The organism is Klebsiella sp. Ech2A (genome assembly GCF_030078455.1).
Lineage (GTDB): Bacteria > Pseudomonadota > Gammaproteobacteria > Enterobacterales > Enterobacteriaceae > Klebsiella > Klebsiella terrigena.
In genome coordinates, this window is the sequence record NZ_JAQGFU010000001.1 from 1 (window position 1) to 57,181 (window position 57,181).

At 59.6% G+C, this 57,181-nt stretch carries 51 protein-coding genes and 1 pseudogene; 22 read left to right on the plus strand and 30 right to left on the minus strand.

Going from position 1 to position 57,181, the window contains the following annotated elements; translation table 11 throughout:
- From yagF to iolD, 7 genes and pseudogenes are all read right to left on the minus strand, one after another.
- A pseudogene (gene yagF, locus PFH44_RS00005) lies at window positions 1-613 on the minus strand (xylonate dehydratase YagF); the annotation flags it as partial.
- A gap of 14 nt (window positions 614-627) precedes the next feature.
- On the minus strand, window positions 628-1,536 hold the full coding sequence (locus tag PFH44_RS00010) for a dihydrodipicolinate synthase family protein (RefSeq protein WP_283824023.1): 909 nt from the start codon (window positions 1,534-1,536) through the stop codon (window positions 628-630).
- 383 nt (window positions 1,537-1,919) lie between these two features.
- Window positions 1,920-3,413 (minus strand): sugar porter family MFS transporter, encoded by a 1,494-nt coding sequence (locus tag PFH44_RS00015; RefSeq protein ID WP_283824024.1) that lies wholly within the window; start codon window positions 3,411-3,413, stop codon window positions 1,920-1,922.
- 148 nt (window positions 3,414-3,561) lie between these two features.
- Window positions 3,562-4,461 carry a myo-inosose-2 dehydratase gene (gene iolE, locus PFH44_RS00020; protein WP_283824025.1) on the minus strand — a complete coding sequence of 300 codons (900 nt, stop codon included), beginning with the start codon at window positions 4,459-4,461 and terminating at the stop codon, window positions 3,562-3,564.
- 23 nt (window positions 4,462-4,484) lie between these two features.
- Window positions 4,485-5,369, minus strand: coding sequence for a sugar phosphate isomerase/epimerase family protein (locus PFH44_RS00025; RefSeq protein ID WP_283824026.1), 885 nt, complete (start codon window positions 5,367-5,369; stop codon window positions 4,485-4,487).
- A 42-nt stretch (window positions 5,370-5,411) separates the two neighbouring features.
- Window positions 5,412-6,425 (minus strand): bifunctional inositol 2-dehydrogenase/D-chiro-inositol 1-dehydrogenase, encoded by a 1,014-nt coding sequence (gene iolG, locus PFH44_RS00030; RefSeq protein WP_283824027.1) that lies wholly within the window; start codon window positions 6,423-6,425, stop codon window positions 5,412-5,414.
- A gap of 48 nt (window positions 6,426-6,473) precedes the next feature.
- Window positions 6,474-8,414 (minus strand): 3D-(3,5/4)-trihydroxycyclohexane-1,2-dione acylhydrolase (decyclizing), encoded by a 1,941-nt coding sequence (gene iolD, locus PFH44_RS00035; protein WP_133601039.1) that lies wholly within the window; start codon window positions 8,412-8,414, stop codon window positions 6,474-6,476.
- 526 nt (window positions 8,415-8,940) lie between these two features.
- Between iolD and PFH44_RS00040 the strand changes: the two genes are divergently transcribed.
- Window positions 8,941-10,854, plus strand: a complete 1,914-nt coding sequence (locus PFH44_RS00040; protein ID WP_283824028.1) for a bifunctional 5-dehydro-2-deoxygluconokinase/5-dehydro-2-deoxyphosphogluconate aldolase — start codon at window positions 8,941-8,943, stop codon at window positions 10,852-10,854.
- A 149-nt stretch (window positions 10,855-11,003) separates the two neighbouring features.
- Window positions 11,004-11,861, plus strand: coding sequence for a MurR/RpiR family transcriptional regulator (locus tag PFH44_RS00045; RefSeq protein ID WP_045853281.1), 858 nt, complete (start codon window positions 11,004-11,006; stop codon window positions 11,859-11,861).
- 267 nt (window positions 11,862-12,128) lie between these two features.
- Here PFH44_RS00045 and iolB read toward each other — a convergent pair whose 3' ends face one another.
- Both iolB and PFH44_RS00055 read right to left on the minus strand, forming a co-directional pair.
- Entirely contained in the window at window positions 12,129-12,938 is an 810-nt protein-coding gene (gene iolB, locus PFH44_RS00050; RefSeq protein WP_283824029.1) for a 5-deoxy-glucuronate isomerase, read from the minus strand.
- 18 nt (window positions 12,939-12,956) lie between these two features.
- Entirely contained in the window at window positions 12,957-14,462 is a 1,506-nt protein-coding gene (locus PFH44_RS00055) for a CoA-acylating methylmalonate-semialdehyde dehydrogenase (protein ID WP_045853283.1), read from the minus strand.
- A 351-nt stretch (window positions 14,463-14,813) separates the two neighbouring features.
- Here PFH44_RS00055 and PFH44_RS00060 point away from each other — a divergent pair, with 351 nt between their 5' ends.
- Window positions 14,814-15,635, plus strand: a complete 822-nt coding sequence (locus PFH44_RS00060; protein WP_045853284.1) for a TIM barrel protein — start codon at window positions 14,814-14,816, stop codon at window positions 15,633-15,635.
- Window positions 15,636-15,734: 99 nt separating this feature from the next.
- Entirely contained in the window at window positions 15,735-17,237 is a 1,503-nt protein-coding gene (locus PFH44_RS00065) for a helicase HerA-like C-terminal domain-containing protein (RefSeq protein WP_283824030.1), read from the plus strand.
- Between the two features lie 49 nt (window positions 17,238-17,286).
- Here PFH44_RS00065 and lptG read toward each other — a convergent pair whose 3' ends face one another.
- Window positions 17,287-18,369, minus strand: coding sequence for an LPS export ABC transporter permease LptG (gene lptG / locus PFH44_RS00070; RefSeq protein WP_283824031.1), 1,083 nt, complete (start codon window positions 18,367-18,369; stop codon window positions 17,287-17,289).
- On the minus strand, window positions 18,369-19,466 hold the full coding sequence (lptF, locus tag PFH44_RS00075; RefSeq protein WP_045853287.1) for an LPS export ABC transporter permease LptF: 1,098 nt from the start codon (window positions 19,464-19,466) through the stop codon (window positions 18,369-18,371). Before lptF ends, lptG begins: the two co-directional genes overlap by 1 nt.
- Before the next feature lie 267 nt (window positions 19,467-19,733).
- On the opposite strand from lptF, the gene pepA reads away from it, so the two are divergent.
- The 4 genes from pepA to PFH44_RS00095 all read left to right on the plus strand — a co-directional run bounded on the left by pepA (window position 19,734) and on the right by PFH44_RS00095 (window position 25,410).
- Entirely contained in the window at window positions 19,734-21,245 is a 1,512-nt protein-coding gene (pepA, locus tag PFH44_RS00080) for a leucyl aminopeptidase (RefSeq protein WP_041143793.1), read from the plus strand.
- A 192-nt stretch (window positions 21,246-21,437) separates the two neighbouring features.
- A complete protein-coding gene (gene holC, locus PFH44_RS00085) occupies window positions 21,438-21,881 on the plus strand; it encodes a DNA polymerase III subunit chi (RefSeq protein ID WP_041143792.1) in 444 nt (147 codons plus the stop codon).
- Complete coding sequence (locus PFH44_RS00090; RefSeq protein ID WP_283824032.1) at window positions 21,881-24,736, plus strand: valine--tRNA ligase; 2,856 nt, start codon at window positions 21,881-21,883, stop codon at window positions 24,734-24,736. Before holC ends, PFH44_RS00090 begins: the two co-directional genes overlap by 1 nt.
- 170 nt (window positions 24,737-24,906) lie before the next feature.
- A complete protein-coding gene (locus PFH44_RS00095; RefSeq protein ID WP_045853289.1) occupies window positions 24,907-25,410 on the plus strand; it encodes a GNAT family N-acetyltransferase in 504 nt (167 codons plus the stop codon).
- A gap of 89 nt (window positions 25,411-25,499) precedes the next feature.
- Here the strand turns inward: PFH44_RS00095 and miaE are convergent, their stop codons facing one another.
- Window positions 25,500-26,264: a tRNA isopentenyl-2-thiomethyl-A-37 hydroxylase MiaE gene (miaE, locus tag PFH44_RS00100; protein WP_283824033.1), complete on the minus strand. Its 765-nt coding sequence runs from the start codon at window positions 26,262-26,264 to the stop codon at window positions 25,500-25,502.
- 49 nt (window positions 26,265-26,313) lie between these two features.
- Window positions 26,314-26,739, minus strand: coding sequence for a ribonuclease E inhibitor RraB (gene rraB / locus PFH44_RS00105; RefSeq protein ID WP_045853291.1), 426 nt, complete (start codon window positions 26,737-26,739; stop codon window positions 26,314-26,316).
- Between the two features lie 98 nt (window positions 26,740-26,837).
- On the opposite strand from rraB, the gene argL reads away from it, so the two are divergent.
- The gene (gene argL, locus PFH44_RS28040; protein WP_374756750.1) at window positions 26,838-26,933 is read left to right on the plus strand and encodes a putative translational regulatory protein ArgL; all 96 of its coding nucleotides are present in this window, start codon (window positions 26,838-26,840) and stop codon (window positions 26,931-26,933) included.
- The gene (argF, locus tag PFH44_RS00110; protein WP_283824034.1) at window positions 26,903-27,907 is read left to right on the plus strand and encodes an ornithine carbamoyltransferase; all 1,005 of its coding nucleotides are present in this window, start codon (window positions 26,903-26,905) and stop codon (window positions 27,905-27,907) included. The genes argL and argF overlap by 31 nt, the downstream gene beginning before the upstream one ends.
- Window positions 27,908-27,991: 84 nt before the next feature.
- Here the strand turns inward: argF and PFH44_RS00115 are convergent, their stop codons facing one another.
- A complete protein-coding gene (locus PFH44_RS00115; protein WP_045853293.1) occupies window positions 27,992-28,444 on the minus strand; it encodes a NanQ anomerase/TabA/YiaL family protein in 453 nt (150 codons plus the stop codon).
- Between the two features lie 194 nt (window positions 28,445-28,638).
- Between PFH44_RS00115 and PFH44_RS00120 the strand changes: the two genes are divergently transcribed.
- The 6 genes from PFH44_RS00120 to PFH44_RS00145 all read left to right on the plus strand — a co-directional run bounded on the left by PFH44_RS00120 (window position 28,639) and on the right by PFH44_RS00145 (window position 31,700).
- Entirely contained in the window at window positions 28,639-28,743 is a 105-nt protein-coding gene (locus PFH44_RS00120; RefSeq protein WP_080773194.1) for a pyrBI operon leader peptide, read from the plus strand.
- Window positions 28,718-28,777 (plus strand): pyrBI operon leader peptide, encoded by a 60-nt coding sequence (locus PFH44_RS00125; RefSeq protein WP_112150686.1) that lies wholly within the window; start codon window positions 28,718-28,720, stop codon window positions 28,775-28,777. The genes PFH44_RS00120 and PFH44_RS00125 overlap by 26 nt, the downstream gene beginning before the upstream one ends.
- 2 nt (window positions 28,778-28,779) lie before the next feature.
- Entirely contained in the window at window positions 28,780-29,715 is a 936-nt protein-coding gene (gene pyrB, locus PFH44_RS00130; protein WP_045853294.1) for an aspartate carbamoyltransferase, read from the plus strand.
- A gap of 12 nt (window positions 29,716-29,727) precedes the next feature.
- Window positions 29,728-30,189 (plus strand): aspartate carbamoyltransferase regulatory subunit, encoded by a 462-nt coding sequence (gene pyrI / locus PFH44_RS00135; RefSeq protein ID WP_045853295.1) that lies wholly within the window; start codon window positions 29,728-29,730, stop codon window positions 30,187-30,189.
- Window positions 30,190-30,366: 177 nt separating this feature from the next.
- A complete protein-coding gene (ridA, locus tag PFH44_RS00140; RefSeq protein ID WP_041143783.1) occupies window positions 30,367-30,753 on the plus strand; it encodes a 2-iminobutanoate/2-iminopropanoate deaminase in 387 nt (128 codons plus the stop codon).
- Between the two features lie 635 nt (window positions 30,754-31,388).
- Complete coding sequence (locus PFH44_RS00145) at window positions 31,389-31,700, plus strand: hypothetical protein (protein WP_283824073.1); 312 nt, start codon at window positions 31,389-31,391, stop codon at window positions 31,698-31,700.
- Between the two features lie 339 nt (window positions 31,701-32,039).
- On the opposite strand, the gene PFH44_RS00150 is transcribed toward PFH44_RS00145, so the two are convergent.
- The 10 genes from PFH44_RS00150 to PFH44_RS00195 form a co-directional block, all read right to left on the minus strand.
- Window positions 32,040-32,999 carry a YbgA family protein gene (locus PFH44_RS00150; RefSeq protein WP_045853296.1) on the minus strand — a complete coding sequence of 320 codons (960 nt, stop codon included), beginning with the start codon at window positions 32,997-32,999 and terminating at the stop codon, window positions 32,040-32,042.
- A gap of 13 nt (window positions 33,000-33,012) precedes the next feature.
- Complete coding sequence (locus PFH44_RS00155) at window positions 33,013-33,543, minus strand: DUF3833 domain-containing protein (RefSeq protein WP_283824035.1); 531 nt, start codon at window positions 33,541-33,543, stop codon at window positions 33,013-33,015.
- On the minus strand, window positions 33,540-34,049 hold the full coding sequence (locus PFH44_RS00160) for a hypothetical protein (protein ID WP_406627051.1): 510 nt from the start codon (window positions 34,047-34,049) through the stop codon (window positions 33,540-33,542). The genes PFH44_RS00155 and PFH44_RS00160 overlap by 4 nt, the downstream gene beginning before the upstream one ends.
- A 14-nt stretch (window positions 34,050-34,063) precedes the next feature.
- On the minus strand, window positions 34,064-34,549 hold the full coding sequence (locus PFH44_RS00165) for a DUF2878 domain-containing protein (protein ID WP_045853299.1): 486 nt from the start codon (window positions 34,547-34,549) through the stop codon (window positions 34,064-34,066).
- Entirely contained in the window at window positions 34,546-35,766 is a 1,221-nt protein-coding gene (locus tag PFH44_RS00170; RefSeq protein ID WP_045853300.1) for an SAM-dependent methyltransferase, read from the minus strand. Before PFH44_RS00170 ends, PFH44_RS00165 begins: the two co-directional genes overlap by 4 nt.
- Window positions 35,766-36,485, minus strand: coding sequence for a DUF1365 domain-containing protein (locus PFH44_RS00175; RefSeq protein WP_283824036.1), 720 nt, complete (start codon window positions 36,483-36,485; stop codon window positions 35,766-35,768). Before PFH44_RS00175 ends, PFH44_RS00170 begins: the two co-directional genes overlap by 1 nt.
- Window positions 36,482-37,744, minus strand: coding sequence for an NAD(P)/FAD-dependent oxidoreductase (locus tag PFH44_RS00180; protein ID WP_045853302.1), 1,263 nt, complete (start codon window positions 37,742-37,744; stop codon window positions 36,482-36,484). Before PFH44_RS00180 ends, PFH44_RS00175 begins: the two co-directional genes overlap by 4 nt.
- Window positions 37,741-38,460, minus strand: a complete 720-nt coding sequence (locus PFH44_RS00185) for an SDR family NAD(P)-dependent oxidoreductase (RefSeq protein WP_283824037.1) — start codon at window positions 38,458-38,460, stop codon at window positions 37,741-37,743. Before PFH44_RS00185 ends, PFH44_RS00180 begins: the two co-directional genes overlap by 4 nt.
- Window positions 38,457-38,891 (minus strand): nuclear transport factor 2 family protein, encoded by a 435-nt coding sequence (locus tag PFH44_RS00190; protein WP_283824038.1) that lies wholly within the window; start codon window positions 38,889-38,891, stop codon window positions 38,457-38,459. The genes PFH44_RS00185 and PFH44_RS00190 overlap by 4 nt, the downstream gene beginning before the upstream one ends.
- Before the next feature lie 228 nt (window positions 38,892-39,119).
- Window positions 39,120-39,848: a MerR family transcriptional regulator gene (locus PFH44_RS00195; protein WP_045853305.1), complete on the minus strand. Its 729-nt coding sequence runs from the start codon at window positions 39,846-39,848 to the stop codon at window positions 39,120-39,122.
- Between the two features lie 118 nt (window positions 39,849-39,966).
- On the opposite strand from PFH44_RS00195, the gene blc reads away from it, so the two are divergent.
- Window positions 39,967-40,491 (plus strand): outer membrane lipoprotein Blc, encoded by a 525-nt coding sequence (blc, locus tag PFH44_RS00200; RefSeq protein WP_045853306.1) that lies wholly within the window; start codon window positions 39,967-39,969, stop codon window positions 40,489-40,491.
- Between the two features lie 144 nt (window positions 40,492-40,635).
- Here the strand turns inward: blc and PFH44_RS00205 are convergent, their stop codons facing one another.
- From PFH44_RS00205 to mgtL, 3 genes are all read right to left on the minus strand, one after another.
- The gene (locus PFH44_RS00205) at window positions 40,636-43,029 is read right to left on the minus strand and encodes a beta-N-acetylhexosaminidase (protein ID WP_283824039.1); all 2,394 of its coding nucleotides are present in this window, start codon (window positions 43,027-43,029) and stop codon (window positions 40,636-40,638) included.
- Between the two features lie 157 nt (window positions 43,030-43,186).
- A complete protein-coding gene (gene mgtA, locus PFH44_RS00210) occupies window positions 43,187-45,895 on the minus strand; it encodes a magnesium-translocating P-type ATPase (RefSeq protein ID WP_045853308.1) in 2,709 nt (902 codons plus the stop codon).
- Window positions 45,896-46,038: 143 nt separating this feature from the next.
- Complete coding sequence (mgtL, locus tag PFH44_RS28005) at window positions 46,039-46,092, minus strand: mgtA regulatory leader peptide MgtL (RefSeq protein WP_220432789.1); 54 nt, start codon at window positions 46,090-46,092, stop codon at window positions 46,039-46,041.
- A gap of 180 nt (window positions 46,093-46,272) precedes the next feature.
- Between mgtL and treR the strand changes: the two genes are divergently transcribed.
- From treR to treC, 3 genes are all read left to right on the plus strand, one after another.
- Window positions 46,273-47,220, plus strand: coding sequence for a trehalose operon repressor TreR (gene treR, locus PFH44_RS00215; RefSeq protein WP_283824040.1), 948 nt, complete (start codon window positions 46,273-46,275; stop codon window positions 47,218-47,220).
- Window positions 47,221-47,349: 129 nt separating this feature from the next.
- Window positions 47,350-48,768, plus strand: coding sequence for a PTS trehalose transporter subunit IIBC (gene treB, locus PFH44_RS00220; protein WP_045853310.1), 1,419 nt, complete (start codon window positions 47,350-47,352; stop codon window positions 48,766-48,768).
- A 55-nt stretch (window positions 48,769-48,823) separates the two neighbouring features.
- Entirely contained in the window at window positions 48,824-50,479 is a 1,656-nt protein-coding gene (treC, locus tag PFH44_RS00225; RefSeq protein ID WP_283824041.1) for an alpha,alpha-phosphotrehalase, read from the plus strand.
- A 62-nt stretch (window positions 50,480-50,541) separates the two neighbouring features.
- Here the strand turns inward: treC and celB are convergent, their stop codons facing one another.
- From celB to PFH44_RS00240, 3 genes are all read right to left on the minus strand, one after another.
- Window positions 50,542-51,894: a PTS cellobiose transporter subunit IIC gene (celB, locus tag PFH44_RS00230; protein WP_045853312.1), complete on the minus strand. Its 1,353-nt coding sequence runs from the start codon at window positions 51,892-51,894 to the stop codon at window positions 50,542-50,544.
- A 26-nt stretch (window positions 51,895-51,920) separates the two neighbouring features.
- Window positions 51,921-53,228 (minus strand): 6-phospho-beta-glucosidase, encoded by a 1,308-nt coding sequence (locus PFH44_RS00235; protein WP_283824042.1) that lies wholly within the window; start codon window positions 53,226-53,228, stop codon window positions 51,921-51,923.
- A gap of 79 nt (window positions 53,229-53,307) precedes the next feature.
- Window positions 53,308-53,616, minus strand: coding sequence for a PTS sugar transporter subunit IIB (locus PFH44_RS00240; protein WP_041143771.1), 309 nt, complete (start codon window positions 53,614-53,616; stop codon window positions 53,308-53,310).
- 262 nt (window positions 53,617-53,878) lie between these two features.
- On the opposite strand from PFH44_RS00240, the gene PFH44_RS00245 reads away from it, so the two are divergent.
- Window positions 53,879-54,622 carry a MurR/RpiR family transcriptional regulator gene (locus tag PFH44_RS00245; protein ID WP_045853313.1) on the plus strand — a complete coding sequence of 248 codons (744 nt, stop codon included), beginning with the start codon at window positions 53,879-53,881 and terminating at the stop codon, window positions 54,620-54,622.
- 367 nt (window positions 54,623-54,989) lie between these two features.
- The gene (nrdD, locus tag PFH44_RS00250) at window positions 54,990-57,128 is read left to right on the plus strand and encodes an anaerobic ribonucleoside-triphosphate reductase (RefSeq protein ID WP_045853314.1); all 2,139 of its coding nucleotides are present in this window, start codon (window positions 54,990-54,992) and stop codon (window positions 57,126-57,128) included.
- Window positions 57,129-57,181 lie beyond the last annotated feature (53 nt).

Genomic DNA, 57,181 nt, shown 5'->3' on the forward strand with positions numbered 1-57,181 from the left:
CCGATGGTCTGCACCTTTCCGGCATCTTCGCCAAAGGTTGGCGGCAGCGTCGCTCCGCCGGGCACGAGGATCGTCGGCAGATTATGCATCGCCGCCAGGCGATCATCGTCGCCGGCAGCCCCTTGTCGCAGGTGGCGACGCCGATCACCGCCCGCCGGGTTGGCAGGGAGCGGATCAGGCGGCGAAACACGATCGCCGCGTCGTTGCGGTACGGCAGGGAGTCGAACATCCCGTGGGTGCCCTGGGAGCGTCCGTCGCACGGATCGCTGACGAAGGCGGCGAAGGGAATGCCGCCGTTGCGGGTGATCTCCTTTGCCGCCGCCTGCATCTGCAGGCCAATCTCCCAGTGCCCGGTATGGTAGCCCAGCGCGATCGGCCGGCCGTCGCCGGCGCGAATGCCGCCCTGGGTGCCGACGATCAGCACCTCTTTCCCCGTCAGCTTGTTGGCGTCCCAGCCCATGCCGGCGTTTTGCGTCATGCCGAACAGGTTGCCGCTCGGCGACTCCATCAGCATCTGCGGCGTCAGCGGCAGCGCGCCCTGAGGGCCTGCGGCGTGGGTGGTGACCGCATAGAATGCATCGTCCTGCGGAGTGAAAATCTTGTCGATGGTCATCGTCTTTTCCCGTATCAGCAGAGCTTGAGCCGTTGCAGCAGCGCTTTGAGCTGCGCCTTGCCCGCCTCACTCAGCGGCGAGGCCGGCGGCAGCACGTGCGTTGACAGCGGCCGGCCGCACAGGACCGTCGCCTCTTTAATCACGTTCACGAACGGCGTATCGAGCAGGTAGATCTGCGGGATTTGCAGCAGCGTCTGATGATAGCGTGCCGCCTGCGCCAGGTCGCCGTCGCGGAAGGCCTGCAGCAGCTTCACCGACAGCTGCGGCGCAAAGTTAGCGCTGGCCGAGATCGCCCCGTCGCCGCCCAGCAGCAGCGTATTGAACAGGTGATCGTCGTAGCCGCAGAGCACCGAGAAGTTCGGATGCGCCGACTTTACGGTCAGGATCATGCTGCGCAGATGGGCCACGGAGTCGATGGTGTCCTTGATGCCGACGATATTGCTGCGCGAATCCGCCAGGGTTTTGACCAGCGCCGGCGTCAGGTCCTGGCCGCTGAGCGCCGGGAAATTATAGAGAATAACCGGCAGCGTCACGCAGTCCGCCACCTGCTGGTAGTAGCGGATCAGGTTCTGTTCCGACACTTTCCAGTAGTAGGGGTTAATTACCACAATGCCGTCAGCCCCCGCCGCCTGCGCGTGCTGGCTGAGCACGATAGTCTCCCGCGCGTTGGTGCCGCCGGTGCCAATCAGGACCGGCACCCGCCGATCGACGTGGCCGATGGCGAACGCCGCAACCGCCTTGCGCTCTTCGGCGCCGAGCTGCGAGAACTCCCCGCCGCTGCCGAGGAAGAACAGGCCGTCAACGCCCGCGGCGATCGTGTCGTCGATAAGTGCCGCGAAGCCCGGCTTATCAAGCTGGCCGTCGGCGGTAAAGATGGTGGAAACAGGCGGAATAATCCCCGAGAACTGCACGGTCTGCTGCATGAGATCTCCTTGCTGATGTATTGCTCGCTATTTTTGTTCTACATTATAGAACGTCGTTCGTTTATTTAACGATTATACTATGCCGCCGGGAAAGAGAAGGTAAATGGGGTTGCGGACGCAGGTGCCAGTTTTTCAGGCTGGATCACATAATGCTGCAACGGCGCTGATCTATAGCGCCAGTCAGCGCAGCGCAAGCGGGGAAAATCCTCAACACCCTGGCGAACCCTGGTTTCATCAGGCGCAATGCGGGCGGGGAAAATGTCGAAGATGGCGCGCGGCGCCGGTGCGGACTACAGGAGCGCGGGCCCGCAGGCCCGCCAGGCGCCGGGCCTGCGGGCCCGCCAGGCGCCGGGCCTGACGGGATACTTCGGGTTAACGCTAACTCAGACCTTATCCGCCTGGGATTCGGCCCACACCTTACGCGCGGCCCTGCGCTCTTCGCTGGTATCAAGCCGGTCCTGCAGATAGTGCTCAATCTGCTCGAGGCTGCGGTTGCGGGTTTCCGGCACGCATTTAATGACGAACAGCGCGCCAAACACGCCGATCCCGGCGAAGATAAAGAAGGTTCCGGAGAGGCCAATCCACGACAGCAGGATCGGGAAGAAGAGCGAAATCAGGAAGTTGGCGATCCACATTGAGAACACCGCCCCGCCCATAAAGATCCCGCGCAGGCGGGTGGGGAAAATCTCCGACAGCAGCAGCCAGGTCACCGGCGACAGCGCCCCCTGCTGGAAGCTGAGGAACAGCAGCATGCCCACCAGCACCATATAGGCCCGCAGCGCGTCCGGCTGGCCGTTGACGGTTTCCGGCAGCAAATAGCTCACCGCGCCGATAAACACCAGGCAGGCGGTACAGCCGAACTGGCCGATCATGGTCATCGTCCGGCGGCCAATTTTACCCAGCATCCAGATGCCGACAAAGGTCATCAATACCGACACCACCCCGTTGGCGATGGTGGCAAACAGCGCGGCGTTATCGCTCATCCCTACCGACGTCAGCACCGTTGGCGCGTAGTACATAATGGTGTTTACGCCGGTAAGCTGCTGAATAACGGCAATACCGATACCAATCATAAACAGCTTAAACAGCCACGGAGTCATAATTTCGCGGAACCGCGGCTTGCCGAGACTGCGCTGCTCGTCGAGCGTTTCGCTGATCTCCATCAGCTCCCACTCGACGTCCTCTTTGCGGCGGGTGCGCTCCAGAACCCGACGCGCTTCCGCCAGGCGCCCCTTCATCGCGTACCAGCGCGGCGAATCCGGCATAAACATCATGCCAAACCACAGCAGCACGGCGGGCAGCGTAGCGACCGCCAGCATCCAGCGCCAGGTGCTCTCCCCGCCCCATACGGCGTGGAAGCCCGCGTTCGAGATATAGGCCAGCAGCTGGCCCGAGACAATCATCAGCTCCTGCAGCGTCACCAGCTGCCCGCGCCTGTTCGCCGGCGCCATTTCGGCGATATAGACCGGCACGGTTGCCGCCGCGCCGCCAACCGCCACGCCGAGCACCAGGCGAAAGAAAATCATCCAGTTAACGTCGGGCGCCAGCGCGGTACCGATGGCGCCAATGGCGAAGATAACCGCCAGCCAGAGGATGATTTTCTTTCTACCCGCCGCGCTGGCCAGATAGCCGGAAAGCAGCGCGCCGAACGCAGCACCGAACAGCAGCGAGCTGGTCACCAGGCCGGTGGTGAACGGAGTGAGATGCAGCTCACTGCCCATAAACAGCAATGCGCCGGAGATAACGCCGGTATCGTAGCCGAACAGCAAACCGCCGAGCGTTGCTATCAGGGCAACGACCTTCACAAACGGCGTGGTCGGGGCGTCGCTATTCGGCCCCGAGGCCCTGTTGAGGGTGAGATATTGTTCCTTTGACATAAAAGACTCCAGTAACCTGCCTTGTAGGGGGAGATCCGCTCTGGTCTGAATGCAGAGGCGATGGCCTCACTGACGTGTTTATTTGATTAGCGCACAGCGCCGGGAAAAAGCAGGCCACGCTGCTGCATGGCCTGAAGTGAAGCAACGATTAAATTCCTGCCGTTTCGCGAATATATTTCCGCGCCTTCAGCGCATATTCGAAGGGGTTGGCCAGCGCCGGATCCTGCTCGGCTTCCACTACCATCCAGCCCTTGTAGCCAAAATCATCCAGCAGCTTAAATACCGGACGGAAATCAATTGTGCCGTCGCCGGGCACGGTAAAGGTGCCCTTCTTCACGCCGTCGAGGAAGGAAAGCCCCTCGCGGCGCACCTGCTCAATCACCGCCGGGCGCACGTCCTTCAGGTGCACGTGGTTGATACGCGGCAGATATTTTTTGAGGATCGCCAGCATCGGCTCTTCGCCGCCTTCGGAGTACCAGGCGTGGCCGGTGTCGTACAGCAGGAAGACGCCGTCATCCACCAGCGACATAAACTTATCGATCTCTGCCGTCGTTTGAACGCCGGTTCCCATGTGGTGGTGCAGGCAAACCTGCATCCCTTTTTCCGCGGCCAGGCGCCCCAGGATGTTGTAGCCCTCGGCAACCCGCTGCCACTCCTCTTCGCTAAAGCACGGCTTGGCGTCGGCCAGAATCGGCTTGTCCAGCCCCTGGATGCTGCCGCTCTGCTCGGAGCAGCCGATCACCTTCGCCCCCATCGCATGGAGGAAATTCATATGGTTAACGAATTCATCAATGGTTTTTTCGCGCTGCCCGTCGGCAAAAAAGGTGCTAAACCAGGCGTTGCAGATCTGGATACCGCGGATCGCCAGCATCGGCTGCAGCACCGCCGGATCGCGGGGATATTTACTGCCGACTTCGCTGCCGCTAAAGCCCGCCAGCGCCATTTCGCTGACGATCTGCTGGAAGGTGTTTTCGCCGCCCAGCTCCGGCATGTCGTCGTTAGTCCAGCCGATCGGGGCGATAGCGAGTTTGATATTATCTTTGTTCATTAGGTTGCTCCTGCCGCCGCGTCTTAACGACGCAGCAATTCACGTTCGATGAGTTCACGGGTTTCCACTGCCTGGTACTTCATCTTCTCCGGGTAGCCGAACAGGGAGGCGGCCACAATCGGCTCGCCGCCGACTTTGAACGTCCGTTCGGCAAATTTCATCTCGCGCAGCGTGCGGAACAGCGCGTTGAAATCGACGTCCCCTTCGCCGACGCCCACGTGCTGGTGCACGGCGGCATCAACGCCCGGCGGGTTAACGATGTAACGGCAGTGCCTGGTATGGTTGCGGGTATCGGCGATCAGCACGTGGGAGAGATCGTCGCCGGCGTAGCGCAGCATCTTCTCCACGTCGCCTTTCCCTTTGTCATAAAAGAAGGTGTGCGGCACGCTGTAGACGTACTTCACGTTGTCGCTGCGGAACGACTTCACGATATCGACGGTTTCGTTGTTCTCTTCGCAGAAGTCCCACGGATGGGCCTGGATCTCGACGCGAATGCCTTCGCGCTCAAAGATCGGCAGCAGCTCCTCCATCGAGCGATAGAACATCTCTTCGCAAATTTCCGGCTGGTTGGGATCGCCGGAGAACTCGGTGTTGATCACCTGGACGCCCATCTCCACCGCGATTTCGATCAGCCGCTTCCAGTTTTTCACCGCCGCCTGGCGACGCGCTTCATCCGGACCCGACCAGCGGTAGACGCAGATAAATGAAGAGAGCTCAACGCCGGTGTCGCGCAGCGCCTGCCTGTACTCGGCAATCACTTCGCGACCGGCGCGCGGGTGCTTATAGAACGGGTTAATCTGCGGGTGCGGCGACTGCTCAATATAGCGGTAGCCCCACTCCGCTACCTGATGCACCATCCCGCTAATCCCGAGGTCTTTAATCACATCCACATCAAAGGCAATTTTCATCGTCGAGTCCTGTTTGCAGAGGTTCCGCAGACGCGGCTGCGCTTAGCGCTGATAGAAAGCCGGGCACTCCGGCAGCGCGACCGCGACCGGCACGGTGCTTTCCTGCGCCTGCAGGCAGGCGTCGGCGGCGACGGAGGCGGCATAGCCATCCCACGCCGACGGGCCCTGCAGCCTGCCGGCCTGCACGTCGTTGATAAAGGCCTGCAGCTCGACGTCGTAGGCTTTGATAAAGCGGTCTTTCCAGTCGGTGAGGATCGGGGTTGAGAGGTTCGCCGCCTTGCGCATCTGCACCGCCGAGGGTTCCGGCAGGCGCGCAATCCCGGTTTCGCCCACCACTTCGCACTGAATGTCGTAGCCGTACTGGCAGTTGACGAAAACTTCGACGTCGATCAGGGCGCCTTTTTTGGTTTCAAACGAGACGATCTGCGGATCTCTCAGCCGGGCGTGGGTGTGGGATGTGGCGCGCGGGAAGCGAACCTGCACCGAGCGATAGTCATCGTTCAGCAGCCAGCGCAGCACGTCCAGCTCGTGGATCAGGGTGTTGGTGATCGCCATATCGGTGGTGTAGTTCTCGCCGACGCTCTGGTTGCGGTGCGCGCACTTCAGCATCAGCGGCGCGCCGATGTCGCCGTCATCAATTACTTTTTTCAGCGCCAGGTAGCCTTCATCGTACGGACGCATAAAGCCGACCTGCACCAACCTGCGGCCGGCTTTTATTTCGGCATCGACAATGCGGCGGCAGCCTTCGGCGCTCATCGCCAGCGGCTTTTCGCAGAATACCGGCTTGCCGGCGGCAATCGCCGCGAGGGTGTACTCTTCGTGGGTCGGGTCCCACGAGGTCACCAGGATAGCGTCAACGTCGCTGGCGTTAATCACGTCGTGGCCGTCGGCGTAGACTTCGGCGTGAACGCCGGGTAGCGCAACCGCCGCCCGCGCGCTGTCGGCATTGATGTCCGAAACGGCCACCACCGTGGCCCCCTGTAATACCTGCGTGCAGCGACGGATATGCTCTTTACCAATGGCGCCTGCGCCGATAACGCCTAATCTGAGTGACATAATAGTGTTCTCCCGCGGTTCTGTAGGGTTCAGGGTAAGTGTTCTGTTTTAGTAATCCCGCGCCTCGGCGCGTTTTTCATTAATCTGCTCTGCGACTTTGCGGATCCGCTCGGAGAGCGCCGTCTGGGCTACGCCGACGTTCCACCAGCTGCCGTACTTATGCACCATGGTTTTCGGCAGCACCTTAATATCAATCAGCGTGCTGACCGTTTCGCGACGCGCGGCGTCCAGCGCCTGGCGCAGCTCATCAAGGGTGGTGACGCGCCAGGTTTTGCAGCCGTAGCCCGCGGCGATGGTCGCGAAGTCGACCGGCACCAGGCCGCCCTGCAGCCGCCCGCTCTCCGCCGAGCGGTAGCGGAACTCGGTGCCGAAGCTGTCCATACCGTGCTCGATCTGCAGGTTGTTAATACAGCCGTTGGCCATGTTGTCGAGCAGCACGATGTTGATCTTGGCGCGCTCCTGTAAAGAGGTGACCAGCTCGGAGTGCAGCATCATGAATGAGCCGTCGCCCACCAGCGAATAGACCTCGCTTTGCGGCTGCGCCAGCTTCACGCCCAGCGCGGCATTCACCTCGTAGCCCATGCAGGAGTAGCCGTACTCAACGTGATAGGTGTTGGTCGCCCGGTTGCGCCAGACGCGCTGCAGATCGCCGGGCAGGCTGCCCGCCGCCGCCACGATCACCGCGTCGGAGGCCAGGGTTTCGTTCAGCACGCCGAGCACGCTGCACTGCGTTAAGGTTGAATCCGTGATCTGGCGGAATTCGCGGTACACCGCATCGCGATCCAGGCGGTCGTCAATTTCCGGGACGAAGGACTCCTCCTGCCATACCGCCTGATAGACGCGCTGGGTCTCTTTCAACTGGCGGCTCTGAACGCTGTCGATCTGCGCTCCCCACTCTGCCTGCCAGGACTCGCCCGCCAGCGCGTCGTCCAGCGCGGTGAGCGCTTCGCGGGCATCGGCCAGCAGCGGGATCCCGTCCAGCTTCCAGGCGTCAAAATTGCTGACGTTGACGTTAAGGAAGCGCACGCCGGGATGCTGGAAAAGCCATTTTGAGGCGGTGGTGAAATCGCTGAAGCGGGTGCCGACGCCAATCACTAAGTCGGCCTCTTTCGCCAGCAGGTTGGCCGCCAGGCAGCCGGTTTCGCCCACCCCGCCAACGTTCAGCGGATGGGAGGAGACCACCGAACCTTTCCCGGCCTGCGTTTCCGCAAAGGGGATGCCGTAGCGTTCGGCAAAGCGGGACAGCGCCTCGCCGGCACCGGCGTACTTCACCCCGCCGCCGCAGATAATCAGCGGCTTGCGGCTGGCCTTAATCGCCGCCAGCGCGTCCGCCAGCTGCGCGGCGCTGGCCGGGCGACGGTCGAGCCGATGCACGCGTCGGGCAAAGAAAGAGAGCGGATAATCCCAGGCTTCGCCCTGAACGTCCTGCGGCAGACAGAGAGTCACGGCGCCGGTCTCAGCCGGGTCGGTCAGGACGCGCATCGCGTTAATGCAGGCGCTCATCAGCTGCTCCGGGCGCGTAATACGGTCCCAGTATTTGCTCACCGCGCGAAACGCGTCGTTGGTGCTGATGCTCAGGTCATAGCTCTGTTCAACCTGCTGCAGGACGGGGTCGGGCTGACGGGTCGCAAAGACGTCGCCGGGCAGCAGCAGAAGAGGAATACGGTTGGCGGTCGCGGTGGCCGCGGCGGTAATCATGTTGGCGGCGCCCGGCCCCACGGAAGAGGTGCAGGCGATGATCTGCCGGCGCAGAGACTGTCTGGCAAAGCCGGTCGCCGCATGCGCCATCCCCTGCTCGTTACGCCCCTGGAATACCCGCATTTCGCCGCTGTCCTGCTCCAGCGCCTGGCCCAGCCCCAGCACGTTGCCGTGGCCGAAGATGGCAAAAATACCTTTGACGAATTTATGCTCTTCGCCATCGACTTCCAGATACTGGTTATCAAGGAACTTCACCAGCGCCTGCGCCATTGTCAGTCTCAGTTTGCCCATGTTGCACAATCCTTATTGTTCAGTATTTGTGTGTGGGTTAGCGCTTTTGCCCCTGCGGCGATACCGGAAGAGGTCGAGACAAATCGTTAACGGCCACTGGAATACTGTTGGATTATAGGCAAACATTTTTTTCATTAAACATAAATACAGAAAAAACATTTCATTTTGCGAGAAGGATCAAACTCTCGGCGCATTTCACTCGTTTCATCGACATCGGCGCGCAATCCGCCTCCCATTCCGCGTCGCGCCACAGGCCAATATCCTTTTAAAAATCAGGTATAAAGATGTTTATTACCCACCCTTTTTGATGCAAGAGCAGCCGCCACCGGCAAACCTTTGTATAATGGTGCCCGGCGCCGCAGAGTGGTAGATCCCTCACACTTTTGGTTTTTTAATTTCGATCCAATTTGCAAATGAAATATTTATTTCTCAAACTAAGGGGAATCGTTCACTCTCAGGCTGTTTGTGGAGACCTCGTCGATATCGACCCTTCCGTACAGCAGACATGCAAAAGGAAACCGTAGCTATGAATGCAGCAGTAAAGCGGCTCGACGTCATCTGTATTGGCCGGGTGGCTGTCGACCTCTATGCCCAGCAGATTGGCGCAAGGCTGGAAGATGTCGCCAGTTTCTCTAAATATCTGGGCGGCTCCTCGGGCAACGTGGCCTTTGGCACCGCCATTCAGGGATTAAAATCGGCGATGCTTGCCCGCGTGGGTGATGAGCACAACGGCCGCTTTTTACGGGAAACGCTAAGCCGTGCCGGGGTCGATACCGAATACCTGATAACCGACCCGAAGCGCCTTACCGCGCTGGTGATGCTAGGGATTAAAGATCAGGAAACCTTCCCGCTCATTTTTTACCGCGACAACTGCGCCGATATGGCGCTGACGCCGGAAGATATTAAGGAAGAGTACATCGCCTCCTCCCGGGCGCTGGCGATCACCGGCACGCACCTTTCGCATGCCAACACCCGCGCCGCGGTGCTGAAAGCGCTGGAGTACGCCCGCCGCCACGGCCTGCGGACGGCGCTGGATATCGACTATCGCCCGGTACTGTGGGGATTAACCTCGCCCGGCGATGGTGAAACGCGTTTCATTGCTTCCGGTTCCGTCACCCGTCAGCTACAGGAAGTGCTACATCTGTTCGATTTAGTGGTCGGTACAGAAGAAGAGTTTCATATTGCCGGCGGCAGCACCGATACGCTAACGGCGCTGAAAAACGTCCGCCACGCCACTAAAGCCACCCTGGTGTGCAAGCGCGGCCCGATGGGCTGCGTGGTGCTGGAAGGCGAGATCCCCGACGGCTGGGAAAGCGTGCCGCTGCAGCAGGGCGTGCAGGTGGAGGTGCTCAACGTGCTGGGCGCCGGCGATGCCTTTATGTCCGGCCTGCTGCGCGGCTGGCTGAACGACGAGGGCTGGGAGCAGGCCTGCCGCTACGCTAACGCCTGCGGGGCGCTGGTGGTCTCTCGCCACGGCTGCGCGCCGGCGATGCCGACGAAAGTGGAGCTGGATGACTATCTGCTGCGCGCGGAATCGGTCCCGCGCCCGGACCTCGACGCCCGTCTGAACCATCTCCATCGGGTGACCAGCCGCCGCCAGCAGTGGCCTGAGCTGTGCATCTTTGCCTTTGACCACCGCAAGCAGCTGGCGGAACTGGTGCAGGAAACCGGTCGCGATACGGCCTGCATCCCGCAGCTCAAGCTGCTGCTGCTGGCCGCAGCCGAGGCGGCGGCGCAGGAGGCCGGGCTCGATCGGCGCAGCGGTATCCTCGCCGATGGCACCTACGGCCAGCGCGCGCTGAACGCCATTACCGGCAAAGGCTGGTGGATCGGGCGGCCAATCGAGCTGCCGGGCTCTCGCCCGCTGCGTCTTGAGCACGGCAATATCGGCTCTCAGCTGATCGACTGGCCGCTGGAACAGGTGGTTAAGTGCCTGGTCTTCTATCATCCGGCCGACCCGGCGGCGCTGCGCGCCGAGCAGGATGCGCTGCTGCTGGAGGTCTGGCAGGCCTGCAATAAGTCCGGGCACGAGCTGCTGCTGGAAGTGATCCTGCCGGAGAGCGGCCCGGATAAGGACGAGCGCCACTATTACGCCATGCTGGAACATTTTTACCGGCTCGGTATCCAGCCCGACTGGTGGAAGCTGCCGCCGCTCTCCAGCGCGAGCTGGGAGCAGATCGCCGCGCTGATCGAACGCGAAGATAGCCTGTGCCGCGGGATCCTGATCCTTGGCCTCGACGCGCCGCCCGATCGCCTGCGCGCCGGATTCGCCGAGGCCGCGAACCACCCGATCATCAAGGGCTTTGCCGTCGGGCGCACCATCTTTGGTCAGCCTTCGCGCCGCTGGATGCAGGGCGAGCTTAGCGATGAGGCGCTGATCGATGAGGTGAAACGCAACTACCTGGCGCTTATCGGCTACTGGCGCGAAGCCCGCGGCTAATCCTGTTCAGCCCGCACCTTCCCCCTCCGGTGCGGGCTTTTTCGCTTTCTTCGTGAAATGAATCGCGTATTTCATCGCAAAAAATGAAAAATTCGCTTCATTTGGTACACTGGAAGTTATATTTCTTTCATTTCATCAGAGCGCAATTTATGGCCAATAATCCAACCCAACTTACCATCCTGCAGGATGAGATCAGGCGTCGCTACGAGACGTTAAGCAAACGCTTAAAACAGGTGGCGCGCTATATTCTGGATAACAGCAATAGCGTGGCTTTCGATACCGTCGCCTCTATTGCCCAGCAGGCCGACGTTCCGCCATCCACCCTGATTCGTTTCGCTAACGCTTTTGGCTTCAGCGGCTTTAACGAAATGAAGCAGATGTTCAGACAGCATCTGATGGAAGAGACCGCCAACTATACCGAGCGCGCGCGCCTGTTCCGCCAGACCACCAGCGATGAGAGCTCGCCGCCGGAAACGCCGACCGAAATTCTCAATATGTTTACCATGGTCAACACCCAGGCGCTGCAGCAGCTTGCCATGCAGACCTCGGGCGACGATCTTGAGCGCGCAGTAGCCCTGCTGGCGGAAGCGGAGAATATCTACGTTATCGGCCTGCGCCGCTCGTTTAGCGTCGCCTCCTATCTGACCTACGCCCTGCGCCACCTTGACCGCAAGGCCTTCCTGATCGACGGACTCGGCGGCATGTTTACCGAACAGCTGAGCCTGGTCGGCCCGAAAGACGTGGTGGTGGCGGTCAGCTTCTCGCCTTACGCCCGCGAGGTGGTTGAGCTGGTTGAGCTCGGCGCCCAGCGCAAGGCGCGGCAGATTGCCATCACCGACAGCCAGGTTAGCCCGCTCGCGGCCTTCAGCGACGTCTGCTTCGTAGTGCGCGAGGCCCAGGTTGACGGGTTCCGCTCGCAGGTGGCTTCGCTCTGTCTCGCCCAGACGCTGGCGGTTTCGCTGGCCCTCAACAGCAGTAAAGATCCGCAGGCCCAGCAGCAGGCCTGAGGCACCGCCTCCCCGGAGGCGGCGCGCTCGCCCGTCCGGCCGACCACGACCAAACGTTCTCTCTTCTCCCCGGATGGCGGCGTCAGCGCCTTATCCGGGCTGGCGCCGCACGCCTTGTCATCCCGTCCAGTCGGGCGACATTGTGCAAATTCGCCCCGCCCGCCCCGACGGCCCGTTGTCGGCCCGGGTCGCGCGGCCGGGAACGCTCAGGCAACAAAAAAGGCCGGTTAGCAAATCTAACCGGCCTTGCTTAGCGCTCATAACGTATCAGTCGTGGCGCGGATAGTCGGGGCTATTGATCCACGCGTGATCTTCTTCCCAGCTAAACAGCCACCGGCGATCCGGCCCGGCCATCACGTTCAGATAGTAGCTGTCATAGCCGGCAATCGCCGCCACCGGATGATAGCCGCGCGGCACCATCACCACGTCGTGGTTGTAGGGCGCCATGCAGGCGTCCAGGCTGCGGTCATCGGTATAGACGCGCTGGAAGGCAAAGCCCTGCGGCGGGTCGAAGCGGTGATAGTAGGTCTCCTCCAGCTGGGTCTCGCGGCCCGGCAGCGCGGTATCGTGCTTGTGCGACGGCCACGAGCTGGTGGCCCCCTCATCGGTGTAGACCTCGACCACCAGCAGGCAGTCAGCCTGCGCGCTGTCCGGCAGAATATTGTGCACCCGGCGCTGGTTGCGCCCTTTGCCGCGATGCTCAACGCCAACCTCCTGCGGGCGAATCACCCGCGCGGGGAAGCTCCCCTTACCCGGCGCGCTGCAGACCGCCAGCTCGAGATCGGAATCGGCGGTAACCTCGACTTTATCCTGCGACGGCACGTAAACCGACCACGGCGGCGTGCGCTCAAACGGCGACATCCGCTGCCCGAGGTCCGGGAAGTCGGCCTTCGTCGTTTTGACCGAAGCCAGCCCGGCGACCAGCACCAGGCACAGCTCTCGCTCGCCGCTTTCCAGCGTCACGCTCTGCCCCTTTTTCAGCATCCAGACGTCAAAGCCGATGTAACGCCAGCCGGCGCTTTGCGGCGTAATGTGCTGGATCTGCCCCTCTTTTTGCGATTTAGCCAGTAACGACATGGCGATCTCCTTCGCCGATTAGCCTAACGTCGGCATGCTGAATTCAGATACGGTTTGCTGCCCTTCCGGCCAGCGGACGGTGGCGGTTTTCATGCGCGTGTAGAAACGTACGCCGTCCGGCCCGTGGACGTTCAGGGCGCCGAAGACCGAGCGCTTCCAGCCGCCAAAGCTGTGGAACGCCATCGGTACCGGCACCGGCACGTTGACCCCGACCATCCCGGCCTGCACGTCATGGACGAATTCACGCGCGGTATGGCCGCTGCTGGTGAAGACGGCGCTACCGTTGCCAAACTCGTGGCTGTTCACCAGTTCCAGCGCGCTGTGATAGTCGGCGACGCGCACAATCCCCAGCACCGGCCCAAAAATCTCTTCCCGCCAGATGGTCATCTCCGGCGTCACGTTATCAAACAGCGTCCCGCCAACATAGTAACCCTCATCATAACCCGGCACCCGCGGCTTACGGCCGTCGACGACCAGCGTCGCGCCTTCGCTGACGCCCTTATCAATATAGCCCAGCACTTTTTTCTGATGGCTGTCGGAAACCACCGGGCCCATTTCGTTCTCTTCTTTGCCGCGCATGCAGCCAGGGCCGACCTTCAGCGCCTGCACCAGCGGCTGGAGGCGGGCAATCAGCTTGTCCGCGGTTTCATCGCCGACGGCAACCACCACCGGCAGCGCCATGCAGCGTTCTCCCGCCGACCCAAACGCGCCGCCCATAATCGCGTTCACCGTGGCATCGAGGTCCGCATCCGGCATGACGATCGCATGGTTTTTCGCCGCGCCGAAGGCCTGCACGCGCTTGCCGTGAGCGCTGGCGGTTTTGTAGATATACTCCGCCACGCCGGAGGAGCCGACAAAGCTGACCGCCGCAATGCGCGGGTCGGTGTAAAGCTGCCCGGCATCTTCGTTGCTGCAGTGGATCACGTTAAAGACGCCATCCGGCAGGCCCGCCTCTTTGAGCAGCTCCGCAAGACGTACCGCCGCGGTAGGCGCCAGCGCAGGCGGCTTGAGGATGAAGCTGTTGCCGCAGGCCAGCGCCAGCGGGAACATCCACATCGGCACCATTGCCGGGAAGTTAAACGGCGTAATCCCCGCCACCACGCCCAGCGGCTGCATCAGGGAGTAGCTGTCGACGCCGGTACCAACGTCGGATGAATACTCGCCTTTAATCAGGTGCGGGATCCCGCAGGCAAACTCAACCACTTCCAGGCCGCGGGTCAGCTCGCCCAGCGCGTCCGACCACACCTTACCGTGCTCGCTAACGATGATCCCCGCCAGCTCTTCGGCATGTTGTTCCAGCAGCATTTTAAAGTTGAACAGCACCCGGGCACGGCGCAGCGGCGTGGTACGGGACCAGCCTTCAAACGCGTCGCGCGCGACCTGAATGGCGTCAGAGACCTCCTGGGCGGTGGAGAGCGTAACTTCGCGCACCACTTTGCCCGTCGCCGGATCGAACACCGGCATCGTTTCATTGCTGCTGCTGGTAACGGTCTGCCCGCCAATAAAGTTTCCTGTGATCGTCATGTTCTCGCCTCATGGTGTGGAAGGCCAACGCTGCGGCCCATCTCCGATTTTGCTGTGCTATAACCGTAGTAAAATGAAATTTATATTTCAACAAAGATATAAAATGAAATTCTAATTTGGTGATAATGGTCGCAATTTTCAGCAATAACGCTTCTGTTCCTGCAAGAAAGCGCGATCGCCCGGCAACAGACGCCGCAGCGTTTCTCACCGACGCGCACTATCCCTTTCGCGCACGCTATTTTGCGAGGCGGCTCAAAAAACCACCATTTCACGCATTGCCAATTTTGGAATAAACGTTTTGACTAGAGGGTAATCGAACGAAGCCACTTCATCCTGTTCCCGGAGAGTAAAATGACCATTGCCCAGCACCGCTTCTGCATTAATCGCAAGATCGCCCCTTCGCTGAATATCGAGTCCTTCTTTCGCCTGGTGAACAGCCTCGGGCTGAACAAGGTCGAGCTGCGCAACGATCTCCCCGGCGCAAAGGTGACCGACGATCTCAGCGCCCGCCAGGTGCGCGAACTGGCCGAGCGCTACCATATTGAGATTCTGACCATCAATGCGGTTTATCCCTTCAACTGCCGTACGCCGGAGGTGCGCAGCCTGACCGAATCCCTGCTGAAGGAGGCGCAGGCCGTTGGCGCGAAGTCGCTGGTGCTCTGCCCGCTCAACGACGGCCGCGCGGTCTCCACCGACGAGACGCTGGGCGCGCTTCGCGAGCTGGCGCCGCTGTTCTCTTTTTACGGCATCCACGGGCTGGTTGAGCCGCTGGGCTTTCCGCAAAGCTCGCTGCGCTCGGCGGCGCAGGCGCAAACGCTTATTCACGATGCCCGCGTGCCGTTTAAGCTGCTGATCGATACCTTCCACCACCATCTCTACCCGCAGGCGGATGAGGAGTTTAGCCAGCTGGAGATCGACGCTATCGGCCTGGTCCACCTCTCCGGCGTCGAGGATACCCGCCCGCGTGAGGAGCTCACCGACGATGAGCGCATCATGCTGACGCCGCGCGACAGGCTGCAGACCTGCGAGCAGGTCAAAAACCTCGAGGCGCGCGGCTATCAGGGCGTTTACGCCTTCGAGCCGTTTGCCCCGGAGCTGGCAAACTGGCGTGAAGAGGATATCCGTCGTGAGGTTGAGCAGAGCATCGCGCTGATCCAGCAGCACTGCGCCTGAAGAAAATAAACGCCGACTCCGCCCTAAAGTGGCGATTCCCTGCGTCTTTTTGCGGCCAGGTTGCCTATAATCGACGCAGGATAAATGGAGGAATCGACCATGAGCTCACCCCTGCTGATTGCGCGTACGCTGGAAAAACAGCTGCATCTACTCCCCGGAATGGCCAACCGTCACGGCCTGATCACCGGGGCTACCGGGACCGGTAAAACCGTCACGCTGCAGAAGCTGGCGGAGTCCTTTTCCGAAATCGGCGTGCCGGTATTTATGGCCGACGTGAAGGGTGACCTCACCGGTATCGCCGAGGCGGGCCAGAGCAGCGAAAAGCTGCAGGCGCGGCTGGAAAAAATCGGCGTCAGCGACTGGCAGCCGCACGCTAACCCGGTGGTGGTGTGGGATATTTTCGCCGAGAAAGGCCACCCGCTGCGCGCCACGGTCTCCGACCTCGGCCCGCTGCTGCTGGCGCGCCTGCTGAACCTCAATGAGGTCCAGTCCGGGGTGCTGAATATCATTTTCCGCATCGCCGACGACCGCGGCCTGCTGCTGCTCGACTTTAAAGATCTGCGCGCCATTACCCAGTACATCGGCGATAACGCGAAAAGCTTCCAGAACCAGTACGGCAACATCAGCAGCGCCTCGGTGGGTGCTATCCAGCGCGGCCTTCTGACGCTTGAGCAGCAGGGGGCGGAGCACTTCTTCGGCGAGCCGATGCTGGATATCGCGGACTGGATGCGCGTTGATGCCAGCGGCAAAGGGGTGATTAATATCCTCAGCGCCGAAAAGCTGTATCAGATGCCGAAGCTGTACGCGGCCAGCCTGCTGTGGATGCTCTCGGAGCTCTACGAACGCCTGCCGGAAGCCGGCGATCTGGACAAACCGAAACTGGTCTTTTTCTTCGACGAGGCGCACCTGCTGTTTAACGACGCGCCGCAGGTTTTACTCGATAAAATTGAACAGGTTATCCGCCTTATTCGCTCCAAGGCCGTGGGGGTTTACTTCGTTTCGCAAAACCCGGCGGATATCCCCGACGCGGTACTCGGCCAGCTGGGTAACCGGGTGCAGCACGCCCTGCGCGCCTTCACGCCGAAGGATCAGAAGGCGGTAAAAACGGCGGCGCAAACCATGCGCGCCAATCCGGCGTTCAGTACCGAACAGGCTATTCAGGAGCTGGGCACCGGCGAGGCGCTGATTTCCTTCCTCGACGAAAAAGGCAGCCCGTCGGTGGTAGAGCGCGCGATGGTTATCGCCCCCTGCTCGCGGATGGGACCGGTGACGGACGACGAGCGTAACGGGCTGATTAACCACTCCGCGCTGTACGGAAAATACGAGGAGGAGGTCGATCGCGAGTCGGCGTTTGAAATGCTGCAAAAAGGGGTGCAGGCCACCACCGAGCAGCAGGATGCGCCGCCGGCCAAAGGCCAGCAGAGCAGCGCCGACGACGGCCTGCTCGGCGGCCTGAAGGATATTCTGTTTGGCACCACCGGCCCGCGCGGCGGCAAGCGCGACGGTATTGTGCAAACGGCGGCCAAAAGCGCGGTGCGTCAGGTGACGAATCAGATAGTGAGGGGAATGCTGGGAAGCTTACTCGGCGGGCGAAAACGGTAGGTTGCCAGGTTAATGCCCCCCCTCTCCGCGCCGGAGAGGGGGAAGCGCGCTAGCCTTTTCTCATCATCAGCCAGAGGCTTATCAGGAAGAAGCTGGCGCTCGGCAGCAGCGCGCCGATGATCGGCGGAATGCCGTAGACCAGGGTCAGCGGGCCGAAAATCTGGTCCAGAACGTAGAAGATAAAGCCGAAGCTAATCCCCGTCACCACCCTCACGCCCATCGCCACGCTGCGCAGCGGACCAAAGATAAACGACAGCGCCATCAGCATCATCACCGCCACCGACAGCGGCTGGAAGATCTTGCTCCACATGTTGAGCTGGTAGCGGCCCGGATCCTGACCGCTGGACTTCAGATAGGTGACGTAGTTGTGCAGGCCGCTAATCGACAGCGCGTCGGGATCCAGCGCCACCACGCCCAGCTTGTCCGGCGTCAGCTTGGTATTCCAGATGCCGCTGACCATCTGCGAGCCGGTAATCTGTTTCGGGTCGGTGAGGTTGGACTCATCGACCTGCGACAGGCGCCAGACCTTATTCTCGCTATCGAATTTCGCCGACGCCGCGTAGCGGACCGACTGCAGACGACGCGCATCGTTGAAGGCGTAAATGCTCACGCCGCCCAGCTCGTCGTTACCTTTAACTCGTTCGATATAGACAAAATTGTGGCCGTCTTTCGCCCACAGGCCCTGCTGAGTGGAAAGCAGCGAGCCGCCGTACATCTGCTGAGCGCGGTAGTTACGCGCCATCTGCTCGCCCTGCGGCGCAACCCATTCACCCATCGCCATCGTCAGCAGAACCAGCGGGATAGCGGTTTTCATTACCGCCAGCGCCACCTGCAGACGGGTGAAGCCTGAGGCCTGCATCACCACCAGCTCGCTGCGCTGTGCCAGCGCGCCGAGGCCAAGCAGCGCCCCGAGCAGCGCCGCCATCGGGAAGAATATCTGCACGTCTTTCGGCACGCTGAGCAGGGTATAGAGCCCGGCGCCCAGCGCATCGTAGCTGCCCTGTCCGGCTTTTTTCAGCTGATCGACAAACTTGATAATGCCCGACAGCGAAACCAGCATGAACAGCGTCATCATGATGGTGTTGAAAATCGTCTTACCGATATAACGGTCAAGTACGCCAAACGCCTGCATCACGCCGCTCCTTTGTTAAAACGGGCACGGAAGCGACGCATTGGCACCGTATCCCACAGGTTCAACAGCACCGCCAGCGCGAAATAGAGCAGGTTGATGCCCCACATCCAGATCATCGGGTCCATTTTACCTTTGCCGCCGTTCGACTTAATCGAGGTTTGCACCAGGAAGAAGACCAGGTAAAGCAGCATTGCCGGCAGCATCGACAGCACGCGGCCCTGACGCGGGTTGACGACGCTCAGCGGAACCACCATCAGCGCCATGATAAAGACGGTCGCCACCAGCGTGAAGCGCCAGTGCAGCTCGGCGCGCGCGCGATCGGTCTGGGTATGCCACAGCGTGCGCATATCCATCTGTTCAGTATCATCGGGATCTGAGGTGACCGCCTGATGGCCAACAATCGCCTGATAGTTTTTGAAATCGGTGATACGGAAATCGCGCAGCATGGCGGTGCCCTCAAAGCGGGTACCCTGATTCATGGTCACCACCTGCGAGCCGTCTTTCTGCTGCGAGAGTTCGCCCGAATCGGCGACCACCACCGACGGACGGGCGTTGCCTTTCGGCCGCAGCTGCGCGAGGAATACGTCCTGGAAACGCTTGCCGTTAACGCTCTCAATAAACAGCACCGCGCTACCGTCGCTGGCCTGCTGGAACTGGCCCTGGGCCAGCGCGGCCATGCCGGGGTTAGCTTTTGCTTCCGACAGCACTTCGTCCTGATGCCGGGACGACCACGGCCCCGCCCACATCACGTTGACCGCCGCGACCGCGCCGGTGAACAGCGCGAGGATCATCGCCGCCTTCACCAGTACCGCTTTGCTCAGGCCGCAGGCGTGCATCACCGTAATTTCGCTTTCGGTGTAGAGTTTGCCCAGCGTCATCAGCAGCCCGAGGAACAGGCTCAGGGGGAGGATCAGCTGCGCCATTTCCGGAATGCCCAGCCCTAACAGCGAAAGCACCAGATTTGTCGGGATATCGCCATCTACCGCAGCGCCGAGGATCCTGACCAGTTTCTGACAAAAGAAAATGAGCAGCAGGATGAATAGGATCGCCAACTGGCTTTTCAGCGTCTCACGAACCAGATATCTTATGATTATCACTATAAATACGCCCGTAAAAACCCGTCTTATTGCAGGAAAATTGCTTGTTTCATGGCTTAAACGTCATTTATTCTCTTTGGTCGTCGAAAACATCGCTAAGATTAAATGACTCATCGGTTCTGCGTATCAGGTTTTTTTCTGACGAACCAAGGCCGTAATAACGTTAAGATTAACACGAAGTCACCACAACAGCGGACATGAGTTACGAAAGCTTTCAATTCTATCCGTAGCCACCGTCGTTGTCTTTAAGATTCAGGAGCGTAGTGCATGGAGTTCAGTGTAAAAAGCGGTAGCCCGGAGAAGCAGCGGAGTGCCTGTATCGTGGTCGGCGTCTTCGAACCGCGTCGCCTCTCCCCCATTGCCGAACAACTCGATAAAATCAGTGACGGCTATATCAGCGCCCTGCTGCGTCGCGGTGAACTGGAAGGTAAGCCTGGCCAGACGCTGCTGCTCCACCATGTGCCAAATATTCTGTCAGAGCGCATTCTGCTGATTGGATGTGGCAAAGAGCGCGAGCTGGATGAGCGCCAGTACAAGCAGGTGATTCAAAAAACCATTAATACCCTGAATGATACCGGGTCGATGGAAGCGGTCTGTTTCCTGACCGAGCTGCACGTCAAAGGGCGCAACAACTACTGGAAAGTTCGCCAGGCCGTTGAGACCGCGAAAGAGACGCTGTACAGCTTCGATCAGCTGAAGACCAACAAAAGCGAACCGCGTCGTCCGCTGCGTAAAATGGTCTTCAACGTGCCAACCCGCCGCGAACTGACCAGCGGCGAGCGCGCAATCCAGCACGGTCTGGCCATCGCCTCCGGGATCAAGGCGGCGAAAGATCTCGGCAACATGCCGCCGAACATCTGCAACGCGGCCTATCTCGCCTCTCAGGCGCGCCAGCTGGCGGATACCTGGAGCAAAAACGTCGTCACCCGCGTGATCGGCGAGCAGCAGATGCGCGAGCTGGGAATGAACTCCTACCTCGCGGTCGGCAACGGCTCGCAGAACGAATCGCTGATGTCGGTGATTGAGTACAAAGGCAACCCGGCGGAAGACGCGCGTCCGATCGTGCTGGTCGGTAAAGGCCTGACCTTCGACTCCGGCGGTATCTCCATCAAGCCTGCCGAAGGCATGGACGAGATGAAGTACGACATGTGCGGCGCGGCGGCGGTGTACGGCGTGATGCGTATGGTGGCCGAGCTGCAGCTGCCGCTGAACGTCATCGGCGTGCTGGCGGGCTGTGAAAACATGCCCGGCGGTCGCGCCTATCGTCCGGGCGACGTCCTGACCACCATGTCCGGCCAGACGGTGGAAGTGCTGAATACCGATGCCGAAGGCCGCCTGGTGCTCTGCGACGTCCTGACCTACGTTGAGCGCTTCGAACCGGAAGCGGTGATTGACGTGGCGACGCTGACCGGCGCCTGCGTGATTGCCCTCGGCCACCATATCACCGGCCTGATGTCGAACCACAATCCGCTGGCCCATGAGCTGATTGGCGCATCCGAGCTGGCGGGCGACCGCGCGTGGCGTCTGCCGCTGGGCGACGAGTTCCAGGATCAGCTGGAGTCCAACTTCGCGGATATGGCCAACATCGGCGGCCGTCCGGGCGGAGCCATTACCGCCGGCTGCTTCCTGTCGCGCTTCGCCCGCAAGTACAACTGGGCGCACCTCGATATCGCCGGCACCGCATGGCGTTCGGGTAAAGCCAAAGGCGCGACCGGTCGTCCGGTGGCGCTGCTGTCGCAGTTCCTGCTCAACCGCGCCGGCTTTACCGGCGAAGAGTAATCTTGCAGGCCGGATGGCGCGACGCTTATCCGGCCCGTAAGTTCGAGCAATTAGAATTCAGTACCCTATGGATTTCGAGTTGCATCGCGGCGGCAGAGCGGCGCACACTTCCGTCGGCATAGTTCACTCTGCGGCCGGGGGTGCCCAAAGGCAGCCAACCAAGAGGCAACGGGAAAGACAACGGGTAGAGATATGAAGAACGCAACCTTTTATCTGCTGGACAACGACGCGCAGCAGGACGGCCTGAGCGCCGTCGAACAGCTGGTGTGTGAAATTGCCGCGGAGCGCTGGCGCAGCGGCAAGCGCGTGCTGATCGCCTGTGAAGATGAGCAGCAGGCGGTTCGCCTCGACGAAGCGCTGTGGACGCGGCCACCGGAAAGTTTTGTCCCGCATAATCTGGCGGGAGAAGGTCCCAGAGGCGGCGCGCCGGTGGAGGTCGCCTGGCCGCAAAAGCGCAACAGCAGCCCGCGGGACATCCTGATCAGTCTGCGGGTAAACTTTGCAGATTTTGCCACCGCTTTCACAGAAGTGATAGACTTTGTCCCTTACGAAGACTCTTTGAAACAACTGGCGCGCGAACGCTATAAAGCGTACCGCATGGCTGGTTTCAACCTGAACACGGCAACCTGGAAATAATGGAAAAGACATACAACCCACAAGATATCGAACAGCCGCTTTACGAGCACTGGGAAAAGCAGGGCTATTTCAAACCGAATGGTGATGAAAGCCAGGAGAGCTTCTGCATCATGATCCCACCGCCGAACGTCACCGGCAGTTTGCATATGGGTCATGCCTTCCAGCAAACCATCATGGATACCATGATTCGCTACCAGCGCATGCAGGGTAAAAATACCCTGTGGCAGGCCGGTACCGACCACGCGGGTATCGCAACCCAGATGGTGGTTGAGCGTAAGATTGCCGCCGAAGAGGGTAAAACCCGCCACGATTACGGTCGTGACGCCTTTATCGACAAAATTTGGCAGTGGAAAGCGGAATCCGGCGGCACCATTACCCGCCAGATGCGCCGCCTGGGCAACTCCGTGGACTGGGAGCGCGAGCGCTTCACCATGGACGAAGGCCTCTCCAACGCCGTGAAGGAAGTCTTTGTCCGCCTGTACAAAGAGGACCTGATCTACCGCGGCAAGCGCCTGGTCAACTGGGATCCGAAGCTGCGCACCGCGATTTCCGATCTTGAAGTGGAAAACCGCGAGTCTAAAGGCTCCATGTGGCACATCCGCTACCCGCTGGCCGACGGCGCGAAAACCGCCGACGGTAAAGATTACCTGGTGGTGGCCACCACCCGTCCGGAAACCGTACTCGGCGATACCGGCGTGGCGGTTAACCCGGAAGATCCGCGCTACAAGGACCTGATCGGCAAATTCGTTATTCTGCCGCTGGTTGACCGCCGCATTCCCATCGTCGGCGACGAACACGCCGATATGGAAAAGGGCACCGGCTGCGTGAAGATCACCCCGGCGCACGACTTTAACGACTACGAAGTCGGTAAACGTCACGGCCTGCCGATGATCAACATCCTGACCTTTGACGGCGATATCCGCGAAACCGCGGAGGTGTACGACACCAAAGGCAACGAATCTGACGCCTACCCTAACGCGATCCCGGCCCAGTTCCAGAATCTGGAACGCTTTGCCGCGCGTAAAGCGGTGGTTGCCGCCGTCGACGCGCTGGGCCTGTTAGAAGAGATTAAACCGCACGACCTGACCGTACCGTACGGCGATCGCGGCGGCGTGGTTATCGAGCCGATGCTGACCGACCAGTGGTACGTTCGTGCCGACGTGCTGGCAAAACCGGCGGTGGAAGCGGTTGAGAACGGCGACATTCAGTTCGTGCCGAAGCAGTACGAAAACATGTATTTCTCCTGGATGCGCGATATTCAGGACTGGTGTATCTCCCGTCAGCTGTGGTGGGGTCACCGCATCCCGGCATGGTACGACAACGAAGGCAACGTCTACGTTGGCCGCACCGAAGAAGAAGTGCGCAGCGAAAACAACCTGAGCGCAGACGTCGCGCTGCGCCAGGACGACGACGTTCTCGATACCTGGTTCTCCTCCGCGCTGTGGACGTTCTCAACCCTCGGCTGGCCGGAAAACACCGACGCGCTGCGTCAGTTCCACCCAACCAGCGTGATGGTCTCCGGCTTCGACATCATCTTCTTCTGGATTGCCCGCATGATCATGATGACCATGCACTTCATCAAAGATGAAAACGGCAAGCCGCAGGTTCCGTTTAAAACCGTCTACATGACCGGCCTGATCCGCGATGATGAAGGCCAGAAGATGTCCAAGTCCAAGGGTAACGTGATTGACCCGCTGGATATGGTCGACGGTATTTCCCTGGCCGACCTGCTGGAGAAACGCACCGGCAATATGATGCAGCCGCAGCTGGCGGAAAAAATCGCTAAGCGCACCGAAAAACAGTTCCCGGACGGCATCGAGCCGCACGGTACCGACGCCCTGCGCTTCACCCTGGCGGCGCTGGCCTCAACCGGCCGCGACATCAACTGGGACATGAAGCGCCTGGAAGGCTACCGCAACTTCTGTAACAAGCTGTGGAACGCCAGCCGCTTCGTACTGATGAATACCGAAGATCGGGACTGCGGCTTCAGCGGCGGCGCCATGGAGCTCTCTCTGGCCGATCGCTGGATCCTGGCTGAATTCAACCAGACCATCAAAGCGTACCGCGAAGCGCTGGATAACTTCCGCTTCGATATCGCCGCGGGCATTCTGTACGAGTTCACCTGGAACCAGTTCTGCGACTGGTATCTGGAGCTGACCAAGCCGGTAATGAACGGCGGCAGCGAGGCCGAACTGCGCGGCACCCGCAATACGCTGGTCACCGTACTGGAAGGCCTGCTGCGCCTGGCGCACCCGATCATTCCGTTTATCACCGAAACCATCTGGCAGCGCGTGAAGGTCATTTGCGGCATAACCGCCGATACCATCATGCTGCAGCCGTTCCCGCAGTACGATGCGTCCCAGGTTGATGAAGCCGCGGCTTCCGATACCGAGTGGCTGAAGCAGGCCATCATCGCCGTGCGTAACATTCGCGCGGAAATGAACATTGCCCCAGGCAAACCGCTGGAGCTTCTGCTGCGCGGCTGCAGCAACGACGCCATTCGTCGCGTAAACGACAACCGCAGCTTCCTGCTGAACCTGGCGCGCCTGGAAAGCATCACCGTGCTGGCTGCCGATGATAAAGGTCCGGTTTCCGTCACCAAGATCATCGACGGCGCCGAGCTGCTGATCCCGATGGCCGGCCTTATCGACAAGGACGCCGAGCTGGCGCGTCTGGCGAAAGAAGTGGCGAAAGTCGAAGCGGAAATTGGCCGCATCGAAAGCAAGCTTTCCAACGAAGGCTTTGTCGCCCGCGCGCCGGAAGCGGTCATTGCTAAAGAGCGTGAAAAGCTGGAAGGTTACGCGGAAGCGAAAAGCAAGCTGGTTGAACAGCAGGCCGTCATCGCCGCGCTGTAACCCTCTGCCCCTTGCCTGACCGGGCAAGGGGCCCAATCACCGCGTATTCCCACGCGCTAACGACCAGGTTGCAGCACAAACGTTCGTCGCGTTGAACAGCGCTTGCGCTGCCCCCTTTTCCGATGTTATTAACAACAGCATCATCCGCCATTTTTGCTATGAGTAATCGTATGAATACCATCGCGACCATCACGGTGTCGCTGCGCCGGATCACCGCGCAAGACAATGCGGCTATCGCCGGCGTTATTCGCCAGGTTTCAGCCGAATACGGGCTGACGGCCGATAAAGGCTATACGGTAGCCGACCCTAATCTGGATGAGCTTTTCCAGCTCTACAGCCAGCCGGGTTCCGCATACTGGGTGGTGGAGCAGAATGGTCAGGTGGTCGGCGGCGGCGGTGTAGCGCCGCTGGCCCACAGCGAGCCCGATATCTGCGAGCTGCAGAAAATGTACTTTATGACTTGCGCCCGCGGACAGGGGCTGGCGAAAAAGCTGGCGCTGCTCGCGCTGGATCATGCCCGCGAGCAGGGATTCAGGCGCTGCTATCTGGAAACCACCGCCTTCCTCAAGGAAGCGGTAGGCCTATACGAGCACCTTGGCTTCGAGCATATCGATGGGCCGCTAGGCCATACCGGCCACGTTGACTGCGAAGTGCGGATGCTTAAAACGCTGTAGTTAGTCTTGTTGTTTACGCTTCCCCGGCCGCGCTGCGCTTACCGGGGACCCGCCTCAGCATATTCCGGCGCGGCTGCGGGAGCGCCGCCTTAAGCGGCCACCGGCACCCCGCTATGGAAGCGAATCTCCGCCTCCGGCGCGTTGATCAGCGCGGCTTCCGCGGCACCCAGCTGGCGCACGCGCTCGCAGATATCCTCCCCGGCAATCTGCTGCGCCAGGCGCAGGTAATCTTCGAAGTGGCGCGCTTCGGAGCGCAGCAGCGACAGGTAGAACTTCTGCAGACTCTCCTCCAGCCACGGCGCCAGGGCGGCAAAGCGTTCGCAGGAGCGCGCTTCGATATAGGCCCCGCAGATCAGCTTATCGATCAGCATCGCCGGCTCATGGGATCGCACCTCCCGACGCAGCCCGCGGGCGTAGCTGCTGGCGGTCATTTTGACGTAGGGAATATCGTGCGCCTGCATGATCTCGCGCACCTGCCAAAAGTGGTGCAGCTCTTCTTTAATCAGCAGCACCATGCTGTCAATCAGCTGGCGTCCCCACGGGTCGTCCGTATGCGGCATGGTGCTTTTATTGATCCGCTTATGCAGCGCGACGAAATCCGGTTCCGGGCCCCAGCGGTAGGTAAAGTCCTCGTACGGCTTCAGGCAGGCCAGCAGCTCGTCTGCGCCCTCTTTATCCGCCACATATTTACGCACCAGCAGCATGGCGTTCTGCGCCGCTTTCAGCTCGCAGACCATATGATCGGTGAGCAGCAGCGGCAGGTTTTCCGGCTTACGGGCTTCATCAATCCACGCTTGCGGGGTGGTGCAGTGCAGAAAGTTGAGTACGGGGGAGAGTATTTGCGGGTAGTCCATCGAGATTCCTTGCTATACGGCGGCAGATACCGCCGTATCCATCAGCGGCTTAGTGACGTACGCCGTCGTCATCTTCATCGACGAAATCTTCGTCATCGTCTTCGTCGCCATCTTCACCGTTAGGGTCTTCGTAGTAGGTGCCCCAACCGTCATACTCGACGCCAAACTTTTCTGCCAGCGTCATCAGCTGTTCAACCTGGGCATCAATCAGCTCAACCTTCAGCGCGCTCTCGCTCAGGATGTCGCAGCAGATAACGGTTTCGCCCTCTTCGACTTCCAGCTCTTCCGGCTCGGTCACTTCGTAACCCATCTTGAAGGCTTCGACCGCAACTTTTTCCAGCGTTTCGAAGTCGTCGGCGGAGAGATGATGCTCAATGGTGTACAGCGCGTCCGGATCGCTGCCGTCTTCGAGCAGCTCTTCGATAATCAGACGCGTTTCTTCACGCTGTTCTTCCAGTAGTTCCGGGTTTGCCATGGCTCGTTCCTCATAATGTGCGGCAGTTACTTCTATTGTCACATACCGCCGTGATTGCCTCCACCTTTGCGCGAAAGATTTGTGCGGCGGGGTTGCAAATGAATATTCATACATATAAAGTGAATTTTAATTCAATAAGTGGCTTAAGCCATGCGAGGGAACCATGTCGACGTTTTATCAGAAGCATTTTTTGAAGTTGCTTGATTTTACACCTGCAGAAATCACCGCCCTGCTCAAGCTGGCGACCCGGCTCAAAACCGATAAAAAAAACAGCATTGAAATCCAGCATCTCGCCGGCAAAAACATCGCGCTCATCTTCGAAAAAGACTCTACCCGCACACGATGCTCTTTCGAAGTTGCCGCATTCGATCAGGGCGCGCGCGTCACCTACCTCGGGCCAAGCGGCAGCCAGATCGGCCATAAAGAGTCCATTAAAGATACCGCCCGCGTGCTGGGCCGGATGTATGACGGTATTCAGTACCGCGGCCACGGCCAGGAAGTGGTTGAAACCCTCGCCCAATATGCCGGCGTGCCGGTGTGGAACGGCCTGACCAACGAATTTCACCCTACCCAGCTGCTGGCGGATCTGCTGACCATGCAGGAACATCTGCCGGGGAAAGCGTTCAACGAGATGACCCTCGCCTACGCCGGCGACGCGCGTAATAACATGGGCAATTCGATGCTGGAAGCGGCGGCCCTTACCGGGCTGGATCTGCGCCTCGTCGCGCCGGCGGCCTGCTGGCCGGAAGAGAGCCTGGTGGCCGAGTGCAAAGCGCTGGCGCAAAAGCACGGCGGCAACATTACCCTGACCGAAGATATCGCCGCCGGCGTGAAGGGCGCGGACTTTATCTATACCGACGTTTGGGTATCGATGGGTGAAGCCAAAGAGAAGTGGGCCGAGCGTATCGCCCAGCTGCGTGACTATCAGGTGAACAGCAGCATGATAGCGCTGACCGGCAACCCGCAGGTGAAGTTCCTCCACTGCCTGCCGGCGTTCCACGACGATCAGACCGCGCTTGGCCAGCAGATGGCCGCCGAGTTCGGCCTGCATGGCGGGATGGAAGTCACTGACGAGGTGTTTGAATCCGCGGCGAGCATCGTCTTCGATCAGGCCGAAAACCGCATGCATACCATCAAGGCGGTGATGGTCGCGACCCTGAGTAAATAACCCGCGGAGACTCCCGGAGGCGGCGCGTGCGCCCTATCCGGGCCACTCCCCGGCAAGTGCAGCGCAGCCGGGGAGCGCTGGCCCTTAGCCCATCAGCATCTTCACCACCGCTTTGCGCACTTTGGCGGGCGAGCCCACCGCGCACAGCGGCTTATGCACCTCTCCTGGATAAAACACCACAAAATCTCCCGCGCGGAGGATCATGGTTTTCTCCTCCTCGCCGGCGGCGAGGAACGCGATGTCTTTATCCGCCAGCCAGTCGATATCCGGCGTCCCGGCGGGCCGGGTGCTGAAGGTCATCCCCTCCTCGCCCTGCAGCACAATCTGGATATCCAGGTAGCGCGCGTGATACTCGGCGCGGCGCTCGCTGAGCGCTTCGGTGGTATCCTGCGAAATCAGATAAAACAGGTTGTTGCCGTCAATATCGTGCTTACCGAGCGGCGTCTGCTCGCTGACGTGAGCCTTAACGTATTCGATAGCCTGACGCAGGGGCTCCGGTAGCCAGGCCTGCAGATGGTGAATGTTGCCGACGATCATAATAACCCTCAAATATAAAACAGCTTTTCATTTCTGGTTTTTATACGCCCCTTGCGACTGCCATACCACCACTTTTTAACGCTTTTTTGCGCTGGCGCAGCGATATCGAAGCAAACGTTTACCTGTTTGTGGACGAATCGCTTGATCCGAAATTTGAGCTGCGTATAATGCCGGTCGATTTGCCGGGAGGAAGCATGGTCTATTGCGTACGACATTCTGTCTTACCGCGTCTGAAAACAGGCGCTGGCGTAGCGTTTTTCTTTCCGTTGCTCAATGAATTCTCGAAGCCCCTTATTTAAGGGGCTTTTTTTTTGCCCAGGCGTCAGGAGATAAACATGGCTAACCCGCTATATCAAAAACATATCATTTCCATAAACGATCTCAGCCGCGAAGACCTTGAACTGGTCCTGGCGACCGCTGCAAAGCTGAAAGCGCACCCGCAGCCGGAACTGCTGAAGCACAAGGTTATCGCCAGCTGTTTTTTTGAAGCCTCTACCCGCACCCGTCTGTCGTTCGAAACCTCGATGCACCGCCTCGGCGCCAGCGTGGTAGGCTTCTCCGACAGCAGCAACACCTCGCTGGGCAAAAAGGGCGAAACCCTCGCCGACACCATTTCGGTCATCAGCACCTACGTTGACGCCATCGTGATGCGTCATCCGCAGGAAGGCGCCTCGCGCCTGGCAACCGAATTCTCCGGCGGTATTCCGGTGCTCAACGCAGGCGACGGCGCCAACCAGCATCCGACGCAAACCCTGCTGGATCTGTTCACCATCCAGGAAACCCAGGGCCGCCTGGAAAACCTCAACGTGGCGATGGTCGGCGACCTGAAATACGGCCGCACCGTGCACTCCCTGACCCAGGCGCTGGCGAAATTTAACGGCAACCGCTTCTACTTTATCGCTCCTGACGCGCTGGCCATGCCGCAGTACATTCTCGATATGCTCGATGAGAAAGGGATTGCCTGGAGCGTCCATAGCGCCATTGATGAGGTCATGGAGGAGGTCGATATTCTCTATATGACCCGCGTCCAGAAAGAGCGCCTCGACCCGTCGGAATATGCCAACGTGAAGGCGCAGTTTGTGCTGCGCGCCGCCGATCTGGAAGGTGCCCGCGACAATATGAAAGTGCTGCACCCGCTGCCGCGCATTGACGAAATCACCACCGATGTTGATAAAACGCCGCACGCCTGGTACTTCCAGCAGGCCGGCAACGGCATCTTCGCACGCCAGGCGTTACTGGCACTGGTACTGACTAGCGAGCTGGCTCTGTAAGGGGAAACGACCATGACACACGATAATAAACTGCAGGTAGAAGCCATTAAGCGTGGCACCGTCATCGACCACATCCCCGCGCAGGTGGGCTTTAAGCTGCTGACGCTGTTCAAGCTGACCGAAACCGACCAGCGCATCACCATCGGCCTGAACCTGCCGTCAGGCGAAATGGGCCGCAAGGATCTGATTAAAATTGAGAACACCTTCCTGACCGACGAGCAGGTCAACCAACTGGCGCTGTACGCCCCGCTGGCGACGGTGAACCGTATCGACGATTACGAAGTGGTCGGCAAGTCGCGCCCCAATCTGCCGGAGCGGATTAACAGCGTGCTGGTGTGTCCGAACAGCAACTGTATCAGCCACGCCGAGCCCGTTTCCTCCAGCTTTGCGGTGAAAAAACGTGAAAATGACATCGCGCTGAAGTGCAAATATTGTGAAAAAGAGTTTTCACATAATGTGGTTCTGGCCAACTAATTGAGGTTGGTATTGGCAACCCGGCTCCCTATAATGGCCGGGTCCTTAACGCGCTATCCTTCAAGCTGCTTCCTTGTCGGCGGCGTGAGCGCCCAAGGCGACTCGCCTCCTGCCGCGTCGATGCAACCCGAAGGATTTCGCGTCACTTCTTAATTAAGCTGTTATTCAGGAGAACTCATGTCTAAAACTATCGCGACGGAAAATGCACCAGCAGCTATCGGCCCGTACGTTCAGGGTGTTGATCTGGGTAGCATGATCATCACTTCCGGCCAGATCCCGGTTGATCCTAAAACGGGCAGCGTACCGGAAGAGGTTGCCGCTCAGGCGCGCCAGTCTCTGGACAACGTAAAGGCTATCGTTGAAGCAGCAGGCCTGAAAGTGGGCGATATCGTTAAAACCACCGTCTTCGTTAAAGACCTGAACGATTTCGCCACCGTGAACGCCGCGTATGAAGCGTTTTTCACCGAGCATGATGCGACCTTCCCGGCACGCTCCTGCGTCGAAGTTGCGCGTCTGCCAAAAGACGTGAAGATTGAGATTGAAGCGATCGCGATTCGCCGCTGATTGTTCAGCCCTCTCCGCTGCGGGGAGGGTTATCTGGCGGCCGCGGGTTGAGCAGCCGTCACCCGCCACCGTAAAGCCCTTCAGGCTGCAGCGACTTACTTCCCCGTCGCAAAACGCGCTTTCTGACCTGAATAGCCCTACCCTCTGCAATTTTTCATCGTCGTTAATTTTTCTCTGAAGCACTCTCGTATTTCCTGGATTTCAGCCCCTGTGGTTTTATCCATCTCGGTATACTAAACCTGCATTCATCCCGTGTCTTATGCCGCGAAGAAGCGTTTGAAACTGAAAGCATAAAACAGAAGGTATGAAGGTATGAGAGACGAATGATATCTGTCGAACACTCGGGCGATATCGTACAAGGAATCACCTTGCTGAGGTCTGTCTCAGATAATCGCTTTATGTTCTGGTGCGTAGTTAATAGGCGTTCTTCGTTTTGCGGCAGCGTCCCCCCTCGTTTAAGGGTAGGCCTGCGTCGCCCTTTGAACTCACTGCAAGGGGGACTTACAGGCCGGGGTGAAGACTGGCCTGTCAAAATAAATATATTTCGAGCTATGGAGCCATGCTCTTCGGAAAACACACGCCAGGATCCCTTTCGATGCTATGGTTATCTTTTGCTACCAAAAGAGGAAAAGCTAATAATTGTAAGGACCTGGCACGGATGTGTTCCGCTTAAACATGCGGAAGGTTTTGCAAAACACCTTGAAAGTACAGGCGTAGAGCATTCAAGAAGCATACAGGGGAACAACGGCGCGTTCGTGCGCAGAGAAACCCAGGGAGGCTGGGAGCATTTCTTTCTGGCAACTTACTGGCAGGATCTGCAGTCGGTAAAGGCATTTGCCGGAGAAAGCTATCACGTGGCGGTGACTTATCCAGACGACGAAGAGTTTGAGCTACTTTCCGATCCTTACGTTTTCCATCATGTTGTAGAAGCCGTTGCGCCGCTTTAGCCTCATTTCCGGAAGCTATCTGCCGGTTACCCGGACTTGCCATAACATCCGTATTAAGACAAAGCGCTAATATCCGACTCCGGCATGAAGCGGCCGGACTCCGCCATAGCACTGGTTTAAGGTCCGGTCGTCGGGAAGCTCGCTGCCGCAAGCTGCTTGAATATTTAAACGCGAAGTCGTTTAACTTCGGCTAAAGCAGGGCGCTCAATCAGCCAGGATGAGGGGGTTACTGGAGGAAACGCTTTGCCCATACTGAGCAAAAAATGGACGTTAAAAATGGTACGTAATAACACACCAGAGTCAGTCCAACACCGGGGCTGGGCCGACTCGTGATACTTTTTAGTTAACCATCAGGCGCAGGGCTAAACCCTTAGGATAGGGGTCAAAGTAGTTCTGCGTTAAGAGGTAGCGATCCGGGTATTCCGCCAGATAGTGCTTCAGCAGCGTTAATGGCGCGAGTATCGGCAGTAGCCCGGCGCGATAGTGGAGGACCACTTCACGCAGTTCACAGCGTTGGCGGCTATTCAACCGATCGCGGAAGTAGCCCTGAATGTGCATCAGCACATTGGTGTGGTTTTTTCGCGAAGCGGGTTGCTTTAGTATTGCCATCAGTTTTTCGCGGTAGGCCACGAAGAAGGCATCCAGATCCTTCCATTCATGCACCGAGGCGACAAACGGGCCGATCTCACGGTAGCCCGCCTGATGATGTGCCAGCAGCTGTAGCTTGTAGCGGCTATGGAAATCCAGCAGCGCGCGGCGGGTCAGGCCATTGGCCCGCAAGGTATTGAGCTCATGCAGGGCGAAAACACGCTCGACAAAATTTTCACGCAGCACCGGATCGTGCAGGCGGCCATCTTCTTCAACCGGTAGCCACGGATATTTCTCCAACAGTACTCCGGTGAAGAGCCCCACCCCCTCCTTACGCCCGCGGTTGCCTTTTTCATCATACAGCCGCACGCGCTCCATGCCGCAGCTCGGCGATTTGGCGCAGACGATAAATCCCGACAGTTCGCCCAGACGGGGAAGATACTCGTCGGCGAAATCAGCCATTTTCTGCGTAACGTCGTGGTGCGGCGCGTGGCTGAAGCGTATCCGGGTATCCCCTTCGGTGGTTTGTACCAGACGCAGCGCCGGGCGAGGCACCGGCAGGCCGATAGACATCTCCGGGCAGACGGGTTTGAAGGTCACACACTGTGCCAGCCCTTCCATCACAAAGGCCATCCGTTTATGTCCGCCGTCAAACCTTACGGCGGAGCCGGTTAAACATCCGCTGATCCCAATAACAGGTTGAGTATTCATGGCGCTATCCCCTTTACTGCGTTTTGCGGGTGAAGAAAAGCGTAACCGTAGCGACGGTGATGCCGAATTTCTTCATCTCTGTTTTATTAAAAAGATGCGTGTCGTCCTGCAAGTACATCCAGTCATCAAAGCCCAGCAGCCAGGTACCGCCGCTAGCGGTCACGTTCATGCTGTATCGCCAGTTAAAAGCATTACCCGCCGCCAGGCCGGTAGCCACGCCTTTAATATCGCCCGCGGAGCCTTCGTAGCGGCCGGCGCCGATGCGCCGGATGTGCCATACCCGCTGCTGCTTTTGTCCATCGTCATAGACGAAGCGTTCATTGAGGGTCAGCGTATCGCCGACAACGTCGCCATCAATATCAACGTGGAACCGACGCAGCTGCTTACCGCTGCGATCCTGCACCATGCCCCACGCCTCGGTTTTACCCTGAAAGTAGCGAAAGATATCAAGCGACGGCTGTTGATACCGGTAGTTGCCAATCTCCGTGCTGCAGCCGGCAAGCACTATCAACATGGCCAGTCCTAGCGTCAGGATGCGTTTCATTTTTCACCTCCGATCAACTGCTGACGTAGCTCAGGGTACTGCGTACGCGGGCCCAGCCAGATGGACAGAAAGCGCATGCTGAAGGCTTCTGACTGACGGGGGCCTAATGGGGTAAACGTCTTTTGCGCCGACGACGCGCGATACCAGAACTGCCCCTGCTTATCGTTAAGCACAAAGGCCAGCTGCGTACCCGATGTGACGTCAGGCCAAACAGAACGCAGCATCTGCAGCCAGGCTTCGCTTTGCGGTTCGCTTGCCAAAATACCCTGCGCCTGCCACTGGTCGCGGGTCGCATCGACCAGGTCCTCACGGGCGATATCGCGTTTGTAGGTAATAATCAGCACCTGCTTTTGCGCCAGCCCGTCATATCGCCCATCCGGTGTGCGTAGCTGGGAGGTATAGATGACAAATGGCCCCCAGGTGAGGGTCGCGTCGCCCACTTTGCGCCAGTTTAGCCAGTCGGCGGCATGAGCGACTGGCGTGGAGACTGCTAGCCACATCAGCATCAGCAGCGCGCTTTTCACTGTCGTCTCCCCATCAAAATATGGAAAAACAGCATCAACGCCAGCCAGCCCGGCGCTATCCAACCGATGACCATCAACGTCGGTTGCAGAAAAGCGATGGCGCCCAAACGTTCGCCAATGAGATAAGCCGCCAGGCCGCCGAACGTTGCCATTAGCGCCAGCATCCATCCCGGCAGCGTGGTAGTACAGGTCAGTCCGGTCCAGACGGTGGCAAACATCAGCCACAGTGCGACCATCCACAGGGGCAGCAGCACGTTGCTGTTAAAATCGATAAGCCCGGTCAATGCCCAAAGCGCATCCAGGCCACTGCCTGTCGCAGCCAACAGCAGAGCGTAAAGACGGTGTGCAGGCGACAGCATCATGAAGGCCAGAATCGCCAAAGCGAGCCACAGGAACAGGCACCGTTCACGAAACAGCACGACCAGCGTCCAGTAGAGATCGAACGCGATAGCCAGCAAAAAAACCTGTACATAGCGTTTCATACGCGCTCCGCGGTCAGCTGCACCACGCTAATGGTGCGCGCGTTGAACCCGGCTTCGCAGTAGCCGAAGTAGTAAAGCCACATGCGGCGGAAGCGATCATCAAAACCGAGCTTTTCAATATCCTGCCAGGCGTGAACAAAACGCTGCCGCCAGTGTGCAAGCGTGCGGGCGTAGTCTGGCCCCATATCAATAAGATTACGGACGACAAAATCGGTGTGGCGCGTCATCAACATGCTCATCGCCGTGACGCTCGGTAAAAATCCGCCGGGGAAGATGTAACGCTGGATAAAATCGACGCTTTTGCTGTAGTCACGGTAGCGCTGATCCTGAATGGTGATGGCCTGAATCGCCATTCTGCCGCCAGGGCGCAGGCGCGCCTGGCAGGTGCGGAAGAAAGCCGGGAGATAACGTTGCCCTACCGCCTCGATCATCTCTACCGATACCAGCTTATCGAACTCGCCGGTCAGATCGCGATAATCGCACAGCAGGACCTGCACCCTGTCCTGTAACCCCGCCCGGGCAATCCGCGCTTTCGCCCAGTTATATTGCTCCTGCGACAGCGTGGTGGTTGTGACGCTGCAGCCATAGTGACGCGCGGCATACTCTGCCATCGCCCCCCAGCCGGTGCCGATTTCCAGCAGGCGATCCTCTGACGTCAGCGCCAGCTGTTCGCACAGGCGCGCCATTTTAGCCCGCTGAGCCTGAGCCAGATCCTGCTCATCGGCGCTAAACAGCGCGCTGGAGTAGAGCAGCTCTTCATCGAGGAAGTGTGCGTAAAATTCGTTGCCGAGGTCATAATGCGCGGCGATATTTTCCCGCGCCTGCTGCTGATGGTTGCGTCGTGCCCTGTGGCGCAGGCGCTCAACGGGCCGACCCAGCAGGCGAAAACCACTTTCCAACCGTTTCAGCACGTGGCCGTTGAGCGCCAGGATTTGCAGCAACGGCGTTAGCTGCTGCGTCTCCCACTCGCCGTCCATCCAGGCTTCGGCTGCGGCGAGGCTCCCACCAGTAAGCAGGCGCCAGTAAACGCCCGATGAGAGGATATTCACGTCGGCGCGTAGCGGCGCAGAAGCGTCACCAAAATGAAACGTCTGCGCGCCCTCTCGCAAGGTGAGCGAGCCTCCTCGGATGCCGCTCAGCAAACGGAAGAGCAGCCATCTCGCGATACGGACGTTGCGCGGAATATCGGGTTCAAGCGCAAAGGCGGGATCGGTCATCAGCGTTTACTCCTGCTAACGGGGTGGTTGTGGATAGGCACACGCTTGAGCCACAGCCGCAGCGCCTGCCAGTAAATAGCGAGTACGGTTTTCAGCGTCATCAGCGGAATACGCAGCAGCAGCGAGGTCAGATTTTTGCGCGTCAGCGGCTCGCGTTTCAGCGCCAGCGTCGCATCAAACACTTTCGACGCCTGATGATTCTCAATATGCATATGCAGCGTTTTGCCGGGGCTGTTGAAGCGCCAGTGATAAACCATCTCCATCGGGTTAAAAGGAGAAACGTGAAAGGCCTTTTCCAACGGGCGCGCCACCTGAGCATCTACGGCATAGTAATGACGCTCGTTCCATGGAGTGTTGCGCACCTCGGCCAGCACCCAGCGCAGGGTGTCTGCGTGGTCGTAGCAGTAGTAGAAATTGACCGGATTAAAGTGCAGTCCAAAGTAGCGAAACTGGGTCAGGAGCATGACGCGGCCATCAGGACGCTCCCCGGCCAAACTTTCCAGCCGGTTCAGGGCGCGCTCTTTCAGCGGCGTTCCTAGCGGATAATCCGCATCATGGAAAGCGGCGGCGGCAAAGCGATTGCGGCGCACACCGACAGACGGCAGCATCTCCAGCTCATTCAGATCGAGCCAGCCCATAAACACGTTATAGTGAAACTGATGCGTTTTCGGCTGAAGACGACGATGGCGCAACATGCCCTGATAGAGGCAACTGTTCATCTTAGGGGGCCCTCTCCGGCAGCAATCCCCTGCACCACATCCAATGCGCTACGCACCCCATCCTCATGGAAACCGTTGTACCAGTAAGCACCGCAGAACCAGCTTCGCTGCCGGCCATTAATCTCGTGACGACGGGTCTGCGCACGCCAGCTTTTAGCGGTAAACAGCGGATGTTCATAGACGAAACGCCGCCAGACGTAGCGCTCCTCCACCGGGGTTTCAGGATTCAGGGTGACGCAGAACAAAGGGGCGTCCGCGGGCAGGCCTTGGAGGATATTCATGCAGTAGGTGACGCAGGCGCTGGCCCGATCCTGCTCGCTCAGGCGATAGTTCCAGCTCGCCCAGGCGCGATCGCGCACCGGCAGCCAGCGTCGGTCGCTGTGTAACACCACCTCATTACGCTGCCAGCCGATATCTCCCAGCACCTCGCTTTCAGCCTGAGTTGGGTCTTCGAGCATGGCCAGGGCCTGCCCGGAATGGCAGGCGAAGATCGCCTGATCGAACCGGTGGCTCGACGTATCCAGCCGGACCGTCACGCCGCTGCCATCACGAATAACCCGCTGCACGGGGGCGTTGAGGCGCACGGTCAGGCGATCGCCCAGCTGAGCCAGCATGGCGCGGATATACTCCCGCGAACCGCCGGGCACCACGTACCACTGCGGGCGATGGGTGATATCCAGCAGACCATGATGCTCAAAGAAGCGCAAAAACAGCGGCAGTGGAAAACGACGCATCTCTTGTAGCGATGATGACCAGATAGCGGCCCCCATCGGCAGAATGTAATGGCGCGCGAAAAACGCGCTGAAGTGGTGCTGTTCCAGAAACGAGTGCAGCGTGGCATGGCGATCCGCGTTTTCTAACGACCGTTTTGCCAGCCGATTAAAACGGACAATCTCTTTCAGTAGTCCCCAGAACGTCGGGTTCACCAGATTACGACGCTGCGCGAACAGCGAGCTAAGGGTATGCCCGTTGTACTCGAGGCCACTTTGCGGGCTATGCACCGAAAAGCTCATCTGCGTTTTTTGCCCGCTGATACCCAGTTCGCTTAGCAGGCCCATAAAACGAGGATAGGTGCGGTCGTTATAGACGATAAACCCGGTATCAATGGCCCAGGTTCCCTGCGGCGTCGCCACATCCACCGTCGCGGTATGCCCACCGACCGTGGGTTCGGCTTCGAAAAGCGTCACCTGATGATGCCCGGCGAGCCGCCATGCGCAGGTCAGTCCGGCGATGCCGCCGCCGATAATGGCGATGTTCATGAGCGTACCATCCTGCGCAACAATGGGCGTTGAAGACATGGCGGAAGTGCCGCCAGCAGACGCAGGATCAGACTAAACCCGGTCGGGAAGGCAATATGGTTTTTACCTTTTGACAGACCGTGGCGGATAGCCTTCACCGCGCTCTCCACGCTGACCCGTCCGGGCATGGGGAAATCGTTTTTACGCGTCAGAGGCGTGTCGACAAAGCCCGGAGAAACTACCGTGATGGCAATACCTTTTGGCTCCCAGTCCAGGCGCAGGCTGTTAGCAAACCACGTCAACGCCGCTTTTGAGGCGCCATACGCCTCAGCGCGTGGGAAGTGTAGCCAGTGAGCCATTGAACTGACCAGCACCACGCGGTTACCAGAAGCCAGCTGCGGCTCAAGCGCAGCCAGGCAGTTCACTGGCCCCAGAAAATTGGTTGTCATTACCCGTTCCACCAGGTCAGCATTCACCACCCCGTTTTCCAGATATTCACAGGTTCCCGCGCAGAGAATCACCAGATCGGCGTAACACCCCGTCAGCGCCTGACAGCAGGCGGCCCTGTCGGTCATATCGAACAGGCGCACGGTGATGTTCGGACTGTACTGATCCAGGGACTCCAGCCGGGACGAATCTCGCCCACAGGCGATGACGCGACAGCCTTCATCGGCCCAGGATTTTGCGAGTCCGGCTCCGATACCGGAGCTGGCGCCGGTGATGAGGACAGTCATCATGGGTGCACCCTCCGTTTCACGCGGCGCACCGCCCACCCCAGCAGAGGAAGATGTTCGTAGATCATTTCCCCGGCATCGTAGTAGTCGCGCTGGCGAATAATCATACCGGCCCGGATCTCCACCACTGAGCTTCCCGGCAGGGTCAGCGTTTCCCCCCCGGCAATGCGCGGGTGCGACCAGAGCATGGTCCAGGTCACGGCAAAACGCTGACCGTCACACAGGGGCGCATCAATGAAAAAACGACAGTGGTCCACGTTGGCCAGAAGATGAGTGAAATAATTTTGGATAGCGTAAAGCCCCTTATGCTCGCCGAACGGATCGGTAAGCGTGGCGCCGGCATCATAGAGCGCGGCCAGCGCCGATGGCTGCTGGTTGTCCAGCCTGGCGTAGTACTCAACAAACCGGTTAATAACGGATGGCAATATGCTCATGGGTCTCACCCTGGCTGTGAACAACGTGGCGTAATCGCATAACTAAAACTTGCACAATTAACTTTATTTGTCCAAGTTAAAGATGATATATATTTTATTATTTATTTATTTCAATAAGTTATTAAAATTAACTTTTCGAAGTTATTTTCGTTTTTTTAGCGTTCACATGCGAACGCGCCACCGTTACGGTGGCGCGTGAGAAGGGGAGTCAGGAGTGGGTAAACGGAATTACAGAAGAATAACCTCGAGGGATATACCCTGCTGCTGCCAGAGCTCTAACTGCTTTTTACGCGCGACGGTGAGCTTGCCAGTAGTGACCAGCAGCCATTTTCGCTCCGGGAAGATTTCCGGGGCCAGGGCGGCGGGCGGTACGGGAAGCACGTCAATGCGATGTCCCTGGCCTGTACGCTTTAGCGCTTCAAGCCAGATTTCGCAGGAGTCAGTCAGATGCCAGCCGGTAATCAAGGCGTTATCGCCCGGCGCTTTTTTATCGCCTTCAAGGCAGAACGACGTATAAGAGATAATGATACCGTCGAGGACTTCGCGCAGGGTCATCATGGCCGGAATGTTGGCCGAGACTTTACTGCGCAGCGGGCGCAATACTTCCGTAACCAGTTCCGGGCGGGGATACTCGCGGCCAGCATCGTAAATCAGCTGGCGCAGGGATTCGATTTTCCCCTCTTTCAGCCGTTGCAGCATGGTTTCCTGGAGGGAGAGCCAGTTGTTGGTCCGGCGCGCGCCCGGACGAGCCAGCAGAGGCTTAACCTGACTGACCGGGACCCCTTTTTTCACCCAGTCGAGAATTTTGAGCGCCTGCTGGATATCATCGTCACTGTACTGGCGATGCCCACCGTCGGTGCGCAGCGGTTTCAGCAGGCCGTAACGACGCTGCCAGGCGCGAAGCGTAGTTGCGTTTATCCCGCAAAGCCGGGCAAATTCGCCGATGGAGTAAGACATGACGTACACCTGATGACAAAGAATGCTCTCAATATACTACGAATAATGAAGGGTTGAATGAAGTGCAGGACGTTTGCACTACACTTTACTTCCAAACGCGCAGATGAAAGGAGTCCTCATGAAGCTATGGCCCGCTGTAACCGGTGTTGCAATCGCGTTGACCCTGGTTGCCTGTAAATCCCCCACGCCGCCGAAGGGCGTGCAGCCTATCACCGGCTTTGATGCCAGTCGCTATCTGGGCAAATGGTACGAAGTCGCTCGCCTGGAAAATCGCTTCGAGCGCGGCCTTGAGCAGGTGACCGCCACCTATGGCAAACGCAACGATGGCGGCATCAGCGTACTCAACCGTGGCTACGACCTGCAGAAGAAAAAGTGGAATGAGAGCGAAGGTAAGGCGTACTTCACCGGTCCGGTGGCCACTGCCGCACTGAAAGTCTCGTTCTTTGGCCCGTTTTACGGCGGCTATAACGTAATCAAGATCGATGAGGATTATCAGTACGCGCTGGTCAGCGGCCCGAACCGCGACTATCTGTGGCTTCTGTCGCGAACGCCAACCATTCCGGAAGCGGTGAAACAGGATTACCTGAACACCGCCCGCGCGCTCGGCTTTAGGGTCGATCGGCTGGTGTGGGTCAAGCAGTAACCATATTGATATGGCAGCCCGGCGTTCACCTGGACATCGGCCATCTGTTGGCCCCGCTTGTGGTTAATGGGGCTGGGGTAACGAGAGAAATGTCAGCCTCTGCCGCAGTGCCGACCTACTGAGGTCGGCACCGATATTGAGCGCCTACTCGACCTTCGTCGCCCGCAGCAGCTTTTCCAGCGGATAGACCGCCGCAATCACCAGCTCATCCTGGGTTTTCGCCGCCTCATCGAGCTGCGCCTGCACCGACGCATACTCCTTATCATCCAGCGTACCCTGACGGGCCACCAGATCCGTCAGCCGCAGCCCCAGCGTCGCCAGCTTATCAACCTGCTGCACCACCGGGCCGATCGCCGCCAGCTGATAGCTGTTATCCGTTAGCGCCAGCGCATCGGCGGTATTATTTTGCCAGCGGGTAAAGACGTGACGCAGCGCGTCCGCGCTTTCGCTATCTTCCGCATCGCTAATCAGCCTTTCGGCCCAGCGGTCAAGGCTGCGCACGGTATCGCTCTCCGGCGGCAGCGCGTCGGCCAGGCGGTTCAGCGGCTCAAACTGATGATAGTTATTGGCCTGGAACTTCAGATGCTGGCGCGTGTAATAGTGCGCCGGCTCGATGGCCTGGGCGAGGATCTGCAGCGCCAGAGGGCTGCCGCCGTTTGCCAGCCGGGTGAACTGCACCAGCTGCTGGCCGTGCTGCTGCAGGCCGACCGAGACCGTTGACCAGCCGTCCATGGCCTGCAGACGCTGGTACATGTTGTCGCTGTCTTTGACATCCTGCGCCGACCACAGCCGCTCGGCGACCGCGAAGGCCCGCGGCCACAGCTTGATATCCAGCACCGGCGCCGCCACGTTTTCCGCCCACAGCGCCGCTTCGCCGCCGAGCAGGTTCTTCTGCTGTTCGGCATCGGGAACCACCGGCGGGATCCCCTCCGGCACCTCGTCCAGCCGCTGCCCGCTCACCGGATAGCGGGCGTTGCCCAGCAGGAAGTAGCCGCCAAGCTTATCGTCGTTGACGGTGAGCACCGGCCGGGTTTCACCCATCCAGGTATCGACGCTGAAGGTTATCTGGTTATCGTTCAGCCACGCAATATCCTGCACCGCCCGACGAGATTTACCCTTAAAATCAATAAATCCGCGCCAGCCGCTCTCGCCTTTTACCAGCGTGAAGCTGCCTTCCACCGCGCTTCCCTTCAGCCGCGGCATCACAAAGCTCCAGCTTTGAGCGCTGTCGTTATCGGTAATGGTGTCGACCCCGTTCAGGCCCTGCGGCACGATTTCATTGCGGTAGTGATAGGCGGTGTACTGCGGCTGATCGAGATAAAATCCGGTAGAGAGGATCCCGCGGTAGCCGTGCTTCGCCACTTCTCCCAGCGCGTCCTGCCCCTGCCACGACTGGATCAAAATGCTTTTAGGCAGATCGGGGTGATAGATTTCGTCCCAGCCCACCATCTGGCGATGGTACTTTTCGAGGATCGTCTCCAGCCGGCGGTTGAAGTACGCCTGCAGCGCGTGGCTGTCCGCCAGCCCCTTGTCGCGCATAAACTTCTGGATCGCCGGATTCGCCCGCCACTGGCTGTCGTCCACCTCATCCCCGCCAATATGCAGATAAGCGTCGGGGAAGATCGCCGCCAGCTCGCCAATCATCGCCTCGGCAAAGGCGTAAGTGGCCTCTTTGGTCGGGTCGAGCACCGGCTGAAGCACGCCCCAGTGGCGCTCCATTTGATAGGGTCCCGGCGCGCTCATCAGCTCCGGATAGGCCACCGCAATGGCCGAGGCGTGCCCGGGCATGTCGATTTCCGGCACCACGCGGATGCCGCGATCCGTCGCGTAGCGCACGATCTCTTTCATCTGCGCCTGGGTGTAGAACAGCCCGTCGCTGGCCTGCTGCTGCAGCTTCGGATAGCGCGTGGAGGCAAAGCGCCAGCCCTGATCGTCGGTCAGGTGCCAGTGGAAGACGTTGAGCTTGGCGGCCGCCATGCCGTCAAGCTGCCGTTTTATCGCGTCCAGCGGCATAAAGTGGCGCGCGGAGTCGAGCAGCAGCCCGCGCCACGGGAAGCGCGGCGCATCGTCGATCGTAACGTAAGGAATGGCGGTATTCTCCGCGCCGTTCTGGATCAGCTGGAGCAGAGTTTCCATCCCGCGCAGCGCGCCGAAGCGGGTATTCGCCCTGAGGGTAACGCCCTCGGCGGTCACCTTCAGCTGGTAGCTTTCATCGCTGTCCGGGCGCGGAATGGCCGGGACCTTTTTGGCAATCACCACGTTAATCGTAGGCGCTTTCGCCGGCGCCAGCTGCGGCTGCAGCGTCCAGCCGGTCTGGCGGGCGATGCGCTCGCGCCAGCGGCCGGCGGCATCCCCCAAATCGTCGCCGGTGACGTTTAGCGTCAGCTGATTATTCAGCACCAGCGCGCCCTGCGCCTGCGGACGCTCGACGTGGGCCGGCCAGGGCATAAGCGGAAGATCGCCCGCCGGGGCGGCGCAGGCCAGGCCGCTGAGAATTAATCCGCTGGTAAGCAGTCCATAGCGCAGGGTGTTAAGCATGAGTTTTCCTTTTGATGACGGGCCAAAAAAAGCAAAACATTTGGTTAACATGCGCCAAAAAGAGCGTCAAGGAAATGACATGACGCGCTTCACAACTTGATGAAGTTTAAGATAAATGCCCCCTCCCTGAACGGGAGAGGGGCGGAGGAAGCCGGGGCTACTGCCAGCCGTAGCGACGGCTGTAGAAGCCTTTGACCATCTGGGTCAGCGTCATATAGCCCGCCAGAATCGCAATCAGCCACGGGAAGTAGCTCAGCGGCAGCGCCTGCAGCTGCAGATAGCCCGCCAGCGGCGAGAACGGCAGCGCGATGCCGATCACCATCACCACCAGGGTCATGGCGAACAGCGGCCACGCGGCGCGGCTCTGGACGAACGGAATGCGTCGGGTGCGGATCATATGCACAATCAGCGTTTGCGACAGCAGCCCTTCAATAAACCAGCCCGACTGGAACAGCGTCTGCGCTTCCGGGACGTTGGCGTGGAACACCCACCACATCAGGCAGAAGGTGAGGATATCGAAGATTGAGCTAATCGGGCCGAAGAAGACCATAAAGCGCCCCAGCTCGGCCGGGTTCCAGCGCTGCGGCTTACGGATCTGCTCATCGTCCACGTTATCAAACGGGATCGCTACCTGGGATACATCGTACAGCAGGTTCTGAATCAGCAAGTGCAGCGGCAGCATCGGCAGGAACGGCAGAAATGCGCTCGCTACCAGCACGCTGAAGACGTTCCCGAAGTTCGAGCTGGCGGTCATTTTGATGTATTTGAGCATGTTGGCAAAAGTGCGGCGTCCTTCGATAACCCCCTCTTCCAGCACCATCAGGCTCTTTTCCAGCAGGATGATATCCGCCGCCTCGCGGGCGATATCCACCGCTCCGTCGACGGAAATCCCGATGTCCGCCGCGCGCAGCGCCGGGGCGTCGTTAATCCCGTCGCCCATAAAGCCCACCACGTGCCCCTCGCGTTTGAGCAGCGTCACGATGCGCTCTTTATGCAGCGGCGCCAGGCGCGCAAACAGCGTGGTTCGTTTCGCCAGCGCCGCCAGCTCATCATCGCTGAGCGCTTCAATCTGGCTGCCGACAACCACCTCACCCGCGTCCAGACCCACCTCATGGCATACCTTCGCCGCCACCAGCTCGCTATCGCCGGTGAGGATTTTGACGGTAATGCCGCTGGCCTTCAGCGCTTTCAGCGCCGGGGCGGTGGTCTCTTTCGGCGGATCGAGGAACGCGATATAGCCTTCGAGGATCAGGTCCGACTCGTCGGCCCGCTGATAGTCCCCTTCCCGCGCCGGCAGATAGCGGGTGGCGACCGCCACCACGCGCAGCCCCTGACGGTTCAGAGTGTCGGTTACCCGGCGGATGCGGCGCAGCATGGTCTCGTCCAGCGGCACGATGTCGCCGTTGTAGCGGACCTGGGTCGAGACGTTGAGGATCTCCTGCAGCGCGCCTTTGCAGATCAGCTGATGGACGCCCTCCTGCTCGCTCACCACCACCGACATCCGGCGGCGCTCAAAGTCGAAGGGGATCTCGTCCACTTTCTGCCAGCGCTCGGCCAGCTGGCGGGCGGCGTCCAGCTCCACGCCCTCCAGCACCGCGGTATCGAGCAGGTTTTTCAGCCCGGTCTGGTAGTGGCTGTTAAGCCAGGCGGCGTTCAGCACCAGCTCGCTCACCTTGCCGGAAACGTCGGTATGGTTTTCCAGCACGATTTTATCCTGGGTCAGGGTGCCGGTTTTATCGGTACACAGGATATCCATCGCGCCAAAGTTCTGGATGGCGTCGAGGTGTTTGACGATAACCTTCTGTTTCGACAGCTTCACCGCCCCGCGCGCCAGGGTCGAGGTGACGATCATCGGCAGCATTTCCGGCGTCAGGCCAACCGCCACCGACAGGGCGAACAGCGCCGCTTCCCACCAGTCGCCTTTGGTAAAGCCGTTGATCAGCAGCACCACCGGCGCCATCACCAGCATAAAGCGGATCAGCAGCATGCTGACGCGGCTGATGCCCTTCTGGAAGGCGTTGGGTTCGCTCTCCTGCTCGCTCACCCGCCCGGCCAGCTGGCCGAACCAGGTGCCGCCGCCGGTGGCGAAGACGATCGCCTGCGCCGTGCCGCTCACCACGTTGGTGCCCATAAAGCACAGGGTATCGCACTCCAGCGGGTTGCTCTGCAGCGGGTCGCGGCTGTGGGCCACTTTTTCCACCGGCAGCGATTCGCCGGTCAGCGAAGCCTGGGCGACAAAAAGATCGCGCGCCTGGAGAATCCGCAGGTCCGCCGGGATCATATCTCCCGCCGAGAGCTTAACGATATCCCCCGGCACCAGCCGGTCGATAGGCAGCTCGCACCAGCGGCTTTCGCCCTGCTCGTTGACCACCCGCAGCACCGTGGCGGTGTTGCTGACCATCGCCTTCAGCGCATCCGCCGCCCTGGTGGAGCGGGCTTCCTGAATAAAGTTGAGCAGCGTGGAGATCCCGACCATCAGCGCGATCACGCCCGCGGCGAACAGATCCTCCGTAGAGTAGGAGACGACGCCCAGCACGGTCAGCAGCAGGTTGAAGGGGTTGCGATAGCAGGTCCACAGATGCACCCACCACGGCGAAGGCTTCTGGGCGGGGATTTGGTTGTCACCGTGCTCCGCAATTTTCTGCGCCACTTCGGCGGCGTTGAGCCCTTCCGGATGGCTGTCGAAGGCGCGCCAGATTTCGTTTTCATCCATTGCCGCCACGTTCAGGCAGCGCTTGCCCAGCGAGTCCGGGATCGGCGCGCTGGCCAGATTGCGGGCATCGGGCAGCGGATCGCGCTGCACCAGGCGGTGTGGCAGGTGGCGGCTAAGCTGCGCAAACAGCTGCCGGGTAAAATTTTTCAGCATAAACAGTCCCTCCGCGCTCGCACGACGAACGCAGCAAAATCGACGGGCACGGTAAAACATACCTGTCAGGCATTATTTTTTTATGGCAGGGACATCAAGGACGTCACTGCTTTACGCTTCCGGTAAAGCAGTGCTAAGCAGGCTTACCGGAAAGGGGTATAACTCCATCGAGGATGAGGAGTGGGATCGGGGTCCATAAAATCTCCGGTAAGTGAGTAAAAACGGCGCGGATTATACCGCGGCCAGCGATCTATTTGTGGCGATTATGGCTATGGTAAACCCGCGTAACTAAACCGGACGTAAACCAGACTTTGCTCATTGCGGTCTGGTTGAGTAGCATTAGGCTCACTTTAATCGGACCATCGCGAGAACCCTGCATGCAAAACCGGCTGACCATCAAAGATATCGCGCGCTTAAGCGGCGTCGGCAAATCGACGGTATCGCGCGTGCTCAACAATGAAAGCGGCGTCAACGAGCGCACCCGCGAACGAGTGGAGGCGGTCATGCTGCAGCACGGCTTCTCGCCCTCCCGCTCCGCGCGCGCCATGCGCGGTCAGAGCGATAAGGTGGTGGCGATTATCGTCACCCGTCTGGACTCGCTGTCGGAAAACCTCGCCGTGCAGACCATGCTGCCCGCTTTTTACGAGCAGGGTTACGATCCGATTATGATGGAGAGCCAGTTCTCCCCGGCGCTGGTTGGCGAGCATCTCAGGATCCTCGCCCGCCGCCATGTCGACGGCGTGGTGCTGTTTGGCTTTACCGGTATTACCGAAGAGATGCTCACGCCGTGGCGCGAAACGCTGGTGCTGCTGGCCCGCGACGCGCCGGGCTTTGCCTCGGTCTGCTACGACGACGACGGGGCGGTGAGGATGCTGATGCAGCGCCTCTACGATCGCGGCCATCGCCATATCAGCTTCCTCGGGGTGCCGCACAGCGACGTCACCACCGGCCAGCGCCGCCATCAGGCCTACCTCGATTTCTGCCAGCAGCACCGGCTCACGCCCACCGCTGCGCTGCCGGGCCTGGCGATGAAGCAGGGCTATGAAAACGTCGCCAGCGTCCTCGGCGCCGACACCAGCGCTCTGCTTTGCGCCACCGATACCCTCGCCCTTGGCGCCAGCAAGTACCTGCAGGAGCAGCGCATCGACAGCCTGCAGACCGCCAGCGTCGGCAGCACGCCGCTGATGAAGTTCCTGCACCCGGAAATTCTCACCGTCGATCCGGGCTACGCCGAGGCCGGACGCCAGGCGGCGCGGCAGCTGATCGAACAGATCGCCGGCAACGCTAATCCTCGTCAAATCGTCATTCCCGCAGCGCTGATTTAGTCCCGTCAGCAGGATTTATGTGATCGTGGCTGCGTTTCGGGAACGTTCCCATTTTGCAAATGAAGCGGAGCGGTTAGGATTCGTCTCAGTTCATTACGCAATCTCTTCCCTCTGTTTTGAGGCCTCACAATGAGTAAAGTAAATCAGCAGGACATCGATAAATTAATCGAACTGGTGGGCGGGCGCGACAACATCGCCACCGTCAGCCACTGTATTACCCGTCTGCGCTTTGTGCTGAATAACCCGGCCATCGCCAGGCCGAAAGATATTGAACAGCTGCGCATGGTAAAGGGCTGCTTTACCAACGCCGGGCAGTTCCAGGTGGTGATCGGCACGGACGTGGACGACTACTACAAGGCGCTGCTGGCCACCACCGGCCAGGCCTCTGCGGATAAAGAGCAGGCCAAACAGGCCGCGCGGCAGAACATGAAGTGGCACGAGCAGCTGATCTCGCACTTTGCCGAGATCTTCTTCCCGCTGCTGCCGGCGCTGATCAGCGGCGGCCTGATCCTCGGTTTCCGCAACGTGATCGGCGATCTGCCGATGAGCAACGGCCAGACGCTGGCGCAAATGCACCCGTCGCTGAAAACGATCTATGACTTTCTGTGGCTGATTGGCGAAGCCATCTTCTTCTACCTGCCGGTCGGCATCTGCTGGTCAGCGGTGAAGAAAATGGGCGGCACGCCGATCCTCGGCATCGTGCTGGGCGTTACGCTGGTTTCTCCCCAGCTGATGAACGCCTACATGCTCGGCCAGCAGGTACCGGAAGTGTGGAACTTCGGCCTGTTTACCATCGCTAAAGTGGGCTATCAGGCGCAGGTGATCCCGGCCCTGCTGGCGGGCCTGGCGCTGGGCTTTATCGAAACGCGCATGAAGCGCATCGTGCCTGATTACCTCTATCTGGTCATCGTCCCGGTGTGCTCCCTGATCCTGGCGGTGTTCCTTGCTCACGCTTTTATCGGCCCGTTTGGCCGCATGATCGGCGACGGCGTGGCCTTCGCGGTGCGCCACCTGATGACCGGCAGCTTCGCGCCGATTGGCGCCGCGCTGTTCGGCTTCCTGTATGCGCCGCTGGTGATCACCGGCGTCCACCAGACCACTCTGGCTATCGATATGCAGATGATTCAGAGCATGGGCGGTACGCCGGTGTGGCCGCTGATTGCGCTCTCCAACATCGCCCAGGCCTCGGCGGTAGTCGGCATTATTATCGCCAGCCGCAAGCAGAATGAGCGTGAAATCTCCGTCCCGGCGGCGATCTCCGCCTACCTGGGCGTCACCGAACCGGCAATGTACGGCATCAACCTCAAGTACCGCTTCCCGATGCTCTGCGCGATGATCGGCTCCGGCCTCGCCGGGCTGCTGTGCGGCCTGAACGGCGTGATGGCGAACGGGATCGGCGTCGGCGGCCTGCCGGGCATCCTCTCCATCCAGCCGACCTACTGGCAGGTTTACGGCCTGGCAATGGCTATCGCCGTCGTCGTGCCGATTGTTCTCACGACCTTCGTGTACCAGCGCAAATTCCGCCAGGGCACCTTGCAGATTGTCTGATTTTATCTTCCTTCCGGGGCGCAAATGCGCCCCCTCGTTGTAGCAGGAAAGCACTATGAATACCCTTCCCCTCTGGTGGCAAAACGGCGTTATTTACCAAATCTATCCGAAGAGTTTCCAGGATACGACTGGCAGCGGTACCGGCGATCTGCGCGGAGTCACCGCGCGGCTCGACTACCTGCACAAGCTCGGCGTGGACGCCATCTGGCTGACCCCGTTCTACGTCTCGCCGCAGGTGGATAACGGCTACGATGTGGCGAACTACACCGCCATCGATCCGACCTACGGTACGCTGGATGATTTTGACGAGCTGGTGGCCGAGGCGAAAGCGCGCGGCATCCGCATCGTGCTGGATATGGTGCTTAACCATACCTCAACCGCCCACGCCTGGTTCCGCGAGTCGTTAAATAAAGAGAGCCCGTACCGCCAGTTTTATATCTGGCGCGACGGCGAGCCTACCGTCCCGCCGAACAACTGGCGCTCCAAATTCGGCGGCAACGCCTGGCAGTGGCACGCCGAAAGCGGCCAGTACTATCTGCACCTCTTCGCCGCCGAGCAGGCGGACCTCAACTGGGAAAACCCGGCCGTGCGCGCGGAGCTAAAAAAGGTCTGCGAATTTTGGGCCGACCGCGGCGTTGACGGCCTGCGCCTCGACGTCGTCAACCTGATCTCGAAAGACCAGACCTTCCCGTCCGACGCCGAGGGCGACGGCCGCCGCTTCTATACCGACGGCCCGCGCGTGCACGAATTCCTGCAGGAGATGAGCCGCGACGTCTTCACCCCGCGCAATCTAATGACGGTCGGGGAGATGTCCTCCACCACCCTGGAGCACTGCCAGCAGTACGCGTCGCAGGAGGGCCAGGAGCTGTCGATGACCTTCAACTTCCACCACCTGAAGGTGGATTATCCCGGCGGCGAAAAATGGAGCCTCGCGCGTCCTGACTACGTGGCGCTGAAGGCGCTGTTCAGCCACTGGCAGCAGGGGATGCACAACCGCGCGTGGAACGCGCTGTTCTGGTGTAACCACGATCAGCCGCGCATCGTTTCGCGCTTCGGCGACGAGGGCGAATACCGGGTTCCGGCGGCCAAAATGCTGGCGATGGTGCTGCACGGGATGCAGGGCACCCCCTATATCTACCAGGGGGAAGAGATTGGCATGACCAACCCGCACTTCTCGCGCATCAGCGACTATCGCGACGTCGAAAGCCACAACATGTTTATTGAACGTGCGGCCCAGGGGCAGGCGCCCGACGAGCTGCTGGCGATTCTGGCCAGCAAATCCCGCGACAACAGCCGGACGCCGATGCAGTGGAGCGGCCGCGAGAACGGCGGCTTCAGCGAAGGCGAGCCGTGGATTGCGCTGTGCGATAACTATCGCCACATCAACGCTGAGGCGGCGCTGGCCGATCCTGATTCGGTGTTCTATGCCTATCAGCAGCTGATCGCGCTGCGCAAAAGCACGCCGGTGCTGACCTGGGGCGACTATCTCGATCTTTGCCCGGCGCATCCGTCTCTGTGGTGCTATCGCCGTCAGTGGCAGGGGCAAACGCTGGTGGTGGTGGCCAACCTGAGCCGTGAATTCCAGACCTGGCAGCCGGATGAGATCAACGGCGACTGGCGGGTAGTGATGAGGAACTACCCGGAAGCGGCGAACCGCCCGGCGGCCATGACCCTGCGTCCGTTTGAAGCCGTGTGGTGGCTGCAGGAGTAAGGCGACGCCGCGCTTGAGCGGGCTACCTTAGGGTAGCCCGAGCTGGCGCCGCGCCTTTGTCATCAGGCCCTGTCGGCCGTTGACAGCGCGCTGCCGGCCTCCTCGCGGGTCGAGGCGTGCTCCTCTTTCGCCTTCAGGCGATCCCACGCCCGGAAGAACGGATAGTAAACCACCAGCGAAATCGTCAGGTTCACCACCTGCAGAAGGGTCCCGGAAATATGCCCGCCGGTTGCCAGATAGCCGCTAATAAAAATCGGCGTGGTAAACGGCAGCGCAATCCCCGCCGGCGGAGCGACCAGCCCGGTCGCCATCGCGGTGTACGAGACAATCACCAGCAGAACCGGCGTCAGGATAAACGGCAGGAAGAAATAGGGGTTCATCACCAACGGGATGCCGAACACCATCGGTTCGCTGATATTAAACAGCGCGCCGGGCGCGGCGATTTTCCCCAGCTGCTTCATCTGCTGGCTGCGGCTTCTGAACAGCATAAACAGCACCAGCCCCAGCAGCGCCCCGGTGCCGCCGGGGGCAATCCACAGATCGTAAAACTGCTGTGTAATGATGTGCGGGATCGGCTGGCCGTTCTGAAACGCGGTGAGGTTTTCCGACATATTCGACAGCCACACCGGCTGAATAAACACCAGCACGATGGCATCCCCGTGCAGCCCCAGCGTCCACAGAATGCCGATCAGGATAACCGAGAAGATCATCCCCGGCAGCGTCCCGCCGACGTGGTGCATCGGGATGCCGATAATGGTGGCGATCATGCTGTTAATGTCGCCGAACGGCGAGGCTTCGACGATCAGGCGCAGCGCCAGCACCACCGCCAGCACGCAGAATCCGGGGATCAGCGCGAGGAAGGATTTCGCCACCGCCGGCGGCACGCCGTCCGGCATGCGGATAACCAGGTTGCGGCCGGCGACAAAGCGGTAAATCTCGGTGGAGAGCAGCGAAATCACGATGGCAACAAACAGCCCCTGGCTGCCCACCAGCCCGACCGGGATCACCCCTTTGACCACTTCCGCCGCGCCGTGCACCGGCGTAAACAGGGTACTTTGCGGGATCGTCATCACGAAGGCGACCAGCGACATCGCCCCGGCGGTCAGCGGATCGAGCGTGCGGTACTTCTCCGCCAGCCGGTAGGCAATCCCGAAGCTCGATATCAGCGCCATAATGTCGTAGGTCGCTTTGACCGGATAAAGAATTTTATCGCGCCAGACGTCACCGAACAGGCCGCTCATCATATCGGCATAGCCGGGAATGGGCAGGTAGGCGAAAATCAGGAAAAATGAGCCAATCAGCATAAACGGCATATTCAAAATAATGCCGTCGCGCACCGACAGGACGTGCTTTTGCCCGGCGATTTTCAGCGCCGCAGGCATGACGTAACGTTCAATCCACGTAGTGTTCGACATAAGACGATCCCCAAAGGAAATAACGGTCAGTTAAATTGCGTCAGCCATTGACGGTTGATGGTTAAGACTTCGTCCAGCAGCGCCTGCGCGTCGGTGACGTTGCCCACCAGCGGGTTGGTCACCAGCGCCAGCAGCGCGCTATCGCGACAGCCGTGTACTGCGGCTTCAATAGTCAGCCGCTCAAAGGCTTTCACCTGCTGCGTCAGGCCGTTCATCGCCGGCGGCAGCGCGCCAAAGGTCAGCGGGCGGGCGCCCTGGGCATCAATAATGCTGTTGGTTTCCACCACCGCATCATCGTCCAGGCCGTGAATCGCCCCGTTGTTGCGGGTGTTCACCACCATCTCCTTGCCGAGATTGTTATGAATCGCGTTGATGAGCTCCACGGCCACTTCCGAGTAGTAAGCGCCGCCGCGGAAGCTGAGCTGCTCCGGCTTCTCATCAAGGGCCGGATTGGCGTACAGCGCGAACAGCTCCTGCTCGACCTTCATCACCTGCTCGGCGCGGGTGCCTTTGGTTTTTGCCGCCGCGATCTCCTCCGCCAGCATCGCCGGCGTCAGCCAGAAGTAGCGGTGATAGGGGCAGGGAATGGCGTTCAGCGCGCGCAGGAACGGCGCCGGCCACGGCAGCTCTTTGATATTGTTCATCGACAGCGCCTGGCCATCGCACAGCATATCGATAACCTTGCGGGTCACGTCTTCGCTCCCCCGCATCACTTTATGCACCCACACCATATGGTTGAGTCCGGCAAAGCGCAGGTTAACCTCTTCCTCCTTCGCGCCCAGCATGCCGACGATCATGTGCTGCATATTAATCGGCACGTTGCACAGGCCGATAATCTTCGCCTTGCTGTAGCGGCTCACCGCTTCGGTGACAATCCCGGCCGGGTTGGTGAAGTTGAGGATAAACGCCTGCGGCGCCAGCTGCTCGACCTTGCGCGCCACCTCAAGGATCGCCGGAATGGTGCGCAGCGCTTTGGCGAATCCGCCCACGCCGGTGGTTTCCTGGCCCAGCAGGTTGTACTTCAGCCCGAGGCGCTCGTCGCCGGCCCGCGCCGCCAGCTGGCCGACGCGCAGCTGGGTCAGCACGAAGCGGGCCCCGCGGATCGCCTCGTCGAGCTCGAAGTGGACGCTGACGGTAACGTGCTCCAGCCCTTTACGGGTGAGCATCCGGCGCGTCAGCGCGGCGATAATCTCAACCTTCTCCCTGCCTGATTCAACGTCAACCAGCGCCAGCTCCGTAACCGGAAGCTGTTCATAACGAACGATAATTCCTTCAATAAGCTCCGGCGTATAGCTACTGCCGCCGCCAATGACGGCAATTTTTAGTGCTTGCATAGAGACCTCTTTCGGCATGCAGAGAGCCGCGCGCGGTCGACGTGAGCGCGCGTGATGGTTCAGGGATATAAGAGAAAAATCAGGAATTAAGCAGCGCAAGCGCCTTATCAAGCACCGCCGCGCCGCGCATCATGCCGTAGTCGGCCATATCGATCACCGCGACCGCTTTTCCGTGCGGAGCGGCCAGCGCGCTCAGGCGTCCGGCCTCATACTTCACCTGCGGCCCCAGCAGGATCACGTCGGCGTTGGCCAGCTCGCGCTCAAATTCCGCCACCGCAACCGCGTAGATATCCAGCGACAGCGCGCGCTGCTGCGCCTCGGCTTTCATCTTCGTGACCAGCATGCTGGTTGACATACCTGCTGCACAGCACAGAACGATTCGTTGCATGACCTCTCCCCCAGATGGATTTATGACCTCGCCCGTTAGGGCCTCAGCGAATATATTGTTAAGATTGTGTGAAAGTGAAGGCTATATGAAAATAATTTTCACCGATGTGATCGAAACGTAATTTTTGATCATTATTGCTCGCGCTGTTTAGCCGATTACCGGCGAAACCATAGGAAATACCTTGGGCTGGTGCTATAAATAGGCACAGGCGGTAAGTGAAAAATATTTTCAACGTGATGTTCTGGGGAAAGGGACGGGCAGGATGGATATCGTAGGTCAGTTGCAGCAAGGGCTGGTGCGCTTTAGCGCCCAGGAGTCGCGGGTTGCGGCGTTTATTCTGGAAAATTTGAGCTTTACCGCCAGCGCGTCCATCGATGAACTGGCCGCCAGCGCCGGGGTCAGCCCGGCCACCATCACCCGCTTCGCCCGCTCCGTTGGCTGCGAGGATATTCGCGATCTGCGCAAGCAGCTGGCGCAGGCCAGCGAGCGTCGGACCAGCTGGGTGAGCCCGAACAGCCACGCCCTGCCCGCCGCCTGGCGCGACAGGCTGAGCTATCTTGGCGATACGCTGACCCGGCAGCTGGCGCAGACCTCGGAGGCGGCGGTCGAGAAGCTCAAATCCCGCCTGCTGACCGCGCGCGCCGTACACTGCTTCGCGCTCGGCGCCCAGGATGTTGCCCTCGCCACGCTGCTGCAGCACCAGCTGCTGCCCTCCGGCATCGCCATCAACCTGTGCCAGGACAGCGCCCTGATGCGCATGACGGCCTCGACGCTGAGCGACGATCACCTGCTGCTGGTGCTGGTCACCGCCGGCGCGGACAATATTTTGCAAAGCGCGACCCTGCAGGCGCGAACCCAGGGAGTAACCATCATCGCCCTGGCGCCGGAAAACCACGCCCTGGCCAACATGGCCGCCGGGATTATTCCGCTCCCCGATAGCCCGCAGCTGGCCCGCTACGCCCTGCTGCTGCTGGTCGATCTGCTGAACGATACGCTGATTGCCTGAGCCACGCCGCCTGCCGCCTGCCCGGGCGGCATCGCGACATTTTTATGCTTGTTTTTTAGGCAGATAAATTTACATTTAGCGCAAGCGCCCACCATCCGTACTCTCACCTTTTTACTTTGTCCTGCATCAATAAAATCGCAAACATCTTTGATGCAAATCACTACATATAGAACTTAAAATGCGTCCCGGCCCTACATATTGTATTAATCGTCTATTATGTCGACACAGCCCATCGTAATCTGGCGGTGGTGGGATGTGGATAAAACGGGCCGGAACCGCAGGAAAACGGCGGCAGCTATAGCCCCTCGCGACCTCGGTATACCTTCCGCCTCTGTGGATAACCTGTTCTATAAAGTATGGAGTGATCATGACACCGCATGTGATGAAAAGAGATGGCTGCAAAATGCCGTTTAAGTCAGAGCGCATTAAAGAAGCAATTCTGCGTGCAGCTAAAGCAGCGGGAGTCGATGACGCAGACTATTGCGCCACCGTCGCAGAAGTCGTTAGCCAGCAAATGCAGAACCGGACTCAGGTCGATATCAACGAAATCCAGACCGCCGTTGAGAACCAGCTGATGTCCGGTCCGTGGAAGCAGCTGGCTCGCGCCTATATTGAATATCGCCACGATCGCGATATCGAGCGTGAAAAACGCGGCCGCCTGAACCAGGAGATTCGCGGCCTGGTAGAGCAAACCAACTCGTCCCTGCTTAACGAAAACGCAAACAAAGACAGTAAGGTGATCCCCACCCAGCGCGACCTGCTGGCCGGGATTGTCGCCAAACACTACGCCCGCCAGCACCTGCTGCCGCGCGACGTGGTGCAGGCGCACGAGCGCGGCGAGATCCACTATCACGATCTCGACTACTCGCCGTTCTTCCCGATGTTTAACTGCATGCTGATTGACCTCAAGGGCATGCTGACCCACGGCTTTAAAATGGGCAACGCCGAGATCGAGCCGCCGAAATCTATCTCTACCGCCACGGCGGTTACGGCGCAGATCATCGCCCAGGTCGCCAGCCATATTTACGGCGGGACCACCATCAACCGCATTGACGAAGTGCTGGCGCCGTTCGTGGCCGAGAGCTGCAAGAAGCATCGTAAAATCGCCGAAGAGTGGCAGATCCCGAACGCCGAAGAGTACGCCCGCTCTCGCACCGAGAAAGAGTGCTACGACGCCTTCCAGTCGCTGGAATACGAAGTAAATACCCTGCACACCGCCAACGGCCAGACGCCGTTCGTCACCTTTGGCTTTGGCCTCGGCACCAGCTGGGAATCGCGTCTGATTCAGCAATCGATTCTGCGCAACCGCATTGCCGGTCTGGGTAAAAACCGCAAAACCGCGGTGTTCCCGAAGCTGGTCTTCGCCATTCGCGACGGCCTGAACCACCGCTTCGGCGACGCCAACTACGACATCAAGCAGCTGGCGCTGGAGTGCGCGAGCAAGCGCATGTATCCGGATATCCTCAACTACGATCAGGTGGTGAAGGTCACCGGCTCGTTTAAAACGCCGATGGGCTGCCGCAGCTTCCTCGGGGTGTGGGAAAACGAGGACGGCGAGCAGGTTCACGACGGCCGCAACAACCTCGGCGTCATCAGCCTCAACCTGCCGCGGATCGCGCTGGAAGCTAAGGGCGACGAAGCCGCCTTCTGGAAACTGCTCGACAGCCGCCTGGAGCTGGCGCGTAAGGCCCTGATGACGCGCATTGCGCGCCTCGAAGGGGTGAAAGCCCGGGTTGCGCCGATTCTCTATATGGAAGGCGCCTGCGGCGTGCGCCTGAAGGCGGACGATGACGTGGCGGATATCTTTAAAAACGGCCGCGCGTCGATTTCGCTGGGCTATATCGGCATTCACGAAACCATCAACGCGCTCGCCGGCGGCCAGCATATGTACGATAGCGACGCGCTGCGTGAGAAAGGCATCGCCATCGTTAAACGCATGCGCGACGCCGTGGATCGGTGGAAGGAGGAGACCGGCTACGGCTTCAGCCTCTACAGCACGCCGAGTGAAAACCTGTGCGATCGCTTCTGTCGCCTCGATACCGCCGAGTTTGGCGTCGTCAGCGGCGTGACCGATAAGGGCTACTACACCAACAGCTTCCATCTCGACGTCGAGAAGAAGGTCAACCCTTACGACAAGATCGATTTCGAAGCGCCCTATCCGCCGCTGGCGAACGGCGGCTTCATTTGCTACGGCGAGTACCCGAACATTCAGCACAACCTGAAGGCGCTGGAAGACGTCTGGGATTACAGCTACCAGCACGTGCCGTACTACGGAACAAACACGCCCATCGACGAGTGCTACGAGTGCGGCTTTACCGGCGAGTTCGAGTGCACCAGCAAAGGGTTTACCTGCCCGAAATGCGGCAACCACGACGCGGCCCGCGTCTCGGTGACCCGCCGCGTGTGCGGCTATCTCGGCAGCCCTGACGCCCGCCCGTTCAACGCCGGCAAGCAGGAAGAAGTTAAACGCCGCGTTAAGCATTTGGGTAACGGGCAGATCGGTTAATTCCGAGCGGTTTAGCCCCTCCCCCTCTCCCCAACGAGGAGAGGGGATCAATC

Bases quoted from the DNA above. Each gene is read 5' to 3' on its own strand.
- PFH44_RS00010 (WP_283824023.1), bottom strand. From the start codon at position 1,536: ATGCAGCAGACCGTGCAGTTCTCGGGGATTATTCCGCCTGTTTCCACC.
- PFH44_RS00015 (WP_283824024.1), bottom strand. From the start codon at position 3,413: ATGTCAAAGGAACAATATCTCACCCTCAACAGGGCCTCGGGGCCGAAT.
- iolE (WP_283824025.1), bottom strand. From the start codon at position 4,461: ATGAACAAAGATAATATCAAACTCGCTATCGCCCCGATCGGCTGGACT.
- PFH44_RS00025 (WP_283824026.1), bottom strand. From the start codon at position 5,369: ATGAAAATTGCCTTTGATGTGGATGTGATTAAAGACCTCGGGATTAGC.
- iolG (WP_283824027.1), bottom strand. From the start codon at position 6,425: ATGTCACTCAGATTAGGCGTTATCGGCGCAGGCGCCATTGGTAAAGAG.
- iolD (WP_133601039.1), bottom strand. From the start codon at position 8,414: ATGGGCAAACTGAGACTGACAATGGCGCAGGCGCTGGTGAAGTTCCTT.
- PFH44_RS00040 (WP_283824028.1), top strand. From the start codon at position 8,941: ATGAATGCAGCAGTAAAGCGGCTCGACGTCATCTGTATTGGCCGGGTG.
- PFH44_RS00045 (WP_045853281.1), top strand. From the start codon at position 11,004: ATGGCCAATAATCCAACCCAACTTACCATCCTGCAGGATGAGATCAGG.
- iolB (WP_283824029.1), bottom strand. From the start codon at position 12,938: ATGTCGTTACTGGCTAAATCGCAAAAAGAGGGGCAGATCCAGCACATT.
- PFH44_RS00055 (WP_045853283.1), bottom strand. From the start codon at position 14,462: ATGACGATCACAGGAAACTTTATTGGCGGGCAGACCGTTACCAGCAGC.
- PFH44_RS00060 (WP_045853284.1), top strand. From the start codon at position 14,814: ATGACCATTGCCCAGCACCGCTTCTGCATTAATCGCAAGATCGCCCCT.
- PFH44_RS00065 (WP_283824030.1), top strand. From the start codon at position 15,735: ATGAGCTCACCCCTGCTGATTGCGCGTACGCTGGAAAAACAGCTGCAT.
- lptG (WP_283824031.1), bottom strand. From the start codon at position 18,369: ATGCAGGCGTTTGGCGTACTTGACCGTTATATCGGTAAGACGATTTTC.
- pepA (WP_041143793.1), top strand. From the start codon at position 19,734: ATGGAGTTCAGTGTAAAAAGCGGTAGCCCGGAGAAGCAGCGGAGTGCC.
- holC (WP_041143792.1), top strand. From the start codon at position 21,438: ATGAAGAACGCAACCTTTTATCTGCTGGACAACGACGCGCAGCAGGAC.
- PFH44_RS00090 (WP_283824032.1), top strand. From the start codon at position 21,881: ATGGAAAAGACATACAACCCACAAGATATCGAACAGCCGCTTTACGAG.
- PFH44_RS00095 (WP_045853289.1), top strand. From the start codon at position 24,907: ATGAATACCATCGCGACCATCACGGTGTCGCTGCGCCGGATCACCGCG.
- miaE (WP_283824033.1), bottom strand. From the start codon at position 26,264: ATGGACTACCCGCAAATACTCTCCCCCGTACTCAACTTTCTGCACTGC.
- rraB (WP_045853291.1), bottom strand. From the start codon at position 26,739: ATGGCAAACCCGGAACTACTGGAAGAACAGCGTGAAGAAACGCGTCTG.
- argL (WP_374756750.1), top strand. From the start codon at position 26,838: ATGAATATTCATACATATAAAGTGAATTTTAATTCAATAAGTGGCTTA.
- argF (WP_283824034.1), top strand. From the start codon at position 26,903: ATGTCGACGTTTTATCAGAAGCATTTTTTGAAGTTGCTTGATTTTACA.
- PFH44_RS00115 (WP_045853293.1), bottom strand. From the start codon at position 28,444: ATGATCGTCGGCAACATTCACCATCTGCAGGCCTGGCTACCGGAGCCC.
- PFH44_RS00120 (WP_080773194.1), top strand. From the start codon at position 28,639: ATGGTCTATTGCGTACGACATTCTGTCTTACCGCGTCTGAAAACAGGC.
- pyrB (WP_045853294.1), top strand. From the start codon at position 28,780: ATGGCTAACCCGCTATATCAAAAACATATCATTTCCATAAACGATCTC.
- pyrI (WP_045853295.1), top strand. From the start codon at position 29,728: ATGACACACGATAATAAACTGCAGGTAGAAGCCATTAAGCGTGGCACC.
- ridA (WP_041143783.1), top strand. From the start codon at position 30,367: ATGTCTAAAACTATCGCGACGGAAAATGCACCAGCAGCTATCGGCCCG.
- PFH44_RS00150 (WP_045853296.1), bottom strand. From the start codon at position 32,999: ATGAATACTCAACCTGTTATTGGGATCAGCGGATGTTTAACCGGCTCC.
- PFH44_RS00155 (WP_283824035.1), bottom strand. From the start codon at position 33,543: ATGAAACGCATCCTGACGCTAGGACTGGCCATGTTGATAGTGCTTGCC.
- PFH44_RS00160 (WP_406627051.1), bottom strand. From the start codon at position 34,049: ATGCTGATGTGGCTAGCAGTCTCCACGCCAGTCGCTCATGCCGCCGAC.
- PFH44_RS00165 (WP_045853299.1), bottom strand. From the start codon at position 34,549: ATGAAACGCTATGTACAGGTTTTTTTGCTGGCTATCGCGTTCGATCTC.
- PFH44_RS00170 (WP_045853300.1), bottom strand. From the start codon at position 35,766: ATGACCGATCCCGCCTTTGCGCTTGAACCCGATATTCCGCGCAACGTC.
- PFH44_RS00175 (WP_283824036.1), bottom strand. From the start codon at position 36,485: ATGAACAGTTGCCTCTATCAGGGCATGTTGCGCCATCGTCGTCTTCAG.
- PFH44_RS00180 (WP_045853302.1), bottom strand. From the start codon at position 37,744: ATGAACATCGCCATTATCGGCGGCGGCATCGCCGGACTGACCTGCGCA.
- PFH44_RS00185 (WP_283824037.1), bottom strand. From the start codon at position 38,460: ATGATGACTGTCCTCATCACCGGCGCCAGCTCCGGTATCGGAGCCGGA.
- PFH44_RS00190 (WP_283824038.1), bottom strand. From the start codon at position 38,891: ATGAGCATATTGCCATCCGTTATTAACCGGTTTGTTGAGTACTACGCC.
- PFH44_RS00195 (WP_045853305.1), bottom strand. From the start codon at position 39,848: ATGTCTTACTCCATCGGCGAATTTGCCCGGCTTTGCGGGATAAACGCA.
- blc (WP_045853306.1), top strand. From the start codon at position 39,967: ATGAAGCTATGGCCCGCTGTAACCGGTGTTGCAATCGCGTTGACCCTG.
- PFH44_RS00205 (WP_283824039.1), bottom strand. From the start codon at position 43,029: ATGCTTAACACCCTGCGCTATGGACTGCTTACCAGCGGATTAATTCTC.
- mgtA (WP_045853308.1), bottom strand. From the start codon at position 45,895: ATGCTGAAAAATTTTACCCGGCAGCTGTTTGCGCAGCTTAGCCGCCAC.
- treR (WP_283824040.1), top strand. From the start codon at position 46,273: ATGCAAAACCGGCTGACCATCAAAGATATCGCGCGCTTAAGCGGCGTC.
- treB (WP_045853310.1), top strand. From the start codon at position 47,350: ATGAGTAAAGTAAATCAGCAGGACATCGATAAATTAATCGAACTGGTG.
- treC (WP_283824041.1), top strand. From the start codon at position 48,824: ATGAATACCCTTCCCCTCTGGTGGCAAAACGGCGTTATTTACCAAATC.
- celB (WP_045853312.1), bottom strand. From the start codon at position 51,894: ATGTCGAACACTACGTGGATTGAACGTTACGTCATGCCTGCGGCGCTG.
- PFH44_RS00235 (WP_283824042.1), bottom strand. From the start codon at position 53,228: ATGCAAGCACTAAAAATTGCCGTCATTGGCGGCGGCAGTAGCTATACG.
- PFH44_RS00240 (WP_041143771.1), bottom strand. From the start codon at position 53,616: ATGCAACGAATCGTTCTGTGCTGTGCAGCAGGTATGTCAACCAGCATG.
- PFH44_RS00245 (WP_045853313.1), top strand. From the start codon at position 53,879: ATGGATATCGTAGGTCAGTTGCAGCAAGGGCTGGTGCGCTTTAGCGCC.
- nrdD (WP_045853314.1), top strand. From the start codon at position 54,990: ATGACACCGCATGTGATGAAAAGAGATGGCTGCAAAATGCCGTTTAAG.